Raw genomic sequence first — 57,671 nt, forward strand, 5'->3', positions numbered from 1 at the left:
TGATCATTGTTGCTTATTTATTGTTTTAGTAATATCAATGGTTGATGCGTAGTAAAATAAAGTGTATGCAAATTTACATAAAATAATTCGATTTTGCGTTGTCAGCAATGAAATAACAACAATATATAACAAAAAGAGGTTTTCCGTTTTATTGGAAAACCTCTTCTTCTGTGTCGGGGCGACAGGATTCGAACCTGCGACCACCTGGTCCCAAACCAGGCGCGCTACCGGACTGCGCTACACCCCGTTCCGATTTAGCGAGTGCAAAGGTAGACATAAAATTCGAAACCTCCAAATATTTCAGCGCTTTTTTATCTTAAAAAGACAAGTTGCGCTGCCACATTGTGTCTAAAAGAACAAAATCCAGACCGAAAACCAGAACCGCATAGTCCATAGTCAAGAGCGAAATCAAGCTCCACCCGTCAGGGTTTCATAGCATGTCCTTTGTATATTAAAGCAGACTACGCGAAATGTTTTGTTAATCATCTATTGCATTCTTATTCCTTATATCTTATTATTTATCTTAAGTTCAGACACGGGTGGCGGCGCATGCGCAGAAGTTTCCCGGCAGGCGTTCAGTCTTCTGCTACTTGCCTGTTTGGTTGAATAATGGCGCCCTACTCTTTTCCGAGGTTCGACACCTTATTATATATATCGTTCAAATCGTTTGGTATGGTTATCTTGAGTTGTGCCACACGACGGTTCTCACGGTTCTTATACTCGTTGAACTCCTTCTCTATCACAGCCACAGCTGCCAGATAGTCAGCGTTCTTGACATCATATTCGCCACGCTTGCGCTCCTCATCCTCGCGCAGGGCTTCGTCTATCTTGTGCGTATAGCCGTTGAGTTCGGCCTGCGCCTTGCGATATTCGTTCTGCAGAGCGAAGAAGCTGGCTTCCACTTCATCAAGTTTCACGCTCGGCTCATATCTATAGAGCAGCGTGTCACGACCGCCTCCGTCTATCTCGGCTTCCTGACACAGACGCTTCATATACTCCTTGCGTGCGTCAGACAAGTGTCCGTCGGGGTGGATATGCTTGCCAAACGCCGATGCCTTGGCTTCGAGCGAGAGTATACGCGCGCGTTCCTTTATAGATAGTGTCGCCACATACTGCTCGCGCGTCATGGCTGTCTGCATCTCGGGACGCTCCGGCATCTCGGTGCCCTTATCCTTGCAATACTGCTCGATGGTGAGTTTCTGTATGTCGGTGAGCATCTGTGAGCGCATCTTGATTGCCTCGCGCAGCCATGCTATGAGCGAATTGGCGAGCGATATGTCGCGCAACTTCACCGCGATGTCGTCGAGTTGCTGGCTGGTGCATCCCCGCTGCACACGCTGCTCCTTGTCCGAACCTATGATGGTGAGATAAGTATTGTAGAACTCTACACTCTCAAGCTCCTGCTCTTGCGCCTTGACATATTCCTTGGCAAGATTGGCTATGTGATTGGCAGATGTCGATGTAAGTCCGTTTTCGGCGAAAAAAGTAAGATCCTGTTCCATAGATTTAAAAAGTTAGTGATGCAGTTTAACACACAATAACTATGCCAAAACCAATGGGAAAGGGCCAAAATGATTTGCTTTTTGACACCCCCTCCTTCTACAGTCAGCCCGTTTCTGCCTCTATTAGCTTTCAAATCATACCGCTCCCCTCCCTGCTGGGGAGGGGCTGGGGGTAGGGCTTATTTCAAAAAGGAGTCCTTTTGCATTCCAAAACGAGTCCTTTTGCAATCCAAAATGAGTCCTTTTGCTCTCCAAAACGAGTCCTTTTGCTCTCCAAAACGAGTCCTTTTGCAAGCCAAAAGGACTACATTTTCATCTTCTAATATTATAACATGAAATGCAGGATGAGCCAAACGAAAAAAGCGGTTTGACTTTATCGCTTTATGGATAAAATCAAACCGCTTTTATTTAAAGTTTATATTGTTCGGCTACTCGGCAATGAGCGAGAACTCTGCAGCCGATGCGTAGTCGACACCATAGTGTGCATTGAGAGCACGGAATCGTACGTAGCGTGCCTTTACTGGTTTGTCGAACATCACAGTCTTAAGCTCGCCTGAGCGGTCGAACTCTCCCTTAAGGATTGCGTTGCCCCATGTCTTGCCGTCGTTGCTAACGTAAATCTCGTAGTTCTTTATACGGCCGTAGCCCGTGTCCTGACGTGGCATAAACTTGAATCCCTTGATTGTCTTAGGCTCCGAAGCGTCGAAGTCGACCCAGTGAGGATACTTGGCAAGTGTGATAGAGTACATGGTGTGCCAGATAGTAGTCTCGTCACCATCAACAAGATTTACGGCGTCGCCCTCCTCAGGCTCTTCCGACGATACGAAGGCTATCTGCAGAGGCACGAAGTCTACCTTGTCGAATGTCATTGAGGTCTTCTGACCGGGTGTTTCCTTATACCATGCGGTAATGGTTCCACCCTTGCTCATGTCTATTGCTCCTGTGTACACCGTCGGCTTCTTGGCTCCGTTGAGAGCATAAACGATGGTGCGGTTCTTTGCTGGAGTTGAGAGCAGAACCTTACCGGTCTGCTTGTGCTCGATGCTGATAGGCTGCTCGCCCGAGAGTGCAACCTTCGAAGCCTCAGCTACGGCTGCAGCAGTAGCCTGTGCCGGACGTATCACGAAACCGAAGTTGTAGTTCTGGCTGTATGTACGGTCGTCCTTAAGCGGACCACCCTGTCCGCAGCTGGCTCCACCAAGTCCTGTCACCTTAGCGTCGAGGTGCAGATAGGTTCCGTCAGAAGCCGGCAACTCATTGGCATGGGCTACTACAGTCATCTGCTGGGCACTCCATGGCAATGCCGATACCGACATTGTGCTGTCGGCTACGAATACTACGCTCTGCTTGCCCTGCTCGGTGAGTGCACACCAGCGTACTTCCTCGCGGTTGCCCATTGACTGTGGCTTCGGCAGAAGGATGTCCTGCTCGCCTACGATGCCACGATGATGCTCTATGAACTGACCTGTCTTACGGTCGTTATAGTTGTTCACCGGTCCGCGTCCGTAGTAGTCAAACTGCTTATATGTGGCGGGCAACTTCATTGCGTAGCCTATACGCGGCAGGATTATGCTGTTGCGGTTGGCAGAGATTGCGCTGTTGAGCTCGATTGAGCCATCCTTATAGATGGTGTATATCTGATTAGTGATGAACTTCAAGTCGTCCTTGCCAAGCTTCTGCTTGTCTACACCGAAACGGTAAGCCGACTGTGGGTCGCGGTCGCGGTTGCCGTAAACCTGACGACTGCCTTCCTTACCCTGGCTCTCCACAGTCATACTGATCTGCAGCGAACCGTCCTTCAGCTTCATAACAGTAGGCTTGCCTACTACACGATGGCCGAGGTCATAGAGTCCGAACTTGAACCAAGCATTGGGATAGCCAATACCAGCATCGTTGTCAGTAGGAGCACGGAATGCGTCGAGCTTAGGTCCGTTACCCTCAGCGAACACAGTATTGCCGCCATACGACAAGCTGTTCAATGCACCATCGGTCAGGCTGAATGTAGCGTTGAAGTTGTCGCCATTTACAGTTACAGTCTTTGCGTCCTGAGTATAAGTGATGTTGCCCTTGGCATTAGCCACATCCTTAACGGCTACGGCCTTCACGTCGGCACCCTTCACACGCAACTGCTCCTCCATCTGTACATATCCCTTCTTAGCCCAAGGCATATCCTTGCCCTGCAGGAACTGCACCTTGACGAAGTACTCGCTATGCGGGTCGAGCTTAGAGTAGTCGTAGTCGAGTGTGTACTCCTGACGCTCACGCGGACCAACGATGTTCTTTGCGCCCATGAGCTGTCCGTCGTTCTTGATACACTCGCCGTCCTTCCACAACGACCATACTATCTGATAGCCACGCAACGGCTCAAAGTAGTTCTTGTTGAATATCTCGATGCGACCCTTGGTCATGTCGACAGCCTTGACACCCACATTCTGATAAACCTTCTTCACCTCAAAGTACTGTGCCTTGGGCGAAAGGTCGGGACGCATGATACCGTTCATACAGAACATACCGTCGTTAGGCTTGTTGTCCATGCCGAAGTCGCCACCATAGCCCCAGTACTTCTTGCCGGTCTTCGGGTCGACGTTGTACAAAGCCTGGTCTACCCAGTCCCAGATGGCACCGCCCATAAAGAAGTTGGTGCTTTCTATCGCATTCCAGTAGTCAACGAGGTTGCCTACAGCGTTACCCATTGAGTGTGCATACTCAGAGATATGATAAGGATACTTGATGTCGTACTTACCCTTCACAGCCTCCTGCACCCAAGGTATTGACGGGTACTGGTTTGAACCCATGTCCACGATGTCGTTGTTGCGCTCGTACTGTACGGGGCGGCTGGTGTCGTATGCCTTGATGGCAGCATAGCAGTCCTTGAATGTGTCGCCAGGACCAGCCTCGTTGCCAAGACTCCATATCACAACCGAAGGATGATTGACCGTAGCGTGTACCATCTCCATATTGCGTGCCACATGAGCGTTGCGGAACTCCTTGACGTGCGACAACGACTCCTTGCCATAGTAGTACTGATGGCTCTCGATGTTGGCCTCATCCTCAAGATAGATGCCGTACTTGTCGCACAGATAGTACCAGTAGGGAGCGTCGGGATAGTGACAGTCGCGTACGTGGTTGATATTGCCACGCTTCATGAGGAACACCTCGTGCTCCATCTGCTCACGCGATACGTAGTGACCCGTAGCCGGATTGTTCTCATGACGGTTCACACCCTTCATCTTTATGGGCTGACCGTTGAGATAGTAGTAGCGGCCTGCCAGTCCGAACTCGTCCTTATCGGCAGGAGTGTCCTTGATTTCAATCTTGCGGAAACCTACGTTGGTTGAGAATGTCTCAACCACATTGCCCTTCTTGTCCTTCAGTTCGCCAACGAGAGTATAGCGATGCGGAGCCTCAGCGCTCCACGGCTTCACGATGTTGCCAGCCTTAAGCGTAACCGAAGCTGTGAGGTTGCCGTTCTTGTCGATATCGCCTACTGTAGCAGTAGCACCCACACCAGGCACGAGAGTATTCTCGTCAGAGTAGAGACGGTTTTCGTAAAGCTTATAGTCGATGGTATATCCCTTTACAGCCTTAGTAGTGAGGTTGCTCACGTTGGCTGAGATATGCAGCGAAGCGTCGGTATATGTCTCGTCATAATCAGGGATGGCCTTGATGTCGCGCACCTGCACCTTAGGCTTGGCGGTGAGCGAAACGCTGCGGAAGATACCCGGCAGACGGAACATGTCCTGGCTCTCAAGGAACGAGCCGTCGCTATGACGGTAAACCTCAACAGCCACTACGTTGCTGCCCTTCTTATTAAGATAAGGTGTAATGTCAAACTGAGCAAGGTTGCGCGAGTTCTTTGCAAAACCTACATACTTGCCGTTGATGTAGAGATAGAAGAACGAGTCTACACCATCGAAGTTGATGTATACCTCCTTGCCCTGCCAATCGGCAGGCACATCAAACGATCGGCGGTATGAGCCTACCTCGTTACGGTTCTTGTAGGTCATCCATGTCTGAGGCGGAGTGCGCATCACGCCACCCTTCCAGTCGCCCACCTTTACGCTGTGCTGGAATATGACACGCTGGTTGGAATACAACGGCATGCCATACTTGAATGTGCCGTCGTCCTTGGCACCAGCCATGTTCCAGTTCATCGGAACCTGCACACGGTCCCAAGCCGATGCGTCAAAATCGGTACGATAGAAGTCCTTCGGACGCTCATCGGGATTCTTTGCCCAGTGGAACAGCCACTCTCCGTCGAGTGTCTTCCAAAGCGAAGAGTTCTCGGGCAACACGCGACGAGCCTCGTCAACGTTCTTGAACGAGAAGAACCACGCATGTGGCTGCTGCTTGTTGTAAGCCACAGAGTCAGGACTCTGCCACTCCCATCCAGTAGGAGCCTGCATCTGTCCGTAATAGAAACCTCCAAGCTGTGTGGTCTGGGCGCACATTGGCGAAGCCAGTAGAGCAGCCAGAAGGGTCAGGGTTAATTTGTTCATTATTGTTATTAAATTTATAAGTATTTTGTTTCGTTGTCTTTTATAAGTTGAAGTATTTGTCGAGTATCTCCTCAGCCTTGCCGTCGGAGTTGTCGATATCCTCTATTATTTTTCCCTTTTCGAGCAACGCTACACGTGTAGAAATGTCGACGGTGTGCTGCAGATTGTGGCTCGACACAATCACAGTAGAGCCAGTAGAACGATTGAATTCGGTCAGGATACGCTTCAGTTGGTTCTGGCTGCTGGGGTCGAGAAAGTTGAACGGCTCGTCAAGTATCACGAGTTGCGGACTGCTGAGCAGCGCTGCCACGATGCCTATCTTCTGCTTGTTGCCAGCCGAGAAGTCGCGTATGTACTTCTTCTGCCCCATTATCTCGTCGCCCATGAATGTCTCAAACGTCTTGAGTCGTTCCGCTACCTGCTCCCTTGTCATGCCCGACACCTTGCCTACAAACTCGAAATACTCCTCAGCAGTAAGGAAGTCGATGAGAAACGAGTTGTCGATGAAAGCCCCCGTCTGCAGTTTCCAATCCTCGCTTTTGGCGGGATCTATATCGTCTATGAGTACATTGCCCTCGGTAGCCTTCGACAAGTCGAGCATCAATCTGAACAATGTAGTCTTGCCGGCACCATTGTTGCCCACAAGTCCAACCATCTGTCCGTTGTCGATAGTGAAGTGTGGAATGTCTACGGCAGTATGTTCGCCGAAACATTTTTTGAGGTTATTGAGTTGTATGCGCATCTTTTTTGTGGCAAATTTACTATTTTTCTGACACAGCAGCAAATTTTACGGAGTATATTATGGCATTATGCCGTAATTGATATCAGTTGATGAATCTGCTTGATGAATTGCTTGAGGTTGGCAAACTGGTTGCCGAAGGCGGCGCGCCAGTTGAGAGCCTTGAGCGGATACTCCATAAAGTTGCGTGTCTCGATGTCGCCATTCATGCTCACGTAGTCGAGAATGTTCTTCAGATAGCGCTCCTGGTCGGCTGTCAGCTGATAGCCTTCTATAAAGTGCTGATATATCTGCAAGGCACGCTGGCGGTCGATGCCGCAAGCCACACGTATGAAGGCTGCCACATTATTTTTATATGGTCTTCCGTCAGACAGTTTCTCATAGTCGGACTTGGTGCCCAGCTCCTCAAAGAATATGCGCTCCAACTCCTGTATGTCTGCCGATGTCAGCTGTTCGAAGTTCTGTATCTTGCGTAGCGTAGCGTTGTCGCTGTTGGCTGCCAGATAGTCGATGATGCGCTGCTTATAGGTAGTCTGTACTATCAGGTCTTCGCCTCCGTCTGCGGTCTGGTATTCGTCCTCTATGTCGATGACAAACTTGCGGGTCTTGCGTTGCTCGTCGAGCAGATTAATAAGGTTGCGCAGTTCGGTGCGCACATTCTCCAGAGCGTCGAGCGACTCATTCTCCCAGAACTGTTGTGTCTGCACAAGGCGTATTGTGTCGATTCGGTTTTTCACCGCCGGCACCGTGGCTTTCTTCTCCAATAATGCTGCCACATTCACCACAGTCTGTCGAAATTGTCCTACCTTCACCGTCGTATCTACATGCGCAAGCATCAGGTGGAGCATTATCACGTCCCATTTCTTGGCAGCCTCATCATCCTTGTCGGCAGGAATGAGGTTGGCAATTTCCTTGAGTCGCAGCACATCCACCTCCGAGAGGCATGTCCACGCCTCCTTGTTGCGGAATGGTTCGATGGTGTCCAGATACGGTCGTGCCTCCTTGCGCTGCTTTCCTATGCTGCATAGCTGAGTGTGAAGCAGCAGCTTTAGGTCGTCGTGCAGCTTGCGGTCGAAGTCTTTTTCCTGATGGTCGGCACTCTGCAATTCCTTGGCTATGTCCACACGCAAGCCGAATAGTCGTTCGGTGAGCGACTTTACAGCCACGCCGCTGATGCCGTCGGCATTCTTCGAGAAATATTCAAAGTTGCCACACCAGTCGAATATGTAGAATTCCTTCTTGTCCTTGTCAGCCCCGAAGAGGTCCTTGCACAATCGTGTGCCTCGACCTATCATCTGCTCGAACTTAATCTTCGACTTCACAATCTTGAAGAATACGAGGTTCAGGATTTCGGGCACGTCGATGCCCGTGTCGAGCATGTCTACCGACACGGCTATCTGTGGCAGTCGGTCGGCAATCTTGAATTCGCTTATTATCTGGTCGTGATGCTTCACCTGGTTGTCTATGAGCTGGCAGTAGTCGGCACCACGTTCAGGATAGAGTTGATGGAAACGCTCCACGATGCGCTCGGCATGACGATGGTTGTAGGCAAAGATAATGGTCTTGCCAATGTCCTCGCCGCTATGCACCTTCAGTCCGTTGGTCATCAGTTCGGAGAGCACGTTGTCGATGGTGTCGTCGTTGATGAGATAGTTGAATATCTCGCGACCCTCTATGTCGCGGTGGTAGTCCTCGTCTTGCGGAATGCCGTTGAGCGCCTTCTCATACTCCCACACCTTCTCCAGTTCCTCGCGCTGTGCAGGGGTGAGTTCGTCGTACTTTATGCCGCGGTTTATCATCTTCGACGTACAGTTCTTCACCTTGTATGGCACAAGATACTTATCGGCAACAGCCTCCTGGAAGCTATACTCAAAGTTCGGCTCGTCGTCGAGTTCGAGCAGTCGGAACGTGTTGCGGTCAATCTCGTCGCGCGGAGTGGCAGTAAGACCAATAAGCAACGAGTCGAAATACTGGAATATGGCGCCATACTTACCGAACACGCTACGATGTGCCTCGTCGATAATGATAAGGTCGAAGTGTCCTACCGAGAACTCCACGGGCACGGCATTTATATAGTTTATCATCGTCTGATAGGTAGAGAAGATGAAGCGTGCGTCAAGATCGGGCACGGCATCCTCCGACAGACAAGCTATCGACTCGCTGGGCAAGAGATTCTCATAGTTCTGGCGCGCCTGGTTAACGAGTTCGGTTCGGTCGGCAAGGAACAACACCTTCTTTATCCAATTGTTGTTAGACAGAAGCTTGCAAAGCGAGATACTCACACGTGTCTTGCCCGTACCGGTAGCCAGCACGAGCAGTCCGCGTCGATGCTTCTTGTTGAGCCATTCCACCAGACTCTTTATGGCTGTCTTCTGATATGGTCGGTTGGTTATGGCGTCGTCGATGGTGAGGTCGGTTATGTCGGCACGTCCACGCTTCTGTATCAGGTATTCCAGGTCGTCGTGACTGTGGAATGAGATGACGTCGCGGTCGGGATAGCCCATGCCGTCAATCACCTTCGTAGTGTAGCCGTTGGTGTAATAAATCACGGGACGCACACCATGCTTACGCTCCAGACAATCAGCATACTCCATTGCCTGCTTGCGTCCCTCAGTAGCGTTCTCGATAGTGCTCTTAGCCTCTATCACGGCAAGCGGTTTGCCACCCTTGCTCATCAGCACATAGTCGCAATAGCCCGTACCCGAGGCTGAAGAAGTCATCCCCTCCACCTTCACCTCTATACACGCCTTGCCTCCCTGAAGGTCGCCCTTCGTGGTGAGAATGTCCCACCCAGCCTCGTTCAGCATATAGTCGATGAGGCACTTGCGTGTGATGCGCTCGCTCTCCAGACTCTCTGGCGGTATCTCGGTAGGAGCCTTTGGCTTCTCTATAGCGTCCTGCGGCACACTCTCCACCACTTCGGCAGCCACAGCAGGCTCCGAGTTGTCGGCTACGTGCATGCCCGTGAATCCGTCGGGCACAATGGTGGCATCAAATGCCACTATACTCTGTATGGCACGCCAACGGAACAGAAAACCGCACACCACATAATACAAGGCACGCAGACAGATGTAGGCATCGTTCTGCCTCACCTCCTGCACACCAGTATGCGAGGCATAGTTGCCAATCTTCTTCACCGTGCGCATGTCGCCAAGCAACTGCCTGTCGTCGCCTACGAAAGCGTCAATCTGCGGACGGTGCAGCATCTGGCTGAGCGTCTCGCGTGGCTCAAGCGTCACGTTTGCCATAGCAAGATGGTTTCTTACGAGCCACTCCAATGCCTTGCGGGCGTTGCTGGCGCTCTCCTCTGGGAAAGCCTTCTGAAAGATTTCCGCCTTATCGCAGTATGCGTGTAGCTGGGCAAAGTCGGGGATAGTCTCCGCCAAGCGTGAGATAAAGTCAAAGTTCTTCATATTATTATATAGGTAGTGTAGTGTCGTTGTCGTTAAGCAGGTCAAAGTCAGAGCGGAAGAGTCGGTCTTGTATCACTCTGTATTTTTCAAATTCGCTTTCTGCATATTGCTTGGCATACTCGGCAGTAATGCTTCCTGCACCTTGCAGAATTTCTCTGTTGGTTGCATCAAGGAACTTGTCTATACGCTTAGCCCAGTCTTCCATAGTCATGGGGATGTGGCGTTCTGCCATATCCTTTGCAATATCAAGATAGGCGTTGACCAACCGTCCGAGAGCTTGCAGCTCGTTTTGTTTCAGATAGTTCTTTACCACACTCACGTCCGACCGTATAATCTTTCCGTTAGGAGCCTTTGCCCATGTGGTCAGTCCCATGTGTTCCTTGTCGGCATCGGCACGCTCTACTATCAGTTCGGCAGCAGTATGACCATGTACGGCATAGTGCATTTTGTTTTGCACCTTCTTGAAGAAGTCTCTTGTGGTAGGAGCGTCGCGGTTGTAGTCGATGGCTGTGGCGTAGATGTCTGTTAGCTTTTGGTAGAAGTTGCGTTCGGACAGACGTATTTCGCGTATTTCTTCCAAGAGTTGCTCAAAGTAGTCCACGCCTATAAACGAGCCGTTCTCCATGCGTTTCTTGTCTATCACGTAGCCACGGATGGCGTATTGACGAAGTACGAAGGTGCACCATTGGCGGAATTGGGTGGCGCGACGAGAATTGACACGATAGCCAACGGCGATAACCATGTCAAGATTGTAGTACTCAAGTTCATCTTCTACCTCGCCTCTAATACCACGGTTTACGACTGTTGCAATTTTTGCAACAGTCGTGTCTGTAGACAATTCTCCTTCACTAAGAATTTTCTTAATGTGTCGGCTTATGCCAGACTTGTCAACGTCAAAAAGCGTAGCCATAGCTTTCTGCGTACACCAAATGGTTTCGTCTTTATAAACCACTTGAACGCCATTCTCCTTACCCTCCGCCATAAAGATAAGGAATTCGGCTGTGCTATTTCGTATTTCAAATTTCTTTGTCATAAATTCAAGTTTTTAGAGTCGGCCATAATATGGATGGTTGATGCAAAGCGTAGGAGGCTATGGCGTCCTCGCCTTAGCCTGCGCAAGCAACTAAGTTTCCGTTACTCAAACCAATATTGCATTCGAGAGGCAAGGAGGGTTTCAAGGTCGGTTATCGACTTCTGAACAGCAGACTTCTGACGCTCTATCTGCTCGATGCGTTGGGCAAAGAGGTGTTGGAGGGGGAGAGGGGGAAGAAAGACAGATATCTTTTCTATTTCTTTAGTTGAGATATGTGTTACTTTAAATCCCTTTGCATATTTCGCTTTCTCATTATAAAATGCCTTTGTCATAGTATAATACGAAAGAAAAGTTCCATCTTGTTCATGATGAAGTATAGCTGCATCAGAACCTACAATAACATCATAATTTCCTAACCATGCAGTACTTTTGCATGAACCTTCGACATCTTCACTTGTTATTGCCATAACTAAATCACCTGTATGGGCAACCTTGTATTTTGGTAATAAATCATGTGGAATAGAAGTATAATGCTTTTTAGTCCTTGCCCCCAAGATTGTATGTAATTGACCATAATGAATACAAGGAAGCCCGTCTTCTACAAAATCCTTTTTAGATATACCAGCCCCTCTTTCTACAGAGCCAATTTCACCAATTTTCTTCACTTCCCATCCCTTTTCATTCTCCACGGGGTCTCCAAACATCTCATAGAAGATGCTTTGTGCGAGGTTGTCATAATCTTTCAGTTGCTCCTGCTTTAAACGAATCAATTCGTTAATCTTGTCGAGCTCGGAGACAATGGAGAGTTGGGTGGTAATATCAGGTAAAGGTAATAGAGCATTTGTTAAATCTCCAAGTTTGATGTACTTTATTATTCCACCAATACTTTTTCGTCTTAACTCTTCAATATACAAATTAAAGAAAGCGAAAATATAACGCATTTCAACTCCATTAACATCATTTTTTAATTGAAGAATGTAGGTCCTTTGGTATGCATTAAATTTACCATTATAATATTTCACATTTAAATCGCCATTTCCTGCAATCAAAATACATTCACAATCGTATGCATATGTATTTATGGATAATGGAATTCTTGAGCAAGTGAAAAAGGGATATAATCCATCCTCATTAGCTGCGTTTGCATCTAATTTTCCCGTGGTAATATTACAAATATTTCCTATTTTCTTATATTCCCATCCTTGTTTCATTGTTCCTCTTTATTATTTCCTTCATGTTGCATCATGAATAATTGTTTTTGTCTTTCAATTTCGGTACGCAATTGCTCCTCTGTTGGTAAGAATATTTTGTATTTTGCAGCAAAGAGCTGCTCATTGCCCTTGAGGATAGAGTATCTGGCAATATCCTTACTGGTTTCTGAACACAACACGATGCCGATGGTTGGATTGTCACCTTCAGTTCGTTTCAGTTCGTCATACATTCGCACATACATATCCATCTGACCTACGTCTTGATGTGTGATAGTACCAATCTTCAGGTCGATGAGCACATAGCATTTTAGTACCACATTATAGAATACAAGGTCTATGAAATAGTCTTGCGTGTCTGTGCGCACCAGCTGCTGACGCCCCATGAATGCGAAACCACGTCCCATTTCCATCAAGAAGTCCTGTAAATGGCCGATAATGGCAGTTTCCAGGTCTTCTTCAGAAAAAGAAGTGTCTGCCTTGAAACCAAGAAACTCTGCTATAATGGGACTCTTGAGCAACTCAAATTTATTAGGCTCTATTTCGGCCGTTGGTAGTTGAGGCTGCGCAAAATGTCGTTCGTAATATTGTGTAGATATGTTGCGGTCGAGAGTTCGTACACTCCACATTTCTTGAGAAGCTGTCTCTAAATACCAACGAATGGCTATGGGATCATCTATACGCAACGATTTGTATATATGCGTCCAAGTAAGATTTGGAAATCGTGATTTCCAAATCTCATAATTATCAAAAATCAGATAAAACCTTCGAAATGAACGCAAGTATCTTGGACCGAATCCTTTGCCATATAGAATAGTAAGTTGCTTGGAGAGTTTCTCAATGATTTGCTCTCCATATTCGGCACGCTCTTTACCTTGCTGTTCTTCCTCAACAATTCGTCTGCCTATATTCCAGTAGGTCTCCACCATCTGTTGACTCACAGCATTGTATGCCCGTTCTCTGCCTTGCTCTATTATGTGACAGACATCTTGATAAAGAGAAACGTCCTGCTTTTGCTTGTATTCCGTTGTTTCGATTATCTGCTTCTTTATGTCCATATTTATTCCTCCTTATTTTGTTGTTTTTGCGTCCCGATTTTTGTTATGTCATTTGTTCGGGATGCGTTCGGGATGCGTTCGGGATGATTGTTTACTCCTCCAACATTCCTCTCAGCTCTCCGTATCCCTTGGCATATTCTGCTTCGGTCTGTTCCAATCGCGCCAGTATGTCATTCACCGGCTCATACTCCACACGCTCGCGCTCCACCTCTTTATATTTGTTGATAGAGAGGTCGTAGTCGTTCTGGCGGATTTCGTCGACGGGCACGAAGAAGCTTTGGTCCTTGCGCGAGCGTTCCTGCTCGGCATCAAGGTGCTGGAAACGGTTGATTACGTCGGGAATGTCGTTGTCGTTGACGGGCGAACGCTTGTCGTCCAGAGAAAAACCGTCTGCCTTCATGTCGTAGAACCATACACGGTCGGTACCGCCACAGTTGGTCTTGGTGAATACGAGTACGGCGGTAGACACTCCGGCGTAGGGCTTGAACACTCCGCTCGGCATGGATATTACGGCACGTAGCTGCTGATTGTCCACTATCTCCTTGCGTATGGCCACGTGAGCCTTCGACGTTCCGAACAATACTCCGTCGGGAACGATGCTGGCACAACGTCCGCCTATCTCAAGCGAGCGCACGAACTGGGCAAGAAACAGCAGCTCGGTCTTGCTGGTATTGGCATAGGCAAGGATTTTCTTGTTGACGTTGCCCTTGTCGAGACTGCCTGCAAAGGGAGGGTTAGCCATAATGAGCGAGTAGCAAGCCTGGTCGTCGTTCTGCTCCGAGAGCGAGTCGCGCCAAGCCAGTTCGGGTGCAGTAATGTCGTGGAGCAGGAGGTTCATGGCTCCTATGCGCAGCATGGTCTGGTCGGTATCGTAGCCGTTAATCATCGAGGTCTTCATGTGCTCCACCTCCTCACCTACATACATGGCTGTCTCATACTTCTCCTTGATATACTTCACCGCCTCAACCAAGAATCCTGCCGAACCCATGGCAGGGTCGCAGATGTAGTCCTTGGGCGTAGGCTCCATCATCTCTACAATCATGCGTATGATGTGGCGCGGCGTGCGAAACTGTCCGTTGGTGCCCGATGCAGCCATCTTGCCGAGTATATACTCGTAGACATCGCCCATGGCGTCGCGGTTGTTCATGTCGAGTGCGTCCACACCGTCAACCACCTTGGCAAGCGTACGGGCGTTGGGTATGAGGAATATAGCCGACTTCATGTAGCGGCTGTAGGCACTCTCCTCACCGGTACCGATATGCTTGATAAACTCAAACACGCTCTGGCGCACAATCTTGAACATGTTGTCGGCACCGAAGTTCTTGAACACGTGCCAACGCAGATTCTCGTAAGGCACGCCGGCACGCTCCTCGTCGCTCACGGCATCGGGATTAACCCACAGTTGGCCGTCAAGGAATGTGGGGTTCTGCACTTCGCAGTCCCAGTCGCGTGCGTTCTCTTCTTCCTGCAACTGCTTGTCGTCGAGCAGTTTCATAAAGAAGATGTAGGTCATCTGCTCCAATACTGTGATGGGATTGGTGATGCCAGCCACAAAGAATGTGTCCCATATCTGGTCTATCTTGTTTTTTATTTCGCCAGTTATCATAGAGTTTTTTCTATCGTTATTGTTATTTGTTCTCAAGCTCCATCTTCAGGAACCTGGGCGTATAGCCCTCCTTCGACTCAGCCACTTCTTCGGGCGTTCCGGCTATGAGCAGGCGTCCGCCGCCACGTCCTCCTTCCGGACCGATGTCGATGATGTGGTCGGCAAGCTTTATGACATCAAGGTTGTGCTCGATTATAATGACGGTATTGCCACGGTCAACCAGCTGCTGCAACACGTCCATCAGAATGCGTATGTCCTCAAAGTGGAGTCCCGTGGTAGGCTCGTCGAGTATGTATAGCGTCTTGCCCGTGTCGCGCTTGCTCAGCTCGGTAGCCAGTTTCACGCGCTGGCTCTCGCCTCCCGAGAGCGTAGTCGATGGTTGTCCCAGCTTGACATATCCCAGTCCGACGTCCTGTATGGTCTTTATCTTCTGCAATATAGCCGGCACATTCTCGAAGAATTCGACAGCCTGATTGATGGTCATGTCCAATACGTCGGCTATGCTCTTGCCCTTGTAGCGCACCTCAAGAGTCTCGCGGTTGTAGCGTTTGCCGTGACACACCTCGCAGGGCACCATCACGTCGGGCAGGAAGTTCATCTCGATGGTCTTGTATCCGTTGCCCTTGCACGTCTCGCAGCGGCCGCCCTTCACGTTGAACGAGAAGCGTCCGGGCTTGTAGCCACGTATCTTAGCCTCGGGCAGAGCCACGAAGAGCGAGCGTATGTCGGAGAACACGCCTGTATAGGTGGCAGGATTGGAGCGCGGAGTACGTCCTAAGGGCGACTGGTCGACATTCACCACCTTGTCGATATATTCTATTCCGTCTATCGAGTCGTATGGCATCGGCTTCTTGAGCGAGCGGTAGAAGTGCTTTGACAGAATGGGCTGCAACGTCTCGTTGATGAGTGTCGACTTGCCCGAACCGCTCACACCGGTCACCACGATAAGCTCGCCGAGCGGGAACGACACGTCCACGTTCTTCAGATTGTTGCCACGTGCTCCGTGTATCGTTATCGCCTTGCCGTTGCCCTTGCGGCGTTCGGCAGGCACGGCAATCTTACGGTCGCCGTTGAGATAGTCGGCTGTGAGCGTATGATGTTTGAGCATGTCCTGCGGAGTGCCCTGGAACACCACTTCGCCACCACGCATTCCTGCCTTCGGACCGATGTCGACAATCCAGTCGGCAGCAAGCATCATGTCCTTGTCGTGCTCCACCACCACAACCGTGTTGCCCATGTCGCGCAGCTGCTTGAGCGAGTGGATAAGCCGCTCATTGTCGCGTTGGTGCAGTCCGATGCTCGGCTCGTCGAGGATATAGAGCACGTTGACCAGCTGCGAACCTATCTGTGTGGCAAGACGTATGCGCTGGCTTTCGCCACCAGAGAGCGAAGCCGACTGGCGGTTGAGCGACAGATAGTCGAGACCTACGTCCAGCAGGAACGATATGCGTGTGCGTATCTCCTTCAGTATCTCTGCAGCTATGGTGCGCTGGCGGTCGTCAAGGTGTGCCTCTACGTTGCCCAGCCACTCATTGAACTGGCTTATGTCCATCGAGGCAAGTTCGAATATGTTCTTGTCCCAAACCTTATACGACAACGACTCGCGGCAAAGTCGCTGACCATGACACTCCGGACACTCGCACGTGGCAAGGAATTGGTCAGCCCACTTCTGTCCGCTTGTAGTGTCGTCGTTCTCCATGACCGAGCGCAGATACTTTATCACGCCGTCGAACGTGGTGAAATAGTCGCTCGATGTGTGTACCACCTCCTTGTCGATACGCACAGTTTCGAGCGAGCCGTACATTATCTCGTTCATCGTGTCTTCCGGAATCTCGCTCACAGGAGTCTTAAGCGTCAGTCCAGCCTTGTCGAGTATGGCAGATATCTGCCAGAAGATAAGCTGGTTCTTGTATTTGCCCAATGGCACAATTGCACCCTCGTGTATTGAGAGAGAGTCGTCGGGGATGACCTTCTTGAGGTCGATCTCGTTGACATAGCCCAGTCCCTTGCATTTGGGGCAGGCTCCTTCGGGCGAGTTGAACGAGAACATATTGGGTGCGGGGTCGCGATAGCTTATGCCCGTAGTGGGGCACATGAGTCGCTTGGAGTAGCTCTTTGCCTCGCCCGTGTCCTTGTCGAGTATCATCAGCAAGCCGTCGCCCTGGCGCATGGCAGTCTCGATGGTCTTCTTCAGGCGGTCGTCAAATCCCTCGCGCATCTGCATCTTGTCAATCACCACTTCGATGTTATGGTTCTTGTAGCGGTCGGTCTTCATGCCCGGCGTTATGTCCTTTATCTCGCCGTCGACACGCACATACAGATAACCCTTGCGGCGTAGCGTCTCGAAGAGTTCGCGATAGTGGCCCTTACGTTGGCGTACGAGTGGCGCAAGGATATAGATGCGATGGCCGGCATACTGCGTATTGATCATGTCGAGAATGCGCTCCTCGGTATATTTCACCATCTTTTCGCCCGTAGCATAGCTGTATGCCGTTCCGGCACGGGCAAAGAGCAGACGCAGATAGTCGTATATCTCGGTCGTAGTGCCCACGGTAGAGCGTGGATTGCGGTTGGTTGTCTTCTGTTCTATAGATATGACGGGGCTGAGTCCGGTGATGTTGTCTACATCCGGACGTTCCAGTCCGCCGAGAAAGTTGCGGGCGTATGCCGAGAAAGTGTCGATGTAGCGGCGCTGTCCCTCAGCATATATGGTGTCAAAGGCAAGCGACGACTTGCCCGAACCGCTCAGTCCGGTAATGACGGTGAGCGAACCGCGCGGTATCTCCACGTCGATATTCTTAAGATTGTGGACGCGTGCGCCCCACACATTTATCTTGCCTTCTTCTGAATAGCTACCCATAAGTATTGATTGAGTTTCTGTTAAATCTGATTTTATTTATTCTAAACGGAACTTTTGCAAGTTCAGAGAATTCAGTAGTTAAAGGAGTTAAGAAGTTAAGCCAAATGCTTATAATGCTATATCAAACAAAAAAACTAATGGCTTAACTCCTTAGCGACCGTAGGGTGCGGCAACTCCTTAACTTCTTAACTACTTTCGCTTGCGAAACTAAAAATTCTAAAAAATGCGGAATCTACAGCCCTTCGGTTCCGCCTGCGGCTGTCTCGGTATATCCGCGCAGCAGATTGACATCGCTCTTGATGTTGAATCGTCTGCCGTCGGCTCCCTTGGCCTTCACCAGCACAAAGTAAACGCCCTGTGCCACATCCCTTCCTTTGTACTTGCCGTCCCATCCGCCGGCAGGGTCGGTCCACTCGTACAGTTTCTGTCCCCAACGGTTGAATATGGTGGCTTTGAACTCCACTATGCTCTGACAGCCGCTCTTGGCGCGGTAGACATCGTTGATGCCGTCGCCGTTGGGCGAGAAAGCGTTGGGCATTTCGAGTTTGCTCTCGGATATAGACACGGTTATGGGTGTGGCATCCGCCCAATAGTCGGCAGTATAGGCTATGGTATCGGTGCCAAGAACAAAGGTGGCATACAGCTCGATGATGTGTGTGCCAGCCTCGACAAAGGTGTATTCGGTGTCTTCGTCGTATCTGATGAGATAGGGCGAATGCGCTCCTTTCTTTCTGAAGCGCCACTCGTAATGGGCAGCATAAGCCCCCACATCGGCAGCACCTGCCGAGAGCGTGACCGTAAGAGGTGCCGAACCGGTATAGCTCAGCCCCGTATCGTCGCCATCGGGCGTATGAAACGTTGCAACGGGATTGATTGCGGGCACCACATCGGCACGGGCGTCCACACAAACTATGCAAACAAGAAGCATTAATAATCGAAGGATGTTCATAATATGCAAAGTTAACTATTATATCGCACACTACAAAGCCGAGGCTTTGTTTTAATAACTTTATTTATAAGACAAACATTTCATTTTACAATATATTTTATGTACTTTTGCAGAAAAATCAATAACAACTATGACACGTTACTTCAGACTTATTTTGTGCTTATGCGCTATGATGGTGGCTGCAGCTATGTCTGCACAGACTATCAAGTGGCAGGAATTGTACAAGGTGAAGAAGAAAGACACCATATACGGCATTGCCAAGAAGTACAATATCACCATCGACGAGCTGATACAAGCCAACCCCGCCATGCAGAAGCCCGACTACACTCTGCATAAGGGCGACCAGCTGCTCATACCCTACCCCACTACAGCGCCGGCTGCTGCCGCTACAGCATCAAAGACACAGGCCGAAAGCAAACCGGCACACAAGATTGCTGCCAACGGAACCGTGCGCATAGGCGTAATGCTGCCGCTGCACAACGTTGACGGCGACGGCCAGCGAATGATTGAATACTATCGTGGCGTGCTCATGGCATGCGACTCGTTGCGCTCGCAGGGCATAGCCACACACGTATATGCATGGAACGTGCCTATCGACGCCAACGTGCAGCAAATCATCAACGACGACAACGCACGCCAGTGTGACGTGATATTCGGTCCGCTCTACACCAAGCAGGTGAAGCCTATGGGCGACTTCTGCCGCAAGAACGGCATACGTCTTGTCATTCCGTTCTCTATCAACGGCAATGACGTGGCGCAGAACGAACGCATATATCAGGTGTTCCAGACTCCTGCACAGCAGAACGAGGCTTCGGTCAATGCTTTTGCCGAACGCTTCAAGGGCCGCCATGTGGTGATAGTCGACTGCAACGACACTACAAGCCGTAAGGGCGTATTCACCACCGCCCTGCGCAAACGCATGGAAAAGACGGGCATAACGTACAGCATCACAAACCTGAAGTCGTCGGAGCAGGCATTTGCCAAGGCTTTCAGCACAACGCTGCCCAACGTTGTCGTGCTCAATACCGGACGTTCGCCCGAACTGAATGCCACCCTTGCCAAGCTCAACATTCTCACAGCTGCCAGCAAGGGATTGAGCATCTCATTGTACGGATATACCGAATGGCTGATGTATACAAAGGTATATACCGACTATTATTTCAAATACGACACATACATCCCTACCACTTTCTACTACAATCCGCTTGCCGGCAAGACCATTGCCGTTGAGCGTGCCTACCGCCAATGGTTCAAGTCGGACATGAGGCAGGCACTACCGCGATTTGCGCTGACCGGATTCGACCATGCGCAATTCTTCATACGCGGACTGCACAAGTATGGCGACCAATTCAACGGAACCCAGCAGCAGAACACGTACACTCCGCTACAGACACCGCTCAAATTCAAACGAGTAGGTACGGGAGGCATGCAGAACTCAAGTTTCATGCTCGTACACTACAAGCCCAACAGAACAATAGAGTCGGTATCATACTAATACACACCATTATTAATATATGTTTCAGACATTAAGACTTAAAACCATTGCCCTGCTCGCAATGTTGCTGACGGCATCTGCCGCCATACACGCCCAGATAGGCGAACACCGCAACGACCTGGCCATTGGCTTCAATGCCGGATATATAATGAGCAGCGTAGGGTTTACGCCTAAGGTTACGCTCGACACTCACACCGGAATGACAGCCGGACTGTCTATGCGCTACACCTGCGAGAAGTACTTCAAGACGATATGCTCGATTTCTGCCGAAGTGAACTATGCACGCATAGGATGGAAGGAGCGCATACTTACAGCCAACGACGAGCCTGTGATAAACCCCGTGACGGGTATGGCAGAAGCCTATCAGCGTGACATGAACTACATTCAGGTGCCCATCTTCGCCCACTTGGCGTGGGGACGTGAGCGCAAAGGCGTACAGTTCTTCTTCAAGGCAGGCCCGCAGTTCGGTTACCTTATAGGCGAGTCGACCAAGACAAACTTCAATGTCAAGGATGCCAACTTCGACGACCGCGCCAACAAGACATGCGCCCAGGACACCATGGCTGTAGAAAACAAGTTCGACTTTGGCATTGCTGCCGGATTGGGTATGGAATACTCCATACCTAAAGTAGGACACTTCCTGCTCGAAGGACGCTACTACTACGGTCTCGGCAACATCTACGGCGACTCAAAGCGCGACTACTTCGGCAAGTCAAACCACTCGAACATCGTAATCAAGCTGTCGTATCTGTTTGACATAACACGTACGAAAGGCATTAAGAAGTAACAGAATTTCAATAACCATTAATAAATAACCAATTTAAATTCTTATGTTCGAAAATCAACCTAAAGGTCTATGGGCCCTCGCATTGGCCAACACCGGAGAGCGCTTTGGTTACTACACCATGCTCGCAGTGTTCTTGCTGTATTTGCAGGCTAACTTCGGTTTTGAGACTGGAGTAGCAAGTACGATTTACTCTACCTTCCTTATGATGGTCTACTTCCTGCCCATCATTGGCGGTATTGCAGCCGACAAGTTCGGCTTTGGACGTATGGTTACCACTGGTATCTTCATTATGTTCATCGGCTATCTTGTCCTTTCGCTTCCGCTCGGCAAGGATACCGTTGCCATTGCAGCAATGGGCGTATCGCTCATCCTCATCGCTTTGGGAACCGGTCTGTTCAAGGGCAACCTCCAGGTAATGGTAGGTCGTCTGTACGACGAGGCTCAGTATGCAAACAATCGCGACTCAGGTTTCTCACTCTTCTACATGGCTATCAACATCGGCGCTATGTTTGCTCCTACAGCAGCCATTAAGATTATGGACTGGGCTAAGGCAAGTCTTGGCGTATCGCCTGAGGATGCCTACCACTTCGCTTTTGCCATAGCATGTGCATCACTCATCGTAAGTATCGCCATATACTACATCTTCAGCTTCACTTACAAGCACGTCTTGGCCAACGAGACACAGCAGAAGTCGGGAGCCGACGCAAAGTCGGAGGCCAAGGAACTCACTCCTGCCGAGACCAAGGAGCGTATCGTATGCCTCTGTCTTGTGTTTGCAGTGGTTATCTTCTTCTGGATGGCATTCCACCAGAACGGCAACACTCTGACACTCTTTGCACGCGATTTCACACAGAAGACTTCTGAAGGTCTGCAGTCAATGGCATTCGACGTAACCAACCTCGTGGCTTGTATCTTCGTAGTTTACGGCAGCTTCGGTCTGGCACAGAGCAAGACCGGCAAGGGCAAGGGCATCTCGCTCGGCGTAATCGTAGCAGCTATTGCCTTCCTCTTCTACAAGTACAACACGCTCGAAGGTGCCGTTGAGGTTCAGGCTCCTATCTTCCAGCAGTTCAATCCTTGCTACGTTGTAGCATTGACTCCGGTGAGCGTAGCCCTCTTCGCTTGGCTCAACAAGATTGGCAAAGAGCCTACTTCGCCTGAGAAGATTGGTCTTGGTATGCTCGTTGCAGCCCTCGGTTTCGTATGGATGGCAGTAGGCTCTATGGGTCTTGAGCTTCCGTTGACACAGGGCGACCCTGCTACAGAGGGTACACGCGTTAGCGCCAACCTCCTCATCTCTACATATCTCATCCTCACATTTGCCGAGTTGCTGCTTTCGCCTATCGGAATCTCCTTCGTATCGAAGGTTGCTCCTCCCAAGTATGCAGGTTTGATGATGGGTCTGTGGTTTGGTGCGACAGCCATCGGCAACCAGTTGGTAATGGTGCCCGGCATCATGTGGGGCCAGAACTTCAACCTCGTTACTATCTGGGGTGTTCTTGCAGGCATCTGCCTCGTATCGGCTCTGTTCATCTTCTCAATCATCAAGAAGCTCAACAAGGTAAGCTAATATCACCATTAATAACAAGACTTATGTCAGCGCGGGCAGCAACTACGATTGCTGTCTGCGTTTTTTTGTACCTATTTTTAGGTAAAATTAAATCCCAAACTATTAAAAAGCCAGGCTTAATCCGCCACATTGCACGTTTTTAGGTAACTTTGCATATACGTATAATGAACTTCATTCATACCAGACGCAATATACAATACACATTATATATATTATGCAGACCAAGATAAAGAAAATATTGTTCACACTCTATGCACTCGTGATTGTGTGCATGGGGGCAGCCACCATCGTCGAGAAGTATCAGGGTACCGACTTTGTGGGGAGCCACATATACGGTGCATGGTGGTTTACGCTGCTATGGGCGCTGCTTGCCGCCACCGCCACATTATATTATATAAAGCATCGTACACGCTCGTGGACAGGCACGGCATTGCACCTTTCTTTCGTAATAATACTCGTCGGAGCCTTCATTACGCACATAAGCGCCGAGCGCGGAACGATACATCTGCGCCAAGGACTGCCCACCGACCGCTATAAAGTATACGACCGCGACATGAACGCCCACCCTGCCACGCTGCCGTTCAGCATACGTCTCGACCGCTTTGACGTGCAGTATCACGCCGGAACTGATGCTGCGCAAGACTACGTGTCGCACTTCACGCTGACCGACAACGGACAGACCACACAAGGCAAGGTTTCGATGAACAACATATTCAGCTACGGATCGATGCGAATATACCAGGCTTCGTACGACAGCGACGGTCTTGGCGCAACCCTATCTACCAATTCCGACCCCATAGGCATACCCGTCACTTACGCCGGATATGCCCTGCTGTTCGTCTCGCTCATCGGTATGCTCTTTGATCCGCGCGGTGCCTACCGCGGGTTGCTGCACAGTCAGTTGCTCAAGAAGGGTGCGCTGATTGTGACGCTGTTATTCACGTTGATGCCAGCCTCAACCCTATGGGCTGCCTCGACTACCGATAATGTCAAAGCCCACTATTTGCCAGCATCAACAGCCGAGAAGTTCGGACGCCTCAACATACTCTACAACAGCCGCATCTGTCCCGTACAGACCGTGGCTATCGACTTCACCAAGAAGCTATACGGAGCACGCTCGTACAAGGGACTCACCGCCGAGCAGGTGTTCACGGGATGGATATTCTGGGGCGAAGAGTGGATGGACGAACCCATACTGAAGATGAAGGACGGCGAGATGAAGCAGACACTCCAGCTGCCCGACTACGTTTCTGCCAACAACTTCTTCAACAACGACATGGGCGGGTACATCATAGGCCCGTACGTAAAGGAATACTACGAGGGCAACCACGACAAGTTTCACACGCAGGTGGCTTCGGTCGACGACAAGATACAGCTGCTTATGGACCTGCGCCGAGGTCTGCTGCTGAAGATATTCCCCGTCACCAAGGGCAAGAACACTACATGGTATGCGCCCACCGAAGACATGCCCAAAACCATAAATGCCGAACATCAGCGATTCATACAGACCATTTTCACCCTGCTATTCGATGAGGCGGAAGCCGGAAACTACAAGCAGATGGACGAGATGATAGGCAAGATACAGAAGTATCAAGTCAAAAATGCAGGCACATCGCTGCCTACTGCCAGACAGACCGAAGCCGAACGCACATACAACAGCATTCCGTTTGCCACAATACTCTTTATTGTATGCCTCACGATGGGTGTGCTCACCTTCTTCTACACGATAGTAAGGCTGTGCCGCGAGTGCCGACTGGAACAGAACCACGACACACGTGCCGGACGCAAGTCGCCCGTCGACACACTCGTAACGGCATTGTCAGCCATCGTTATGCTCGCATCGCTTGCCTCACTCACCTACTGCCAGTATCTGCGATGGACCATCAGCGGAACGTTGCCTATGTCTAACGGCTACGAGACGATGCTCTTCGTGGCATGGATAGTGCAGGTTGTGGCTCTCGTGTTCAGTCTGCGCTTCCGCATACTGCTCACATGCGGATTCCTGATGTCGGGATTCTTCCTGCTGGTGAGCCACATCAGCCAGATGGATCCGCAGATAACGCACATCATGCCTGTGCTCAACTCGCCCCTGCTGAGCATTCACGTGTCGATAATAATGATAGGCTTCGCCCTGCTTTCGCTCCCGCTGATAAACGGCATCACCGCCTTAATAGTGCGGATGGTCAACCGCAACGCCTCAACCGTAACGCTCGCACTGCAACAGCTGTCACTGCTGTTTCTATATCCTGCCATGGCTGCCCTCGGCATCGGCATATTCGTAGGTGCTATATGGGCCAATGTGTCGTGGGGCGAATACTGGGGATGGGACCCCAAGGAGGTCTGGGCACTCATCACATTCATGATTTATGCCGTGGCACTTCACCCCAAGACGCTGCCGGCATTGCGCCGCCCTATGGCGTTTCACGTATTCATGATTGTGGCTTTCCTCACTATCATAATGACATATTTCGGCGTCAACTACGTGCTGGGAGGCATGCACAGCTACGCTTAAATCAGCATCGTTTGCGATAGAAATAAGAACAGTTTTCGAGAAGGACTCCTTTTGGCTTGCAAAAGGGGTCCTTTTAGTATGCAAAAGGAGTCCTTTTGACCAGCAAAACGAGTCCTTTTGAAGTGCAAAACGAATCCTTTTCGAATCCATAAATTCAAAATTGAATAATTCACAATCGCAGGCGTAGCCGAGAACAATTCAAAATTCCGAATTCAAAATTCAAAATTCAAAAAAGAATCAAGTCATTATTTAAGCCCATAGCTTAGGTTTTGTCAGAAAAATAGCGTAAATTTGTACAACCTACTTAAATAACACATTTACCACTATGAACAGAAAGCAAATTGGCAAATCATTAGCCATGTTGGCATGCGCAGCCATGCTGAGTGTGAATGCGTCGGCTCAGAAGGACGTGAAGGCTCCCGCCCCAATCCTGCCGGTGCCCGAACAGAAGCAGATTGACTGGCAGAAGATGGAGACATACGCCTTTATACACTTCGGACTCAACACCTTCAACGACCGCGAATGGGGATACGGCGACTCCGACCCTAAGACTTTCAACCCCACACGACTCGACTGCGAGCAATGGGTGAAGACCCTTATTGCTGCCGGAATGAAGGGCGTGATATTGACAGCCAAGCATCACGACGGATTCTGTCTGTGGCCTTTCGAGGGCAACGACTACAACGTGAGCAAGTCGCCTTGGCGTGGCGGCAAGGGCAATGTGGTGCGCGAACTGGCTGACGCCTGCAAGAAGTACGGACTGAAGTTTGCCGTCTATCTCTCGCCGTGGGACCGCTCACGTGCCGAATATGCTACACCCGACTATCTGCCTTACTTCTACGCACAGCTGCGCGACCTCCTCACCAACTATGGCGAGGTGTTTGAGGTATGGTTTGACGGTGCCAACGGTGGCGACGGCTACTATGGCGGAGCCAAGGACCAGCGCACCATCGACCGAAAGAACTACTACAACTACCCGCACATATTCAAAATGCTCGACGAGATACAGCCTAATGCCGTAGTATTCGGCGACGGCGGTCCCGGATGCCGATGGGTTGGCAACGAGAAGGGATTTGCAGGCGAGACAAACTGGGCTTTCCTGCGCAAGGGCGAGGTTTATCCTGGCTACCCCAATTACCACGAACTGACCTACGGACATGCCGACGGCAACCAGTGGACAGCTGCCGAGTGCGACGTGTCGATACGTCCGGGATGGTTCTATCATCCCGAAGAGGACGACAAGGTGAAGTCGCCCGAGCAGCTTGTCGACCTATACTACCGCAGCGTAGGACACAACGCTACCTTCCTGCTCAACTTCCCCGTCGACCGCGACGGACTCATCCATCCTATCGACTCGGCCAACGCCATCACTTATCACAACATCATACAGCGCGAACTCAGCAACAACCTCGTGGCTGGCATGAAGGCTCGTGTCAGCAGCGAACGTGGCGGACAGTTCACAGCAAAGGCTCTTACCGACAACTCTTGGGACACTTACTGGGCAACCCCAGACGGTGTGACCACCGGCGACATTGAATTCCGATTCAAGAAGCCACAGCGCATGAACCGCATCATGCTGCAGGAGTACATCCCACTAGGACAGCGCGTGAAGAAGTTCAGCGTGGAATATCTCGACAACAATGGTCAGTGGCAGACAGTAGAGCAGCCTGAGGAGACCACAACCATAGGCTACAAGCGTCTGTTGCGCTTTGCCACCGTCGAGTCGAAGGGCATACGCGTGCGCATACTCGACTCACGCGGTCCGCTCTGCATCAACAACATCGGTGTGTACGACGGCGGAAAGGACGCCAAACTGACATGGAGCAAGGCTGCCGAAGACCTCAAGTCGCTGCCGTTCACTATCGTAAAGAAGGGCGCAGACGAGGTAGTTATCGACCTGGGCGAGGCTAAGGACATCACAACCCTGCAATATCTGCCCGACCAGAGCGAACACCGCAAGGGTCTGGTTCATACCTACAGCATCAGCACATGCGACGCTAACGGCAACGTACATAAGACTCTGAAGAAGGACGAGTTCTCAAACATACAGAACAACCCGATTCTGCAGACCGTGACTTTCCCAACCGTCAAGACACGCTACCTTAAGTTCAAGGCTGAGCGCATGGTCAAGGTTGGCGAGAAGATGAACTACGAGGCATTGGGAGTAAACTAAAAAGCAGAACTCCACAATACATAAAAAGAAGCTCATCCGAAATATGGAGTGATACGGATAGTTTTTAATGAAGTCCAAAATGTAGGAGGAGGGTGTGCAAAATTCACAGCAGTACGCCCCGAAGGGGGCAGAAGCCCATAGCCCAGGGCAACACCCTGGGTAAAAGTATCACAAATACCAATGCGCCCTGCAAGGGCAAAAGCGTTAATTATCAATGCTTTTGCCCTTGCAGGGCGTTTTGCTATTTTCAATCCGTACACCCAAGGCACTACCTTGGGCTATGTGCTTTTTGGGCTTTCAGCCCGCTTTGTTTGACTTTTGACATCCCTCCTAAGCAAGCAGCGGTGCTAAGAACAAATAAAAAGAATGTATCGTCTAACTGCTCAGGCTACGGCGAGGACGCCATAGCCTCCTACCTTTTTATTGCCAATTCATTTGAAACTTCAACTTCCAATATTGTCACATGAAATGTCGGAAGAATATAAAAAGAGGGCGTGCATTCTATGTTTCTACTGATGAAACATAGAATGCACGCCCTCTTTTTGTGTTTGATTATATCTCAGACCGATACGATTAGAACTTCACATCAAACTCGAGGTCGAACATATTGTAGTTAGGCTTGTTGAGACTGCGGTCGTTGACGCGAACATACTCGGCAGCAATCATGATGGATTTGCCTATCCAGTAGTTGGCACCAATCTCGTAGTTGGTCTTCGCCTTGTTCCACTCGGCAGTAGGACGATACATATCGTAGCGAGCCTTGGCATAGAGCTTCTTGCTGATTACCGGTGCAATCATGAGCGCATAGAAACCGTCGGCCTTGTCGCCGGCATCATAGTTGATGTTGCAGTCGGTCTCCTTGCCAGTCTTGTACGTTGTCTTGAAGCCGTAGCCCTGGCTGTGTATGTACTCCGAACGGAAAGTCCAGTCGTTGGCAGCATACTCGGCGCTGAACGCATAGCGGTTCTTCGACAATGAGCGCACGCCGCTCTCAACTACATTTTTGCCATCCTCGTCAAGCACCGGCTTATGGTTGGCATCGGTAACGTTCCATGTTCCCTTGCGGGCATACGAACCTGTCCATCCGAAAGCGCCAATACGCAATCCCTTAACGGGCATAACCCAAAGGCCGCCGATGATGTCCTTGCGCTGGTCGACATCCTTCTGACCGGTACCCTGACCATTGAACACGCCAATCTGATAATGCACGAGGTTGCGACCTGCCTGATTCTTGATGATATCGCCCTGAATCTGCACACCAATGTCACGTCCGTTGCTGGCATGCTCGCCCACACGGTCGTTGAATCCCGACAACTTGCTAACGTTTTGCGAATATCCCATAAATCCCTGTGTGATGGGGTGCATAGGATTTTCGAATGTGAACGGACGCTTGAACTGTCCTGCCTTCACCTTGAACGCTTCAAATTTCTGCCACTCGGCGAATGCGTCAACCATACGTGGCGACGATCCGAGGTCGCTTGTATTGCCATTGGCCTGGAGCTGGACTTTCCAGTAGAAGTCCTGCATCAGTCGGCCCTCAAGAGCCATACGCACCATACGGATGTTGAAGGTGTTGATGTCCTTGGTGCCATCATTGGCTTCCTTGTCGCTGTACTGATACTGCGACATTACATAGCCGCTGAACTTGATGTCGCTGACAACCGAAATCTTCGGCTTGCCCTGCTGAGCCAACGCGCCCGTTGTGGCAAGCGTAGCAAGAGCGAGAGATAAAAGCTTTTTCATTTTTAGTATTGATTTTTGTTTAATTTTGGGTTTTGAGTTTTTTATATTTGTTTTTGAGTTCTGAGTTTTGAATTATTTCTGCAAAGCCACAATATGAATTATCCAATTAAGAATTATATATATAACAACTCTCAATTCATAAATGGATAATTCAAAATCGGTGCAACCGATAATTCAAAATTCAAAACTCAAAATTCAAAATTGCATTGCTTAAGCCTTTTCTTCCAACAATACCACGTTCTCGACGTGCGGAGTATGCGGGAACATGTCAACAGGCTGCACCTCCTTGACGCTGTATGCCACGTCAAGAGCCTGCAAGTCGCGTGCCTGTGTAGCCGGATTGCAGCTGACATATACTATGCGCTTCGGGTGAGCACGCAGGATTGTCTCTATAACATCGGGATGCATGCCTGCACGAGGTGGATCGGTGATGATGACATCGGGACGGCCGTGCTCGGCGATGAACTCGTCGTTGAGAATGTCCTTCATGTCGCCTGCATAGAACTTGGTGTTGGCTATGTTGTTGACGTTAGAATTGACCTTGGCGTCCTCGATTGCCTCGGGCACATACTCGATACCTATCACCTCACGAGCCTGGCGAGCCACGAAGTTGGCAATAGTACCCGTACCTGTGTAGAGGTCGTAAACAAGCTCGTCGCCGGTGAGCTGTGCAAACTCACGCGCTACCGAATAGAGATGATAAGCCTGCTCGGTATTGGTCTGATAGAAACTCTTGGGGCCTACCTTGAAGCGCAGGTTCTCCATAGTCTCGTATATATGGTCGTTGCCTTTGAATACCGAGAGGTCGAGATCGCCGAATGTGTCGTTGCACTTCTGATTGTCGACGTACATGAGCGAGGTAATCTCGGGGAACATGTCGGCAATGTGCTGCAACAAACCTTTGGCTCGCTGCTCGTCACCTTCTTCATCATAGTGGAACTGAATGAGAACCATCCACTCGCCGGTATTGGAGTTGCGTATCATAATGTCGCGCAACAGACCGTGCTGCTGGCGCAAATCAAAGAATGTCATACCCGTTTCGAAGGCATAATCGCGTATGGCGTTGCGTATGCGGTTGTGCAAGTCGTCCATGAGCCAGCACTTCTCGATAGGCAGAATCTTGTCGAATGCGCCCGTGATGTGGAATCCTATGCCGTTCATGTTGTCAAACTGAGTGCCCTCGGCTATCTGTTCGCGTGTGAGCCAACGCTTGTTGCAGCATCCGAACTCAAGCTTGTTGCGATACTCCTTGATATGTACCGAACCCATAATCGGGCGGAACTCGGGCAAAGGTATCTTACCGATGCGACGCAGCTGGTCGTGTACCTGCTGCTGCTTGGCCTTGAGCTGCTCGGCATAGGGAAGGTTCTGCCACTTGCAGCCGCCACAAATGCCGAAGTGCTGGCACATAGGCTCTTCGCGCACTTCGCTCTTCTTGATGAATCTTATCACTTCTGCCTCGCAGTAGCTGTGCTTCTTCTTGCGCACCTGCAGGTCGACAACGTCGCCCGGAACGGCAAACGGCACGAACACTACCATATCGTTGACGTGAGCCAACGACTTGCCCTCTGCTGCCACAGCCTCAATAGTTACGTTCTCGAGTATCGGAAGCGGTTTCTTTTTTCTTGACATATATGTTTCTTTTCTATTTTTTCAAAATGCAAAATTAGCCATTTTTATTGATATAAAGGGGTCCATTCATACAAAAAACGACAAAAAACGGGCTGCATGTCCTCATACTCGCCGCATCTGACGGCATAGTGATGAAGGCATGCAGCCCGTAGTGTAAAAAAAACAAAGTGACTTCTACTTTAAGTAGAGTGATTCTTACTTTATAATGCCCAGCTCTGTAAATACGCGCTTGAGTATCTGAACGCCACGCTCAACCTGCTCTTCGGTGTGTGTAGCCATAAGTGCAAAGCGCACCAATGTGTCCTGAGGAGCACATGCAGGCGGTATAACCGGATTGATGAACACGCCATACTCGAAAGCCTTTGCAGTAGCAAGGAATGTCTTGTCAACGTCGTGTACGTAGAGCGGAATGATAGGACTCTCGGTTTCACCGATCTCAAATCCCTCCTCCTTGAAGCGGCGCAGAGCATAACGTGTTACGTTCCACAGCTTCTCGATACGCTCAGGTTCATTCTGGATGATGTGCAGCGCCTCAAGAGCGGCGGCAGTAGCAGCCGGCGTGTTTGATGCGCTGAAGATATATGTACGGCATGTGTGACGCAGATAATTGATTGTATCCTTGTCGCCGGCGATAAATCCGCCGATGCTTGCCATTGACTTTGAGAATGTACCCATGATAAGGTCTACCTCGTCGGTTAGTCCGAAATAGTCGCAAACACCACGTCCCTGCTTGCCGAATACGCCAAGGCCGTGTGCCTCGTCAACCATAATCGAGCAGTTGTACTTGTGCTTCAGCTCGACAATCTTAGGCAGATTGGCGAGGTCGCCCTCCATAGAGAACACACCGTCAACAACGATCAGCTTGATAGCCTCATGAGGAAGGTTCTTCAATACGCGCTCAAGATCCTCCATATCGTTGTGCTTGTAGTGCAGCTGTGTAGCGAACGACAGACGGCGTCCGTCGACGATGCTCGCATGGTCGCGGTCGTCGCAGATGATATAGTCGCCACGTCCTACAACAACTGCCAATACGCCAGAGTTAACGAAGAAACCTGTAGAGAAACACAATGTCTCGTCCTTGCCTACATATGTGGCGAGTTCCTTCTCAAGCTGCACGTGCAAGTCGAGTGTACCGTTAAGGAAGCGACTGCCGGCACATCCCGAACCATACTTGTCGAGAGCGGCCTTGGCAGCATCGATGATGCGCTGGTCGCCTGTAAGTCCGGTGTATGCATTTGAACCGAACATAAGAACCTTATGTCCGCCCATCTCTACTTCTGTACCCTGCTTGCTCGTTATCTCACGGAAATAAGGATACACGCCTTCTGCCATGTATTTCTGCGGAAGACGATAGCTCTTGTACTTTTCCTGTAATTGTCCCATCTTAATATTAAAAAAAGGTATCGTATACCTCCATTTGTTTATTTCAGGCTGCAAAGTTACAAAAAAGAACCCAAATAAGGACGTTTTTCTTGAGAAATGTGTTATTTTTGGATTTTTAATTGTAGAAATCTATACAAGAAATCAAAAATTATTATTTTTGTAACTATAATTATATATTTCAACAACACGTATGAAGAAAAAAGCCGTTTTCGTTATAAACCTTATATCCGGCACATCCGACAAGGCTGCCATACCAGGGCTTATCGACATGTATCTCGATAAGGAGAAGTTCGAGTACGAGATTGCCATAACCCAATATGCAGGACACGCCTCGGAGATTGCAGCTAAGGCGAAGGATGACGGCGTGGACGTTGTAGTAGCTGTTGGAGGCGACGGAACCGTCAACGAAGTAGCTCGTGCCATAGTGCATTCAGATACGGCGCTGGGCATAATACCCTGCGGATCGGGCAACGGACTGGCACGCCACCTGCTATTGCCACTCAATGTGCGCAAAGCCATTGATGTCATAAACAGATGCGAAGTGCGCCAACTCGACTACGGTATCATCAACGACTACCCTTTCTTCTGCACATGCGGCATGGGATTTGACGCTTTTGTGAGCATGAAGTTTGCCGAAGCGGGCAAGCGCGGACCCATCACTTATGTGGAGAATGTGCTGCGCGAGGGACTGAAATACAAACCCGAGACATACACCATCGAGGACGAGAGCGGCACGCTACAGTACAAGGCGTTCCTCATATCGTGCGCCAATGCGTCGCAATATGGCAACAATGCATATATAGCTCCGCAGGCTTCGATGAGCGACGGACTGATGGACGTGATAATAATGGAGCCGTTCGACGTGTTCGAAGCTCCGCAGATAAGCATCGAGATGTTCAGCAAGACGCTCGACAAGAACTCCAAGATAAAGACGTTCCGTACACGCCATCTGCACATACACCGCGACAAGCCGGGCGTGATACACTACGACGGCGACCCCGTAATGACTGGTGCCGACATCGACATCGAACTTAAGCCGAAGGGAATAAACATTATCGTCAACACTATGGCCGACCGCAGCGAACGACAACCCAACGCCTTGCAGAATGCGGCAGCCGAACTCTTTAACGAGATAAACGAAATACGCGAAGGCATAGCACAAAGCCGACGCAAATTCCAGCAATGGAGCAAGGCTATACAGAAAAGGCTAAACATCTGAAATACGTGTACATACCGACTGAACGATGAGCAGTAGAGGATTCACATTCAAGCAATTTGACATTAAGCACGACAAGTGTGCCATGAAGGTAGGCACCGACGGCGTGCTTCTTGGTGCATGGGCTGAAGGCGGACAACGTATACTCGACATCGGAACGGGCACCGGACTGATTGCTATAATGATGGCACAACGATACGGCGAAGCCTCTGTCACAGGCGTAGACATCGACCACGACGCTGCCATTCAGGCACGCGACAACGCAAGCCGCACTCCTTTTGCCAGCCGTATCAGCATAGTCGAATCGCCAGTACAGAACCTCTCTGCCGACACACACGGACTATTTGACGCCATAGTGTGCAATCCGCCGTTCTTCACCGACTCGCTCAAGAATCCCGACCAGCAACGTGCCGTGGCACGACATGCCGACACCCTGCCCTATCGACAGCTGTTCGAGACGGTGGCACGACTGCTTGCAGCCAACGGCGAATTCAGCGCCGTGATACCAGCCGACTGCCTCAGCCAATTCTGCACCGAAGCTTACATGGCAAACCTTACACCTTCACGACGCTGCGCCATACGCACCACACAGCGCAAACAGCCTAAACGCTATCTCATAGCATTCCGCCACGCATCGTGTACGCACGAGTTCATGTCTGAGGAGCAATGTCTTCAGGATGCCTTCGGCAACCGTTCGGGATGGTATGAGCAACTAACAGCCGACTTCTACATAAAATAATCTATACAACAAGACCATTGACTATGAGACGTCTTATTACCTTATTTATATATATAGTGTGCAGTTTGACGGCACACGCACAAAACATATACTTCAACCACCTGACTCCCGCCAACGGACTGTCGCAAATATCCGTCAACAGCGTGTTTGCCGACAAGGGCGGAACAATATGGATGGCTACGCGTATGGGTCTGGACTACTACAACGGCAACTCCATACACGTATACAGCTACGACGCCAAAAATCCGCATTCTTTATTCTGCAACAACGTGCGCCAGGTTGTAGGCGACGGCAAGCACACCATATATCTGTCATGCTCGGAAGGCGTAGCTTGCCTCGACGTGTACACACGACGCTTCACTACGCTGCATCGGAGCGGCAACATGTCGATATGCTACAGCGACGCCTTGTACATGTCGGACAAGAACATTATATACCGCACCACCGACAAGGGCAAGACCAAGAAGCTGTTCGCACGACTGCCGAATCACGAAACGGTGTCTACGATGACTCTTGACAGTCGCAAAAGATTGTGGATAGGCACTACAAGCGGAGGATTGTATCTCCTGCAGGGTGGCAAACTAAAGCATATCATCAACGACGCCCACATTACTACCATATACGAGGACTCACGCCATAATATATGGGTGGGCAGCTGGTATAACGGATTGTGGACCATTGCACCCAACGGCAACATCACCAACGTGAAGGCTGGCTCATGGCTCGTGAGCAACTTTGTCAGAACGTTCTGCGAAGACCGTCTGGGCAACATGTGGATAGGCACTTATCACGGACTGGTGCGCTACAACCCCACTAACGGACAGCATCGTCTGTTTACTGCCGACGGCCAGGTGGGCAGCCTCACCAACTCAAGTATATGGAGCATTATATGCGACCAGCAGGGCACTCTGTGGATAGGCACCTACTTCGGTGGCGTCAACTATGTCAATCCTGAATACGAGATATTCACACGCTATCGTGCCTCTACCAGACAGAAGGGCGCACTCAGCTTCCCCGTTGTGGGATGTATGGCTGAAGACGCAAGCGGACGGTTGTGGATAAGCACCGAAGGTGGCGGACTGAACTTATACGACCGCAAGACTAAGGAGTTCAGCCGATACAGCAGTATACCTGCTGCCAATATCAAGGCTCTGTACTTCGACCGCCAACGCAACACAATGTGGGTAGGCTCTCATCTCGACGGACTCTATCGTGTAGACCTGGCAACGGGCAACGTACGCAACTATCGCCACAATCGCAACGACCGTACATCGCTGCCTGACGACATCGTGCGCGACATCACAGAATATAAGGGACGCATATATATAGCCACACAGAACGGTGTGGCATACATCAATCCCGACGACAAGGGCACGCCTCGCTTCACCCGACTCATACAAGGCGAGCACATGCTGGCTGTGCCGAGCCTGTGCATCGACCGACACAATCGTCTGTGGATAGCCACCGACGGCAACGGCGTTTATCGCTACGACCTGAGCACGGGCAAATACAAACACTTTGTCCACCATTCGGGCGACACCACTACTATCAGCAACAACTACGTATGCCATATCACCAACGACCGACTGGGACGTGTCTGGCTGTCGACAGCAAGTGGCAACATCAATATGTATGACGAGAAGAACAAGTACTTCACGACATACGGTACTGCCGACGGACTAAAGGGCGACGGCGTATATGCCGCCACACCTTCGTCGCTCGACAAATACAGCATGCTGCTCATTACCAACCACGGTTTCGCTGTACTCAACACCCGAACACGCGAGATACGCAACTACGACTGTGCTGTGGGCATTCCGCTTGAGTCAATCAACGAGAAGGGACTGTACGTGACGCACGACGGCAAGGTACTCATTGGCGGCATCGACGGAATGGTGATGTTCGACGAGCGCGACCTTTACAAGACTGCCGCGCCGTTCCGCTTGGGCTTCAGCCAGCTGTACGTCAACGGCAAGGAGATACAGCCCGACGACGGGTCGAACATCCTTGACTACGACCTGCGATACACCAAGGAACTCACGCTCGACCACGACCAGACCGTGTTCAGCGTGGAATATTTCACCACCAACTTCATTAAGGCTAACGACCGACCCGTTGAGTTCCGACTCAAAGGACTGTCTAACCAATGGATTCCTGCACGCCAGAAGATTCTGTCGTTCAGCGGTCTGCCATCGGGAACATACACTCTCGAACTGCGTTGCCCGGGCAGCGACATAGCCACAGCAAGTCTCAAGATACGCATACTGCCGCCTTGGTATCTCTCATGGTGGGCTTATATTATATATATAATGTGTATAGGCGCTGCCGTATGGTGGCTCTCGCTCGAATACCGCGACCGCATACGCCTGGCTGAATCGCTCAAGTTTGAAAAGCAACGTGTACGCGACATCGAGGAACAGAACCAGTCGAAGCTGCGCTTCTTCTTCAACGTGTCGCACGAGATACGCACTCCGCTCACGGTAATCATAAGTCTCGCCGACTCGCTCATCAAGGAGATATCGTGCACAGGCGACACGCGCAACAAGCTGACAGGCATCTACCGCAACTGCAACCAGCTGCGCAGCCTCATATCCGAACTGCTCGACTTCCGCAAACAGGAGCAGGGACACACACATATCCACGCACGCCATGCCGACATGTCGGCTCTGCTGCGCAATACGGCGACGCTCTTCACCGAGTATACATTGGGCAAGGACATCACCCTACAGATTGATGTGCCCGACCAACTGCCTATGTGGTTCGACCCGAAGCAGATGCAAAAGGTGGTGAGCAATCTCGTATCCAACGCCATCAAGCATACTCCGCAGGGCGGAATGGTGACTATTGCGGCACATGCCGACGACTCTCAGGCTGTAATAACGGTCAGCGACACCGGTTCGGGCATTGCCAAGGAGGATCTGCCGCATCTGTTCAGCCGATTCTATCAGGCTCGCAACATCGAGACTGTTGCCGACATCGGCACCGGCATCGGTCTGAACCTGACCAAAGGCATTGTCGACATGCACCACGGAACGATTGAGGTGACATCAGAACAGGGACAGGGCACCAAGTTCAGCGTGACGCTGCCTACCAAGCGCGACGCTTTCGCTGCCGAGGAAACCACCGACGAACCATTGCCTAACGACAATACCAAGGAACTTCTGGCAGCTAACGACAGCGCCACAACGAGTCACACCTCGGTGGAAAACGACACAAGCAATACTCCTGAAGGTCACGACGAGCGCCCGATAATACTCATTGTCGAGGACAACGACGACATCCGACAGCTGCTCTCTACGCTCTTCGCCCCACTCTACCGCACACGCACGGCTGTAGACGGAGCCGAAGCTCTGGAGATGATAGGCGACGAAATGCCCGACATCATCCTCAGCGACGTGATGATGCCTAACATCGACGGACTGGAATTGTGCAAGACCATAAAGCACGACTTCACTACCTGTCACATCCCGGTGGTTCTGCTCACGGCACGCACAGCCGTCGAGAAGAAGTTAGAAGGACTGAAAACGGGTGCCGACGACTACATTACAAAGCCGTTCAACAACGATGTTCTCGTGTCGCGATGCAACAACCTCATCAATATGCGACGCCTGCTGCAACGTAAGTTCAGCCAGCATCCACATCACGAGGCCGACATGCTCGCCACCAATCCTATGGATAAGGACCTGCTCGACCGCGCTATGCTCATCATCGACCGCTACTATTCCGACTCAGAATTCAGCGTTGACACATTTGCAAGAGAAATAGGAATGTCGCGCACAGCATTCTTCAACAAGTGGAAGAACCTTACGGGCGAAACCCCAAAGAGCTTCATCCTCAACCTGCGACTGCGTAAAGCCGCCGATATGTTGCGCGAACGTCACGACCTGAGCATTGCTGAAGTGAGCTACGCCAACGGCTTCTCTTCGCCACGCTACTTCTGCAAGTGCTTCAAGGATACGTACAAGATACAGCCCTCGGCTTATCGTAATGCCGACAACCAACAGCCGGCACAGTAGGCAAAGGGGAATACATTTTACAGCATTCTATGTTTCTACGCAAGAAAAACTTAAAATTTTACTTGCGTAGAAACATATAATGCACATCCTCATACAAAACCAGCAAAAGCATACGGTATTTTATAAAATTATCCGTAGAATATTACCACATTTCCAAAATTAATTGTATTTTTGCAGCAGTGATAACATATAATAAAATGTGAAATGGACAATATAATGCATAAAGTGTCAGCACTTGGAGGCACAATCTCTACGACTGATATACCTGATACGTCAGAGTATAAGCGGCTGCTGAGAGCCAAAGAACGTGGCGACCTGATAAAGTTGCGTCACGGCATATATGCAGTCCCTGATGCCTTGCTTAATACAATGATTGATGTGGAGCGGATTGTGCCAAATGGTATCATATGCCTATACAATGCCTGGTCTTACCATCAGCTTTCGACAACAGTTCCACCTGCCTTTTGCATTGCCATTGCCAATAAACGGAAAGTGGTAATACCCGATACCCTTCCGATAGAACTGTATTATTGGAAAAAGGAGAACCTGGAGTTTGGCATTATGGATGCTGATATTTCCGGAAACCATGTTCGCATTACCGATATGGAGCGAAGTGTTTGTGATGCTGTGAAATACAGAAACAAATTGGGTTTGGATATATGTGCGGAAGTGATACGCTCTTATCTGAGAAAGCCTAATCGTAATCTCACTCGTTTGCAAGATTTTGCAAAACGCCTCAGAGTGTTCAACACACTGAAAAATTACCTTGAAATAGCAATAGAATAAAATGGGAAAGAAAAACTACGGCAAGTCTATAAAAACACGCTTGCTCAATCTAATGAATGAGACTGGCTATAAATATATGTATCTCTTGGCAAGATACTTCAACGAAAGATTGCTTTACAGAGTATCTGTCAGCCAATATAAGGACAATTTCTTGTTGAAAGGAGGCTCTTTGCTTTATGCCATAAATGGACTTGAGTCACGCCCTACGGTAGATGTTGATTTTATGGCTGACAGAATCGGTCATGACAGGGATTATCTTGCGCATGTGTTCCATGAAATTTTAGACATTGTATGCGACGAGGATGGAGTGACGTTTGACGTTGACAGCATCAAGTTAGAACCAATCACAGTCGAAAAGAAATATCCTGGCACCAGATTCTACTTTACTGCCCACATGGATACCATTGCTTACAACATGTCTGTTGACATTGGTTTTGGTGATATTGTTACTCCATATCCCACAACCATTGACTTTCCATTGCTATTGCCCGACATTCCATCTGTAAACATACAGGCATATTCATTGGAGACAGTTGTCGCAGAGAAATTTCATACAATGATAGACCGTGATGTACTCAATAGTCGCATGAAAGATTTCTTCGACTGTTATCAACTCCTGATAAATAGGGACTTGGATAACGAAACGTTATATGATGCTATCAAGGCTACTTTCGATAATCGAGGTCTAAAATACAATCCAGAATTGCAGTTGTTTACAGAAAGTTTTGCAACAGATGCAGCACGGATAATTCGTTGGAAAGCATTTTTGAAAAAGATTCAATGGAAAGAGACTCTTAATTTCGAAACAGTGATGGAAGTACTAAGAGAAAGGTTGCAGCCTATGGCTGAAAAATATTGGGAAAAGTAGTTTACTACTTTATAATTCTTTCGTCTAAAAAAAAATAATGCGACACAAGAAATATTCCTAAAAGAAGAATGCCGTTGAACGTATGAATAAAGAATATGAAACATACGGTATGGGAGATTACACCCGTTCTTACAGAGGTCCTCAGGATGACGTTTGGCCAATCCCACAAAATGAGATTGATACAGACCTCAACTTGAAACAGCACAAAGAATGGGGAGGTGAATAGTCCATCAAGTCTTTTCACCATAAAAGAAAACGATTACATATATAAAAATATGTAGGATGACAAAATTAAAGAGGGACACAATCTAAAGTGCCCCTCTTTTTTTACTTATTTATGAATACGTTATCATAGCCCAATGAAAACGTTATCATTGGCAGATGAATACGTTATCGTTGGCAGATGAATACGTATTCGTATTTGGAGACAGATACAAGCGTCTCAGGACATAAGTTTATTCATATAAAAATGCCGCCTACAAGCAAACCTATTCCGTTTGCCCGCAGACGGCATTAATAATATCCTTGCGATTATATTATTCTACATATTATTCTGCAACTTCCGTGTCATCCCACATGTCAAAGCTGGCTGTGCTGGGAGTTGAAGAAGTTGACTGGAATGGGTCGGGTTTAGACGAAGGATTAGATATGGTACCTCCATCAGAGCCAGCCATTATTGACATCGATTCCAACTGAATTACATTTACTTCGGGGGTTATATATGATTTCTTCATTTTCTTGTGATTTTAAATTATTGTTTTACTTCTTTTACGCCTGTACGTGTGATATGATATATGGCTCCAGTGCCGAGAGTTGCTTTTTTCCCTTTTGAAATATCGAAATTATATTTGGTGCCATCAGCAAGTGTTGCTACCAACTTTACATTTTCTACTTGCTGTGGATACAGAGCAACGTATACCACAGATTTACCATTTGTTATGGTTGCTTTTTCTATCGTTACGCCTTTTGTATCATCAATATAATTTGTTCCACCGCTATTATCCGTACCATCTGTTTTATTATTAATTGCATTAATACGCGAAAGTGAAGAAATTTTGGTACCATTAAGCAATAATGAAGCTGTACTATTAAGAGTAGCATCACCAAAATCAAGAGTAAGTTTCAAATAAGTTGTTTTATACAAAAATATGAACTGCATATCACCTTTGGTAGTATAAGTGGTCTTAGCCCAAAACAAAGTATGAGCCATAGCATCCTCGAAAGTTCCCTCCTGCTTTGAATAATCTACTTCCAAATGCTTTCCGCCATTATATTTCTTAATCTTTGCATTTGAAACATACGCATACATAGGTGTTCCTTCCTCAGTAACGGCAGTTGGAATTTTACCAGTTAAAGTTGCAGTTTTACCATCGGCAGAAAGTTTTGACACCTTAAAATCGCCACAATTCTGATAATCGTTACCACCATACACTACTACTTTGTCGTTTGTAGCGTCCCATTTAGCAGTAACATTGTCCATTGTACTACCCTCGCCTACTGTGTTGTCAAAAATAGTACGGCTACCTGCTGCATCTTCTGATTCAGCATTAAGAGCCAAGAAAGTAAGAGTCTGACCACTTACCCCCCGTCCGACAAATTCTCGTCTGTTGAGCATGCTGCAAACAAAGCGATTGCGAGCGGTGCTACAAGCAGTGAATTTAGTTTGTTAGATAATTTCATAATAGATAATAAATTTATAAAGTTGATTTAAGTTGTTATATTTTCCGTTTGCAAAATTACTAAATGAAATCAAAAATGTTAATTAATAAAGAAACAAATCATTCCGTTTTTGTACGTATAGTGTATGATTGCGTACAAAAAAGCATGAGTAGCCGTTACGTATTCGCTACGATATCGTTGTACGTCGGTAGACGTTCCGTTAATAATCCGTTGATACTTTGATATCTATTCGATGGATCTTCGATTCGCGAACGAAGAACAATCGAAGGGTGAACGGAGGATGAACGAAGGATGAACGAAGGATGAACGGAGGACGAACGAGAACCGATCGAAGACCGAACGAAGACCGAACGAAGACCGAACGAAGACCGAACGAGAACCTATCGAAGACCAATCGAAGACCGAACGAGAAGTATTATAATAATACTTGACCATTTATTATAATATACTTTGCCATTTAATAAGTATGTGGTCATATTTATTTTAATATATGAGCTACTTTCTATAGGAGGAAATTCACCCCAAAATCAAAAGGACTCCTTTTGCCTTCCAATAGTTGTCCTTTTGCCTTTTAAAAGGACTCCTTTTGCTCACCAAAAGGACTCGTTTTGCAACCCAAAAGGACTCCTTTTCAAAACGACATCGAAACATAGCAATCTGTAGTAGAACTGTTACTTATAATAATACTTTCGTATTTGATTTGGCACGATATTGGTTTTTATTCTTTTTTCGATTTTAGTTAAAATCTATGCTATATTCTTTGCTTCTTGTCAAGACATTTTGTATATTTGCAAAACGATAAAGCCAATGAAAAGCGATATCTAATGCAGCGACGTGAGAAGATACATTTTCTGATGCAGAAATAACTAAAACCTAAAAGAAAACCGAAAAAGCAAAAGAAAAAAAGTTTAATTTTGTTCAACGAACATACAAAAACGTACTAAAAACAAAGAAAAAGCACTTTTTGTACCCAAAAAGAACTTATATGTATTATACTAAACCCACACGCGACATTACTATATTAAATTTGCAGACGAGAACCCGAACAAACAACAATTAATATAATCTTTAAACCTTCAAGAAATGAAAATTAGAGTAAAAATCCAAACAATCAAGACTCTGGTATTCTTGCTTATGATGATTTTCGCTACATCGCTCACTGCTATGGCGCAGGAAAAGGTGTCGGGAATTGTCAAGGACGATACCGGCGAAACTATGCCGGGAGTTAGCATCAAGGTGAAGGGCAACAACAATGTTGGAGCCGTTACCGACATCGACGGTGCATTCACCATCAACGTGAAGCGCGGCACCGTGCTGCAGTTCTCTTTCCTCGGATACAACACCAAGGAAGAAAAGGCTACACCGGGTAAGATAATGCAGATCGTACTGGAAGAAGACAAGAAGACTCTTGGTGAAATCGTAGTTGTGGGCTATCAGCCGGTTCGCCAGCGCGACCTTACGGGTTCGGTTGCCAAGGCTGACGTAAGCCAGCTCACCAACACTCCGGTGTCATCAATCGACCAGACTCTTGGTGGACGCATTGCCGGTGTCAACGTATCTTCAGGCGAAGGTATGCCGGGTGGACAGATGAACATCACCATCCGTGGTAACAACTCACTGACACAGGCCAACACCCCTCTCTATGTTATCGACGGTTTCCCAGTTGAGAATGCTTCGGTAGCAGCCAGCATCAACCCTAACGATATCAAGTCGCTCAACATTCTTAAGGATGCTTCGGCATCGGCTATCTACGGTGCACGTGGTGCCAACGGTGTTGTCATCATCACTACAAAGAGCGGTCAGACCGGTAAGGCTAAGATTACTTACGACGGCAGCTATGGCTGGCAGACAGTAACTAAGAAGATGGAGATGATGGACGCTTACGAATTCGTTAAGCTCCAGAACGAAATTAATCCTACAACAGCCAATAACATCAATCCGTACATCAGAGAATATGATGGCAAGGAGTGGACACTCGAGGATTATCGCAATATCGCTCAGTACAACTGGCAGGACATGATTTTCCACTCAGCTCCTATCCAGAGCCACAACGTTAGCGTAACTGGTGGTAGCCAGGACATCCGCTACAACGCTTCTTTGTCTTACTTCGACCAGGACGGTGTTGTTATCAACTCTAACTACAACCGCGTTCAGGGTCGTATGGGCACAAACATAAAGAAGAACAAGCTGCGCATCAACCTCAATGTCAACTACTCTCGTACAAACCAGGAGGGTGCTTCGCCTTCGCAGAACGCCAGCTCGGGTATGAACAACTTGTTCTATAACGTATGGGGCTATCGTCCGGTAACACAGCCTGGTACTCCGCTGTCAACCCTTCTTAACAATGGTGTCGACGATATGGTAAACACAACTAACGACTACCGTTTCAACCCATACATGGACCTCCAGAACGCTTATAACCATACTCTGAACACATACGTTCAGTTCAACGGCTTCTTGGAGTATGACATTATGAAGGGTCTGAAGCTGAAGATTTCGGGCGGTTATACCGACACTGGTTACAACAACGACAACTTCAACAACTCTAAGACCCGTTACGGTGGTCCGATTTCAAATGACAAGGTGAACGCTCGCGTTACACGCTCTTCGCGCTCTACATGGCTCAACGAGAACACCCTGACATATCAGACCAACATCAAGAAGAAGCACTTCTTCAACACATTGCTCGGTTTCTCATTGCAGAACTCTGACTACGACTACTATTCGTACAAGACCATCAACATCCCTAACGAAAATCTCGGTATGTCGGGTATGGACCAGGGTACTCCTACCGGCGCTTCTTCACTGAAGAGCTCATGGTCGATGATGTCTTACTTCGGACGCTTCAACTACAACTACAAGTCGTGCTACTACGCTACATTCACAATGCGTGCCGACGGTTCGTCTAAGTTCAGCAAGGGCAATCGCTTCGGCTACTTCCCTTCAGGTTCATTGGCTTGGAACGTGGCTGAGGAAGGCTTCATGAAGCCATATAATAAATATGTGAACAATGCAAAGATTCGTTTGTCATGGGGTCTTACCGGTAACAACCGTGTAGGCGAGTACGACTCATACGGACTCTATAAGGTAGTAAAGCAGTGGAACGGTCAGGTTTACCTCGGCGCTACTCCGAGCGGTGTATTCCCTGAGGGCAGCAATGTGAACAACGTAGGTACTGTACCTTCTACTCTGCGCAACCACGACCTTAAGTGGGAGACAACCGAACAGTGGAACCTCGGTTTCGACCTCGGATTCCTCAACGACCGCATCGGCATTACTCTCGACCTCTATAGCAAGACCACACGCGACCTTCTGCTTAACGCCAACATGCCGCTTTCTTCAGGCTACGTAAGCTCAATGAAGAACATCGGTAAGGTACGCAACCAGGGTATCGAGTTCACCCTCAACACCGTCAACATTAAGAACAAGAAGTTCACTTGGGAGACCAACTTCAACATCGCATTCAACAAGAATAAGGTGTTGGCACTGACCGAGGGACAGACCACTCTGACTACAGCTGCTTCGTTCGACCAGAACTTCAACACACAGCAGAGCTATATAGCCAAAGTTGGCCAGTCAATGGGTTCAATGTACGGATTCATCTACGAGGGCACATACAAGTATGACGACTTCGACAAGTCGGGCGATACATACACATTGAAGCCTACTGTAGCTCACTACACCAGCGAAAACAACACTCAGCCGGGTATGCCTAAATACCGCGACCTCAATGACGACGGTATCATCGACGACAACGACCGCACCATCATCGGCAATGGTCTGCCAGTACACACAGGTGGTTTCACCAACAACTTCACATACGGTGACTTCGACCTCAGCGTATTCTTCCAGTGGTCGTACGGCAACGACGTGCTCAATGCCAACCGTCTCTTCTTCGAGTCAGGATGGAACAAGGCTCGCGAACTCAACCAGTTTGCTTCGTATGCTGACCGTTGGACTGAGGACAATCCGTACAGCGACATTCCCCGTGCTACAGCATCAAGCTCAAACCGCGTATTCTCAAGCCGCGTTATCGAGGATGGCTCATTCCTGCGTCTGAAGACCCTCACATTGGGCTATACAGTACCGAAGAAGTTGCTCACACGCTTCCGCATCGACAACCTGCGCGTTTACTTTGCAGCACAGAACCTCTGGACTCTCACCAACTATAGCGGTTACGACCCTGAGGTATCAATCCGCAACAGCGCCCTTACTCCGGGACTCGACTTCTCGGCTTATCCACGCGCTCGTCAGTTCAGCTTCGGTGTAAGCCTCGGTTTCTAAGAAGTTAAAATGCATTACTATTAAACACATATTATATATATGAAATCTATAAAGACAACAATCATATTGCTCGCAGCGCTGCTCTCAATGGGCAGCTGCGACTTCCTTGACAAGGAACCGACAAGCGCTACGTCGGACACCTATCTCAAGACAGAAACCGAAGCTTCTTCGTTTCTAAAAGGCATCTACGCCATCCTCACCCAGCAGTCGTACTACGGTGGCAACTACTTCTACCTCGTAGGCGGTGATGACCTGGAACACTATGGTGGCGCTAACCGTGCTCCATTGAACGGTGGTCTTATCTGCAACAACGCTACATCGAGCGACTCATACGTAGCTTCGTTCTGGTATACACTCTATGCTGGTGTGAACCGCGCCAACATCCTGCTCAGCCAGATTGAAGACATCAAGGACATGAAGCCTGCCAACCTCAAGCGCTATACAGCAGAGGCTCGCTTCCTTCGTGCTTTCTACTACTTCAATCTCGTAGAGTGCTGGGGCGACGTTCCTTTCTATACAGAGCCTGTGCTTGACGTGAAGAATCTGCAGCGTGCAGTGACACCGAGAGCCGAGATATACGACTTCATCTGCAAAGAAATGGAAGAGAGCGCAGAAGACCTTCCTACAGCATCATCACTCAATTATGAGCCAGGACGAGTATCAAAGTCAGCAGCATGGGGCATTCTGGCACGTGTATATATGTTCCGTGCAGGTGAGTTCCACCGTATGAAGGTGGCTGAGAACAAGGCTGAGACCAAGAAGTACTTCACAGAGGCTGGCAAGTTTGCCAAGATGGTAATGACACAGGGACACAAGCTTGCTCCTAAATACTGGGACTACTTCATCGACCAGTGTGCCGACCGCTACAACACTACAGCCCCCGAGAGCATCTGGGAAGCAGAGTTTGCAGGCAATGGCAAGGGTACTATGACAACAGAGGGTCGTGTAGGCAACATTATCGGCATTCAGGGTCCAGATCTCTCAGAAAATAGTGCGTTTGTAGGCAAGAAAGACCCAGGTTATGGATATGCTTTCTTCTGGAGCACTCCGAAACTCTATGAGCTCTATACTTCAAATAATGATATCAACCGTATGAACTGGTCGATTGCTCCGTTCAAGTACACACAATCTTTAGGAAAAGGTGGTGCTGTTGACGGCCGCGAGTTTGAAGTTGGTAAACTTGCTGAGGTTAAGGGTCAGTATTGGGATGAGTCATTCCAGTATGGCGAGACTGAACCGGGTGCTACTATCGGTGACCGTGAGAAAGACCCGAAGAAAGCTTCTAAGTTCTACGACCGTTGCTGTGGCAAGTGGCGTCGCGAGTATGAGGCCGACAAGAAGAACAGAAACCTCACTGCTATCAACTTCCCGATTCTTCGCTACTCTGACGTTCTGCTTATGATTGCCGAGTGTGAGAACGAAATTAACGCTGCTCCAACTGATTTGGCTTACGATTGCATCAACGAGGTACGTGAACGTGCAGGCATTAGTAAGCTTTCACAAAATATGAACACTGAAGACTTCCGTCAGGCAATTAAGGACGAGCGTGCTATGGAGCTTTGCTTCGAAATGACACGTCGCTTCGACCTTATCCGTTGGGGTGAGTATGTACAGAACATGAACGCTCTTGTACAGCGTGCACAGTCGGGAGAGAACTGGAACCTCGGTCCTAACAACGTACACACATACTTCAACATATCTGAAGCTTACAACTACTTCCCCATCCCTGCCTTGGAGCTGTCAGTAAACAAGCTCATCAAGGACAACAATCCAGGATGGTAAAGTATTAGTTACTTGAAATTCAAACCAGTAAAAAAACAGAAAAATGAAGAAAATTAAATATTATATATTCTTCCTGCTCGGTGCTGCAATGATTGCAAGTTGCGACAACGAGCTGACAGAAGACGTCAAGATGGGCATCCGCGTTGAACAGGACGGCGTGTCAATGCAGGGCGACGTCGTAACAGTAAAGGCTGGCACACCAGTAGTGTTCAACTTCTCAGGCGAACCCGACAACATCATGTTCTACAGCGGCGAGCCGGGTGCTGTATATGCACATCGTCAACGTACTGAAGTAGCTCCTGAGGATATCGAATCGGCAATACTGCACTTCAAGATTGGCACACAGTACGGCAAGACATACGAGAATACTCTCGAAATGTTAGTAAGCGACCAGTTTGAGGGTCTCGCCAAGAACGATTTCAAGAAGGACTCTGTACTCGTTGAGAAGTTTGCATGGAACGAGCTCGTTGCAAAGAGCGAACTTCCTGACAAGCCAAACATTCAGAAAGAATACACTGTCGACGTAACAAAATATCTTGGCAAGCCTATGACACTGGCTATACACTACCAGGCTATTGACGATGCCAAGAACTCAATGCCACGTTACAACTTCTCTGAGATGTACATCGAGAACGTACGCAAGGACGGTATCGTGTCGAAGTTCATGCCGAGCCAGTACGGATTTACAGCTGTCAACATGATGTGCAACCACCACCTCGAGAAGCAGGCTGGCATGAAGACCAACCGCGAGTACGGCACAATGACAAACAACACACCCGGTATCTGGAACGTGGTAAATGCACAGAACGGTGGCTTCTACATCGCTGGCGGTGGCGGTAAGACAGGCAACAAAAACGGCTGGCTCGTTTCTGACGGCTTGATTACCACATACTGTGAACCTGACCAGGGCACTGTCATCAAGAACATAACACAGAATGTTGAGAACTACACCTATACATATAATAAGGTGGGCGAATACAAGGCAACATTCATCGCAACAAAGGTTAACTACAAGAATGATTCAAGAATGATGAAGGAGTTGACCATTAAGGTTGTTGAGTAATATTAAGAGAGGGTGTGTCAATCACACCCTCCTTTTAACTCTTTTAACTCCTTAAGCTCATAAAAGAAACGAAATCCGATATCAAAATGAACCTAAAGAACAACATACTCGCCACCGTCATCGGCTTAAGCGGCGTATGTGCAACAGCACAAGCCCAGATGTACGACGACCCTCGTATGTTCTCGTTTGAGAACAAGCAGGAACTCTCGTATATCAAGACCTGCAAGTCGGCCGTTGAACTGAGTGACGCGCATTGGAGAAACGGCAAGACTTCATTGCAGTGGACATTCCAGCCAGGTGCCTCGCTGTCAATAAAGAAAGACTTGCAGTTTGAGCCGCTCGACAAGAGCGGTGTCGACAACTATCTGTCGGCTTTCATCGTATGGGTATACAACGAACAACCTCAGAAGGACAAACAAATCCGTTTCAACTTCCTGAAGGACGGCAAGCAGTGCACCTCATTTCCCGTCAACATCAACTTCCGTGGTTGGCGTGGTATATGGGTTTGCTACGAACGCGACATGGAGGGCACTCCCGAAGTGGGCATGAACGAGATACGTATCGACGCTCCCGACGTTAAGGGCAAGCTCTACTTCGACCATCTCATCACTGCCATCAAGGTAGACCCGCGTCAGCAGACTGCCGATATGCAGATTCCTTTTGTCAACAAGAAGACAAAGACCCATTGGCTTGTGGTATTGAAGAACTACAATACTCAGCCCGATATTCCGTTGACCGAACTCACACAGCAGAACCGCCAACAGATAAAGGTTATCGAAGAGCGATTCCGTGAACTCATCTATACACCAAGCAAGTTGTACCCGAAGCACATGGACGAGCTTCGCTCGAAGTTTGCCAAGTACAACATCAGCCGCAAGAACGGCAACATCACGGGTACACCTATCTGGTATGTACGCCACGCCGAGGCTTACGAGCGCATCATCAAGCCGTGGGACAAGAACATATTGACCCGCACGGGTTTTGAAATGCTTGAGTATTTCAATCTTATGCAGAAGATTGCATTCGCATGGAACAACGCTACCGAAGCTTCCGACAAGGCCGAACTGAAGAAGATGTTCCTACTCATGTACGACAACATAACCGACCAGGGTGTGTGCTGGGGCAGCTGCTGGGGCAATGTACATCACTATGGCTACTCGCTGCGTAACATGTATTCAGCCTATTTCCTTATGAAGGATGTGCTGCGCGAGGAAGGTAAGCTTGAAGAGGCTGTGAACACCATGATATGGTACTCGCAGACCAACGAGCTGTACACAAAACCAGTAGAAAACGGTATGGACATGGACACATTCAATACCGCCGCACAGGGTTGCATGGCAAGCATATTGCTCATGGACGATTCGCCTGAGAAATTACGCTATCTGCGCTCTTGCAGCCGTTGGCTCGACTGGGGCTGCCGTCCGGCACAAGGATTGAACGACTCGTTCAAGATTGACGGTTCTGCTTATCATCACTGCAACAACTATCCTGCATATGCTATCGGAGGACTGAGCGGAGCAACACAGATGATATACCTGTTCAGCGGAACCGATTTTGCAGTAGGTGAACTGGCTCATCAGACTGTAAAGAACGCGCTTCTGGCTATGCGTTTCTACTGCAACAAGCTGGAGTTCCCACTCTCTATGTCGGGCAGACATCCCGACGGCAAGGGCAAGCTAATGCCGATACATTATGGTTACATGGCTCTCTCAGGCACACCCGACGGCAAACAACGGTTCGACCGTGAGATGGGTAACGCCTATCTACGACTTGCCACTAACGTAAAGAACGTACTCGACAAGAAGATAAAGCAGAAAATCGTAACAATGGGAAGTACTCCCGAAGACGATCCGCAAGGCAATATGGCACTGGGCTATGCCTGTGTATCGGTACAGAGACGCAACAACTGGTCGGCAGTGGTACGCGGACACAGCCGCTATCTGTGGGATGCCGAGCACTACATCGGCGAGAACCTTTACGGTCGCTACCTCGGATTCGGAAGCTTGCAGATTCTGACTGCACCTACAGGAACCGACGTTACACCGAAGACAAGCGGATGGCAACAGCCTGGATTTGACTGGAACCGCATACCAGGTACTACATCTATCCATCTGCCTTGGGCAGAACTGAAGGCTCAGGTACGCAACGTGGACACCTTCTCGGGTGTAGAAGAAATGCTGCTATCGGACGAAGCCTTTGCAGGCGGACTCTCACAGCGTGGCGTAAACGGCAACTTTGGAATGAAGCTGCACGAGCATGACAAGTACGACGGATCGCATAGAGCACGCAAGTCGTTCCACTTCTTCGACAACGTGATTGTTTGTCTCGGCACTGGCATTGAGAATACCGACTCTAAGCACAACACTGAGACAACAGTATTCCAGATGGCTGCTACTGACGGCAAGGCACAGAACTATTGGAAGAACTACGCTGTAGGCAACGGCAAGTCATGGCTCGACCACGCTGGCACGGGATATTATACTCCGCAACCGGTTAAGTTCACAGGTCTTGTAAAGCAGGAATCACGTATGCAGAACACCGACAAGCAGACCGAAGGACAGTGGGCATCGCTCTACTTCGACCACGGTAAGGCTCCGAAGAACGCTTCGTACGAGTATGCTGTTATCCCTCAGACCACACGCGAGAAGATTGACGCCTTCGCTGCCGCTCCTACCTACAAGGTACTGCGCGCCGACAACGAGGCTCACATCGTAAGCTCTGACGCTACTCACACCGTATCGTATGTACTGTTCGAGACTCCGAAGGACGTACTGCCCGGCGGTCCGCTGCTCAAGGCAGACACCACATGTCTGGCAATGGTACGCATGATAAACTCCAAGAAGATGCTGCTCACCGTGACACAGCCCGACCTGGCGCTCTATCGCGGACCAAACGACGACATATACAAGGACGGCAAACGTGTGGAGCGTAGCGTATACAGCCGCAAATGGCGCAGCAACGCAAGCCAGGAGATTCCCGTTCGCGTGACACTGCGCGGTAAGTGGAACTTCACTGGTAACGAAGCCATCAAACTCGTAGAGCAGACCAAAAAGTCGACAACTATCGAGTTTGTATGCACCGACGGATTGAGCTTCAATGTAGAGCTGGAGAAATAAATAGTAATAAAGAAATAAAAAACTAATAACAAAACAAATGAATAACATTAACAAGACAATTGCTGCCTTATTCATGGTAGCTACTTTCCTTCCGATGTCTGCACAGACAACAGCTAAGAAAGAATGCTGCAAGGAGAAGACAGAGTGTGGCAAGACATTGTGCTGCAAGACTGGCTGCGAGAAAATGAAGCAGCGCATGGACAAGACAGCAAGTGACGACGTTAACTTCGCTACTCGTCAGTACACTCTCATGCTCGACCAGGTAGGTCGCAAGGGCAAGGTGAACAACCCACGTACTATCGACAAGTTGGGCCGTCTGGTTTGTGTTCCTATCGACGACTGGTGCTCAGGCTTCTTCGCTGGCGACCTCTGGGAGATGTACAAGCTCACAGGCGACAAGCAGTGGGCAGTACAGGCTAAGCGATTCACTGAGAACCTCGACTCTATACAGTACCTCACATGGCACCACGACGTTGGCTTCATGATTGGCAGCAGCTACCTCAACGGCTACCGCATCAATCCTTCGAAGGCTTACAAGAAGGTAATCGTTCAGACTGCCAAGTCGCTCAGCACACGTTTCCGCAAGGGAGCTGGCGTTATCCAGTCATGGAATGTTGACCGCGGATGGCAGTCGAAGCGCGGATGGACTTGTCCGGTTATCATCGACAACATGATGAACCTTGAACTTCTGTTTGAGGCTACAAAGCTCAGTGGCGACTCTACATACTGGAAGGTGGCAACAAGCCACGCTGACGCTACTCTGAAGAACCACTTCCGCGAGGACGGCAGCTGCTACCACGTAATCGACTACAACCCCAACACAGGTGAGGTTCTGCACAAGCACACAGCTCAGGGCTACGCTCACGAGAGTGTATGGGCACGCGGACAGGCTTGGGCTATCTACGGCTTCACAGTTTGCTACCGCTATACAAAGAACAAGAAGTATCTCGACCAGGCTGTACGCACACTCAACATGATGTTGCGCCACCCGAACATGCCGAACGACCTCGTTCCTTACTGGGACCTAAATGCTCCCAATATTCCTAACGAGCCGCGCGACGTTTCTACAGCTGCCTGCATCGCTTCTGCTCTGTATGAAATGGATAAGTATCTGCCCGAGAACGGCTACCATAGCCTTGCTGACCGCATCATGACATCGCTCTCTTCACCTGCTTACCTCGCTGAGCTTGGCAAGAACGGATGCTGGTTGCTTATGCACTCTGTAGGTAGTATTCCTCACGGTGCCGAAATCGACGTTCCTCTGAACTATGCCGACTACTACTTCTTGGAGGCTTTGAACAGAAGATAATAAACAAATAAAACCCAAAGCCCCACCCCCTGACCCCTCCCCCGCAGGGAGGGGTCAGGGGGTGGGGCTTCTTTTTTACTTATGAAAAAACTATTTACCATTCTATTTGCGGCTTTGTCCGCCACAACTTCGCTTCATGCCCAAACCACCACACCGGCATGGCAGAAGTTTGTGAACAATGCAGACGACAATGTTCTGCTTGACTTCTCGTATGCCGGCTATCATCACGGCACCGAACTGCCTGTTGACGAAAGAGACGTGAATGTACTTGCCAAGAAACTTGGCTATAAAGTATATAATGTATGCGACTATGGCGCTATACGTGACGACGGAAAGTCTGACCGTAAAGCATTTGAGGATATTATTAATAAAATAGGCAGAGGCAAGCCTAATGCTAAAGCCATTATCTATTTCCCCGAGGGTGAGTATATTCTGCACTCTAAAGACGACAATACAACAAACGCAGAAACAGGCAAGGTGACATCAAACACCCTAAACCTTGTGATGGGACACGTTATCATCAAGGGTGCCGGACGCGACAAAACCTTCCTCACAATGGAAGACCCTATGCTGCCTACCGACCCAAATGTTATGTACAGCTCGCCTAAAATGATTTCTATCCGTCATAATGGAGGTAAAGGCGACTCACCGCTTACTAAAGTGACAGGTTCTGCCAAGAAGGGCGACATGTCGATTGAGGTAGTAGACGCATCAAAATTGAAAGTTGGCGATTGGGTGAAACTTATCTTACTTAACAATGACAAGGAAGTCATAGAGGAAGAACTTAAACCATATCCAGTTCAAAGTTCTATGACAAACCTTATTAATAAAGGTGTTAACGTAGTAGACCGCCATCAGATAAAGTCAATAGACGGAAATCGCATCGTCTTTGAAGAACCTATCATGCACGCTGTCAATCCTGCCTACGGATGGGAGATAACGACATACTTACACTATGAAGAGGTAGGTGTAGAAGACCTTACTTTCAAAGGAAAAGCCAAGAAAAATTTCCATCACCACGCAGGTTGGGAAGACGACGGAGCCTACAAGCCGCTCGACTTTATGCGACAAGTTAACTCATGGGTGCGTCGTGTAGACTTCATCAGCATCAGCGAATGTATGACATTCTCAGAATGTGCCAACTGCTTCTTGCTCGACTCTGAGATAAGCGGCAACCGTGGACACTCATCGGTACGTATGCAATATTCTGCTCGCGGATTTATCGGCAAGGTATGGGATCATAGCAACGGCTATCTGAATGACGACAAAGAATTCAAAGAGTATAAGGAGAACCTCGGACAGTATCATGCTTGCGGCATCTCAAAGCAGAGCATAGGCAACGTGATATGGCAGTGTCATTGGGGCGACGACTCATGCTTTGAAAGCCACGCCACTCAGCCACGTGCTTCACTCTTCGACCAGTGCTGCGGTGGATTTATGCAGTTCCGTATGGGTGGTGCCCTTGATCAGTTGCCCAATCATTTGGACGACCTGACAATGTGGAACTTCAACTGCCTTGCCACAAATCCTAACGACCCAAAAGAATTCAACTGGTGGATATACGATCAAAAAAACGGCTGGTATAAGACGCTTCCTCCTACATTCGTTGGATTCCACGGCAAAAACGTTTCGTTCAAGGAAGACGAGATGAAACTCAACGAAAACCAGGGTAAGGAAGTTTTGCCAGGTTCGCTTTATGAGGCACAGCTTACACGTCGACTTGGAAGTACACCGCAATGGCTTATCGATGCCAAGAACATAACAACTGGTATTGAGTCGGTTAAAACATTTGAGAATACCGACAACTCAGACAACAAGACATACGATCTGAACGGTATGCCTGTAGGCAAGAACTATAAGGGCGTTGTCGTGAAGAAAGGAAAGAAAATGCTTAACGGCGTTATGTAAACGTTGCAGGCATTACACATTGAACTTTTTTGTAATGCAAATATTAGGAGGCTATGGCGGGGACGCCATAGCCTCCTAATATATCCTGACATCAACAATCACCTGACTGCCCACTGACTCATTGATACGCTTCACAATACGTGAGCGCATCATGGTGAGGTCCTGACGAAGCGCAGGATTGAGAATCTTGACAAAAAGAGTCTGATTCTTGATGAACTTCTCGCCCGTATAGCGGGCAATAGAAGGTCCCATAAGCGTGTCCCAAGCATCCACAGCACGCTTCTGCAGCAAGGGAGTTTCGAGTCCCTCGCGGCGCAAATACATATTCAGCAAGTCGCTGATAGATTGAACATCACGTCTGAACATTGTCTTTATCTTATAGCGTGTGTGGTTTGATCTCTCCACCCTCTACATCAAACAATTTGTAGTCGTAGCCTACACTCTGCAGAATGCGGTCGAGATGGTCACGATTAGTATCAGTTATGAATATCTGGCCGAAGCCGTCGCCCGATACGAGCTTGACAATCTGCTCTACCCTATGGGCATCAAGTTTGTCGAAAATATCGTCGAGAAGCAACAGTGGCGTGGTAAGCGAAGACGTGCGACGCAGAAAGTCGAACTGTGCGAGCTTCAACGCAATGACGTAAGTCTTGTTCTGACCCTGCGAACCTTCACGTCGCATCTGGTAGTCGCCGAGCAACATCTCAAGGTCGTCGCGATGAACACCATGCAGCGAATAGCCAACGGCACGATCCTTGAAGCGGTCGCGCTGAATGACATCGAGCAACGGACCACGCTGCGCATGCGACACATATCGCAACGACACCTGCTCGCGTCCGTCCGAAATGTGACTGTATATCTCCTGAAACACAGGAATCATACGCTCTACGAAATTCTCACGTGCATGGAAAATAGCCTCGCCATGGCGCGCCATCTCCATCTCCCAGATATCAAGCAACGAAGCGTCAGGCTCATCATCCATCTTGAGCAAGGCGTTGCGCTGCTGCAGAGCCTTATTATAACTGTTCAAGGCTTCGATATAGGTATTGTCATACTGCGATATAACAACGTCCATAAGTCGGCGACGCTCCTCACTTCCGCCCGAAATAAGCGTTGTGTCGTCGGGCGAAACAAATATCAATGGTATAAGTCCCAAGTGCATCGACAGACGCTTATACTCTTTCTTGTCGCGCTTGAAGTGTTTCTTGGTGCCGCGCTTCATGCCGCAATAGATATCAACAGGGTCGCCCGACTCATTCTCATACCGTCCGTCAAGAACAAAGAAGTCCTCGCCATGCGTGATAATCTGCGAATCGACAGGATTGGACGAACTGCGACAGAACGAAAGATAATAAACGGCATCGAGAAAGTTGGTCTTACCCTCGCCGTTGTGTCCGAGAAAGCAGTTCATCTTAGGCGACAAATCGAGTGTCGCCTCACGAATGTTCTTGAAATTTAGTATGGAAATTTTATTTAATATCATGCACTTATACTATTACTGTGCAAAGTTACCCCATTTATTATTGAAAAAAGAAAAAAAGGGACAATAAATTTCAATATTCGGGATAAATTGAGTAATTTTGCGACGCATTTGTGCCTACTATCCAACATAAAAAAATACTAATAAATAAGCATGTTTGGACATAGTTGCACAGCTATGCATTAATACAGAAATCTAAAAAAAACAATAAATGGCAAACAAAATCGACTTTGGGGCTAACTCACACGTAGAGACCCCCAGTAAATCTGAAGCAATTTTCGTAAAGTTCAAGAAGCAGATTCTCATCGCAGTAGCAGCTATCATCGTTATCATAGCTGGTGTAATTATGTACAACGCTTATGTTGCTGGTCCGCGTGAGGACAAGGCAAGCACAGCATTGGCAAAGGGTCAGCAGTACTTCAATCAGGAGCAGTTTGACAAGGCTCTCAACGGTGACGGTGCAAGCTACGCTGGATTCATCAAGATAGCAAGCGACTACAGCGGCACTGACGCTGCCAACCTCGCTAACCTCTATGCTGGTATCTGCTACGCCAACCTTGGCAAGTGGAACGAGGCAGTTACAACTCTTGAGAAATTCTCTTCAAAGAGCGACGCTATGATCAGCCCTGCTGCTATGGCAGCTCTCGGCAACGCTTATGCCAATACAGGCAATGTAGACAAGGCTATCTCAGCACTGAAGAAGGCTGCCGACATGGCTGACAGCAAGGCTGCTGACGACACAAACAACAGCCTCTCACCTACATTTCTCATCCAGGCTGCACAGCTGCTTGAGAGCCAGAACAAGAACGACGAGGCACTCAAGATCTATCAGGACATCAAGAAGAAGTACGTAAACTCACAGATTGTACAGTCTGCAGAGATTGACAAGTACATCGAACGCATCACTGAGAAATAATAAATCATGGCAACAGCACTTCACAACCTTTCCGACTACGACTTCAATGCTATTCCCGACGCCAGCAACATGTGCTTCGGTATCGTTGTAGCCGAATGGAACGAGGACATCACTGGTGCACTGCTCGACGGAGCCGTTAAGACTCTTGAAAAGCACGGTGCACTGCCTGAGAACATCCACGTGAAGACCGTTCCGGGTAGCTTCGAGCTTATCTACGGTGCTCATCAGATGGTATTGCACGGCGGATACGACGCAGTGATTATTCTTGGCAGCGTGATTCGTGGCGAGACTCCTCACTTCGACTATATCTGTCAGGGCGTTACAGCAGGCATAGCACGACTCAACA

37 protein-coding genes and 1 tRNA gene (2 of these 38 cut by a window edge) are annotated in these 57,671 nt (G+C 48.9%); 19 read left to right on the forward strand and 19 right to left on the reverse strand.

Features of this window, described 5'->3' with window-relative positions; all coding sequences use genetic code 11:
* The 12 genes from I6E49_RS01605 to I6E49_RS01660 all read right to left on the reverse strand — a co-directional run.
* On the reverse strand, window positions 1–7 hold the beginning of the coding sequence (locus tag I6E49_RS01605) for a beta-N-acetylglucosaminidase domain-containing protein (protein WP_235400086.1). Its footprint begins 2,549 nt before the window's first position; 7 of the gene's 2,556 nt are visible here — the first part of the coding sequence; the start codon lies at window positions 5–7; its stop codon lies off the left edge, out of view.
* Between the two features lie 166 nt (window positions 8–173).
* Window positions 174–247 (reverse strand) — tRNA-Pro (locus tag I6E49_RS01610).
* Window positions 248–617: 370 nt separating this feature from the next.
* Window positions 618–1,502 (reverse strand): hypothetical protein, encoded by an 885-nt coding sequence (locus I6E49_RS01615; RefSeq protein ID WP_235400087.1) that lies wholly within the window; start codon window positions 1,500–1,502, stop codon window positions 618–620.
* A 428-nt stretch (window positions 1,503–1,930) separates the two neighbouring features.
* Entirely contained in the window at window positions 1,931–6,001 is a 4,071-nt protein-coding gene (locus tag I6E49_RS01620; protein WP_235400088.1) for a glycoside hydrolase family 2 TIM barrel-domain containing protein, read from the reverse strand.
* 40 nt (window positions 6,002–6,041) lie between these two features.
* Window positions 6,042–6,743, reverse strand: a complete 702-nt coding sequence (locus tag I6E49_RS01625) for an ABC transporter ATP-binding protein (RefSeq protein ID WP_235400089.1) — start codon at window positions 6,741–6,743, stop codon at window positions 6,042–6,044.
* 65 nt (window positions 6,744–6,808) lie between these two features.
* Window positions 6,809–10,153, reverse strand: coding sequence for a type I restriction endonuclease subunit R (locus I6E49_RS01630; RefSeq protein WP_235400090.1), 3,345 nt, complete (start codon window positions 10,151–10,153; stop codon window positions 6,809–6,811).
* 4 nt (window positions 10,154–10,157) lie between these two features.
* Window positions 10,158–11,186 carry a virulence RhuM family protein gene (locus tag I6E49_RS01635; protein WP_235400091.1) on the reverse strand — a complete coding sequence of 343 codons (1,029 nt, stop codon included), beginning with the start codon at window positions 11,184–11,186 and terminating at the stop codon, window positions 10,158–10,160.
* Window positions 11,187–11,287: 101 nt separating this feature from the next.
* Window positions 11,288–12,397 carry a restriction endonuclease subunit S gene (locus tag I6E49_RS01640; RefSeq protein WP_235400092.1) on the reverse strand — a complete coding sequence of 370 codons (1,110 nt, stop codon included), beginning with the start codon at window positions 12,395–12,397 and terminating at the stop codon, window positions 11,288–11,290.
* Window positions 12,394–13,452: a PDDEXK nuclease domain-containing protein gene (locus I6E49_RS01645; protein ID WP_235400093.1), complete on the reverse strand. Its 1,059-nt coding sequence runs from the start codon at window positions 13,450–13,452 to the stop codon at window positions 12,394–12,396. The genes I6E49_RS01640 and I6E49_RS01645 overlap by 4 nt, the downstream gene beginning before the upstream one ends.
* Before the next feature lie 91 nt (window positions 13,453–13,543).
* Window positions 13,544–15,058, reverse strand: a complete 1,515-nt coding sequence (locus tag I6E49_RS01650; RefSeq protein WP_235400094.1) for a class I SAM-dependent DNA methyltransferase — start codon at window positions 15,056–15,058, stop codon at window positions 13,544–13,546.
* 22 nt (window positions 15,059–15,080) lie between these two features.
* Window positions 15,081–17,918, reverse strand: coding sequence for an excinuclease ABC subunit UvrA (gene uvrA, locus I6E49_RS01655; protein WP_235400095.1), 2,838 nt, complete (start codon window positions 17,916–17,918; stop codon window positions 15,081–15,083).
* Window positions 17,919–18,150: 232 nt separating this feature from the next.
* A complete protein-coding gene (locus tag I6E49_RS01660; protein ID WP_235400096.1) occupies window positions 18,151–18,867 on the reverse strand; it encodes a gliding motility-associated C-terminal domain-containing protein in 717 nt (238 codons plus the stop codon).
* 130 nt (window positions 18,868–18,997) lie between these two features.
* Between I6E49_RS01660 and I6E49_RS01665 the strand changes: the two genes are divergently transcribed.
* The 6 genes from I6E49_RS01665 to I6E49_RS14390 all read left to right on the forward strand — a co-directional run bounded on the left by I6E49_RS01665 (window position 18,998) and on the right by I6E49_RS14390 (window position 27,719).
* Window positions 18,998–20,362 carry an amino acid ABC transporter substrate-binding protein gene (locus tag I6E49_RS01665; RefSeq protein ID WP_235400097.1) on the forward strand — a complete coding sequence of 455 codons (1,365 nt, stop codon included), beginning with the start codon at window positions 18,998–19,000 and terminating at the stop codon, window positions 20,360–20,362.
* 61 nt (window positions 20,363–20,423) lie between these two features.
* Window positions 20,424–21,149, forward strand: coding sequence for a porin family protein (locus tag I6E49_RS01670; RefSeq protein ID WP_441006954.1), 726 nt, complete (start codon window positions 20,424–20,426; stop codon window positions 21,147–21,149).
* A 43-nt stretch (window positions 21,150–21,192) separates the two neighbouring features.
* On the forward strand, window positions 21,193–22,719 hold the full coding sequence (locus I6E49_RS01675; RefSeq protein ID WP_235400099.1) for a peptide MFS transporter: 1,527 nt from the start codon (window positions 21,193–21,195) through the stop codon (window positions 22,717–22,719).
* Window positions 22,720–22,933: 214 nt separating this feature from the next.
* Complete coding sequence (gene ccsA, locus I6E49_RS01680) at window positions 22,934–25,231, forward strand: cytochrome c biogenesis protein CcsA (protein ID WP_235400100.1); 2,298 nt, start codon at window positions 22,934–22,936, stop codon at window positions 25,229–25,231.
* A 358-nt stretch (window positions 25,232–25,589) separates the two neighbouring features.
* Window positions 25,590–27,404, forward strand: coding sequence for an alpha-L-fucosidase (locus I6E49_RS01685; protein WP_235400118.1), 1,815 nt, complete (start codon window positions 25,590–25,592; stop codon window positions 27,402–27,404).
* A 180-nt stretch (window positions 27,405–27,584) separates the two neighbouring features.
* Window positions 27,585–27,719: a hypothetical protein gene (locus I6E49_RS14390; RefSeq protein ID WP_262911495.1), complete on the forward strand. Its 135-nt coding sequence runs from the start codon at window positions 27,585–27,587 to the stop codon at window positions 27,717–27,719.
* 258 nt (window positions 27,720–27,977) lie between these two features.
* Here I6E49_RS14390 and I6E49_RS01690 read toward each other — a convergent pair whose 3' ends face one another.
* The 3 genes from I6E49_RS01690 to spt all read right to left on the reverse strand — a co-directional run bounded on the left by I6E49_RS01690 (window position 27,978) and on the right by spt (window position 32,162).
* Window positions 27,978–29,147, reverse strand: coding sequence for a porin (locus I6E49_RS01690; protein WP_235400101.1), 1,170 nt, complete (start codon window positions 29,145–29,147; stop codon window positions 27,978–27,980).
* A gap of 210 nt (window positions 29,148–29,357) precedes the next feature.
* On the reverse strand, window positions 29,358–30,779 hold the full coding sequence (rlmD, locus tag I6E49_RS01695; RefSeq protein ID WP_235400102.1) for a 23S rRNA (uracil(1939)-C(5))-methyltransferase RlmD: 1,422 nt from the start codon (window positions 30,777–30,779) through the stop codon (window positions 29,358–29,360).
* 195 nt (window positions 30,780–30,974) lie between these two features.
* Window positions 30,975–32,162: a serine palmitoyltransferase gene (gene spt, locus I6E49_RS01700; RefSeq protein ID WP_235400103.1), complete on the reverse strand. Its 1,188-nt coding sequence runs from the start codon at window positions 32,160–32,162 to the stop codon at window positions 30,975–30,977.
* Between the two features lie 190 nt (window positions 32,163–32,352).
* On the opposite strand from spt, the gene I6E49_RS01705 reads away from it, so the two are divergent.
* The 5 genes from I6E49_RS01705 (at window position 32,353) to I6E49_RS01725 (ending at window position 39,787) form a co-directional block, all read left to right on the forward strand.
* A complete protein-coding gene (locus I6E49_RS01705; RefSeq protein ID WP_235400104.1) occupies window positions 32,353–33,381 on the forward strand; it encodes a diacylglycerol/lipid kinase family protein in 1,029 nt (342 codons plus the stop codon).
* A 25-nt stretch (window positions 33,382–33,406) separates the two neighbouring features.
* Window positions 33,407–34,117, forward strand: coding sequence for a tRNA1(Val) (adenine(37)-N6)-methyltransferase (locus tag I6E49_RS01710; protein WP_235400105.1), 711 nt, complete (start codon window positions 33,407–33,409; stop codon window positions 34,115–34,117).
* Between the two features lie 23 nt (window positions 34,118–34,140).
* Window positions 34,141–38,133 (forward strand): hybrid sensor histidine kinase/response regulator transcription factor, encoded by a 3,993-nt coding sequence (locus I6E49_RS01715; RefSeq protein WP_235400106.1) that lies wholly within the window; start codon window positions 34,141–34,143, stop codon window positions 38,131–38,133.
* A gap of 204 nt (window positions 38,134–38,337) precedes the next feature.
* Window positions 38,338–38,919 (forward strand): type IV toxin-antitoxin system AbiEi family antitoxin domain-containing protein, encoded by a 582-nt coding sequence (locus I6E49_RS01720; RefSeq protein WP_235400107.1) that lies wholly within the window; start codon window positions 38,338–38,340, stop codon window positions 38,917–38,919.
* A 1-nt stretch (window position 38,920) separates the two neighbouring features.
* Window positions 38,921–39,787, forward strand: coding sequence for a nucleotidyl transferase AbiEii/AbiGii toxin family protein (locus tag I6E49_RS01725; protein ID WP_235400108.1), 867 nt, complete (start codon window positions 38,921–38,923; stop codon window positions 39,785–39,787).
* A 548-nt stretch (window positions 39,788–40,335) separates the two neighbouring features.
* On the opposite strand, the gene I6E49_RS01730 is transcribed toward I6E49_RS01725, so the two are convergent.
* A complete protein-coding gene (locus I6E49_RS01730; protein WP_235400109.1) occupies window positions 40,336–40,521 on the reverse strand; it encodes a hypothetical protein in 186 nt (61 codons plus the stop codon).
* Window positions 40,522–40,538: 17 nt separating this feature from the next.
* Window positions 40,539–41,402 carry a hypothetical protein gene (locus I6E49_RS01735; protein ID WP_235400110.1) on the reverse strand — a complete coding sequence of 288 codons (864 nt, stop codon included), beginning with the start codon at window positions 41,400–41,402 and terminating at the stop codon, window positions 40,539–40,541.
* A 1,148-nt stretch (window positions 41,403–42,550) separates the two neighbouring features.
* Here I6E49_RS01735 and I6E49_RS01740 point away from each other — a divergent pair.
* From I6E49_RS01740 to I6E49_RS01765, 6 genes are all read left to right on the forward strand, one after another.
* Window positions 42,551–45,751 carry a SusC/RagA family TonB-linked outer membrane protein gene (locus I6E49_RS01740; protein WP_235400111.1) on the forward strand — a complete coding sequence of 1,067 codons (3,201 nt, stop codon included), beginning with the start codon at window positions 42,551–42,553 and terminating at the stop codon, window positions 45,749–45,751.
* 39 nt (window positions 45,752–45,790) lie between these two features.
* The gene (locus tag I6E49_RS01745) at window positions 45,791–47,533 is read left to right on the forward strand and encodes a RagB/SusD family nutrient uptake outer membrane protein (protein WP_235400112.1); all 1,743 of its coding nucleotides are present in this window, start codon (window positions 45,791–45,793) and stop codon (window positions 47,531–47,533) included.
* Window positions 47,534–47,576: 43 nt separating this feature from the next.
* Entirely contained in the window at window positions 47,577–48,596 is a 1,020-nt protein-coding gene (locus tag I6E49_RS01750; RefSeq protein ID WP_235400113.1) for a DUF5017 domain-containing protein, read from the forward strand.
* 86 nt (window positions 48,597–48,682) lie between these two features.
* Window positions 48,683–51,712 (forward strand): chondroitinase family polysaccharide lyase, encoded by a 3,030-nt coding sequence (locus tag I6E49_RS01755; RefSeq protein WP_262911496.1) that lies wholly within the window; start codon window positions 48,683–48,685, stop codon window positions 51,710–51,712.
* A 184-nt stretch (window positions 51,713–51,896) separates the two neighbouring features.
* Window positions 51,897–53,021 carry a glycoside hydrolase family 88 protein gene (locus I6E49_RS01760; RefSeq protein ID WP_235400120.1) on the forward strand — a complete coding sequence of 375 codons (1,125 nt, stop codon included), beginning with the start codon at window positions 51,897–51,899 and terminating at the stop codon, window positions 53,019–53,021.
* Between the two features lie 81 nt (window positions 53,022–53,102).
* On the forward strand, window positions 53,103–54,929 hold the full coding sequence (locus tag I6E49_RS01765) for a DUF4955 domain-containing protein (RefSeq protein ID WP_235400114.1): 1,827 nt from the start codon (window positions 53,103–53,105) through the stop codon (window positions 54,927–54,929).
* 75 nt (window positions 54,930–55,004) lie between these two features.
* Here I6E49_RS01765 and I6E49_RS01770 read toward each other — a convergent pair whose 3' ends face one another.
* Together I6E49_RS01770 and recF are read right to left on the reverse strand one after the other, a co-directional pair.
* A complete protein-coding gene (locus I6E49_RS01770) occupies window positions 55,005–55,295 on the reverse strand; it encodes a DUF721 domain-containing protein (protein ID WP_235400115.1) in 291 nt (96 codons plus the stop codon).
* Window positions 55,296–55,305: 10 nt separating this feature from the next.
* Window positions 55,306–56,412 (reverse strand): DNA replication/repair protein RecF, encoded by a 1,107-nt coding sequence (gene recF, locus I6E49_RS01775; protein WP_235400116.1) that lies wholly within the window; start codon window positions 56,410–56,412, stop codon window positions 55,306–55,308.
* A gap of 208 nt (window positions 56,413–56,620) precedes the next feature.
* On the opposite strand from recF, the gene I6E49_RS01780 reads away from it, so the two are divergent.
* Both I6E49_RS01780 and ribH read left to right on the forward strand, forming a co-directional pair.
* On the forward strand, window positions 56,621–57,325 hold the full coding sequence (locus I6E49_RS01780; protein WP_235394606.1) for a tetratricopeptide repeat protein: 705 nt from the start codon (window positions 56,621–56,623) through the stop codon (window positions 57,323–57,325).
* Between the two features lie 6 nt (window positions 57,326–57,331).
* A protein-coding gene (ribH, locus tag I6E49_RS01785; protein WP_235394605.1) for a 6,7-dimethyl-8-ribityllumazine synthase crosses the window boundary here: on the forward strand, window positions 57,332–57,671 show its 5' portion. 137 nt of this gene lie beyond the right edge of the window; only the first 340 of its 477 coding nucleotides appear in the window; it begins with the start codon at window positions 57,332–57,334; its stop codon lies off the right edge, out of view.

This window comes from Leyella stercorea (assembly GCF_021531655.1).

Coding starts and splice junctions, on each gene's coding strand:
- I6E49_RS01685 (WP_235400118.1), top strand. CDS start 25,590: ATGTTGGCATGCGCAGCCATGCTGAGTGTGAATGCGTCGGCTCAGAAG.
- I6E49_RS01710 (WP_235400105.1), top strand. CDS start 33,407: ATGAGCAGTAGAGGATTCACATTCAAGCAATTTGACATTAAGCACGAC.
- I6E49_RS01745 (WP_235400112.1), top strand. CDS start 45,791: ATGAAATCTATAAAGACAACAATCATATTGCTCGCAGCGCTGCTCTCA.
- I6E49_RS01620 (WP_235400088.1), bottom strand. CDS start 6,001: ATGAACAAATTAACCCTGACCCTTCTGGCTGCTCTACTGGCTTCGCCA.
- I6E49_RS01625 (WP_235400089.1), bottom strand. CDS start 6,743: ATGCGCATACAACTCAATAACCTCAAAAAATGTTTCGGCGAACATACT.
- I6E49_RS01675 (WP_235400099.1), top strand. CDS start 21,193: ATGTTCGAAAATCAACCTAAAGGTCTATGGGCCCTCGCATTGGCCAAC.
- I6E49_RS01705 (WP_235400104.1), top strand. CDS start 32,353: ATGAAGAAAAAAGCCGTTTTCGTTATAAACCTTATATCCGGCACATCC.
- ccsA (WP_235400100.1), top strand. CDS start 22,934: ATGCAGACCAAGATAAAGAAAATATTGTTCACACTCTATGCACTCGTG.
- I6E49_RS01755 (WP_262911496.1), top strand. CDS start 48,683: ATGAACCTAAAGAACAACATACTCGCCACCGTCATCGGCTTAAGCGGC.
- I6E49_RS01725 (WP_235400108.1), top strand. CDS start 38,921: ATGGGAAAGAAAAACTACGGCAAGTCTATAAAAACACGCTTGCTCAAT.
- I6E49_RS01740 (WP_235400111.1), top strand. CDS start 42,551: ATGAAAATTAGAGTAAAAATCCAAACAATCAAGACTCTGGTATTCTTG.
- I6E49_RS01750 (WP_235400113.1), top strand. CDS start 47,577: ATGAAGAAAATTAAATATTATATATTCTTCCTGCTCGGTGCTGCAATG.
- uvrA (WP_235400095.1), bottom strand. CDS start 17,918: ATGGGTAGCTATTCAGAAGAAGGCAAGATAAATGTGTGGGGCGCACGC.
- I6E49_RS01645 (WP_235400093.1), bottom strand. CDS start 13,452: ATGGACATAAAGAAGCAGATAATCGAAACAACGGAATACAAGCAAAAG.
- I6E49_RS01780 (WP_235394606.1), top strand. CDS start 56,621: ATGGCAAACAAAATCGACTTTGGGGCTAACTCACACGTAGAGACCCCC.
- I6E49_RS01735 (WP_235400110.1), bottom strand. CDS start 41,402: ATGCTCAACAGACGAGAATTTGTCGGACGGGGGGTAAGTGGTCAGACT.
- recF (WP_235400116.1), bottom strand. CDS start 56,412: ATGATATTAAATAAAATTTCCATACTAAATTTCAAGAACATTCGTGAG.
- I6E49_RS01730 (WP_235400109.1), bottom strand. CDS start 40,521: ATGAAGAAATCATATATAACCCCCGAAGTAAATGTAATTCAGTTGGAA.
- I6E49_RS01615 (WP_235400087.1), bottom strand. CDS start 1,502: ATGGAACAGGATCTTACTTTTTTCGCCGAAAACGGACTTACATCGACA.
- I6E49_RS01690 (WP_235400101.1), bottom strand. CDS start 29,147: ATGAAAAAGCTTTTATCTCTCGCTCTTGCTACGCTTGCCACAACGGGC.
- spt (WP_235400103.1), bottom strand. CDS start 32,162: ATGGGACAATTACAGGAAAAGTACAAGAGCTATCGTCTTCCGCAGAAA.
- I6E49_RS01660 (WP_235400096.1), bottom strand. CDS start 18,867: ATGAACATCCTTCGATTATTAATGCTTCTTGTTTGCATAGTTTGTGTG.
- I6E49_RS01665 (WP_235400097.1), top strand. CDS start 18,998: ATGACACGTTACTTCAGACTTATTTTGTGCTTATGCGCTATGATGGTG.
- I6E49_RS01720 (WP_235400107.1), top strand. CDS start 38,338: ATGGACAATATAATGCATAAAGTGTCAGCACTTGGAGGCACAATCTCT.
- I6E49_RS01640 (WP_235400092.1), bottom strand. CDS start 12,397: ATGAAACAAGGATGGGAATATAAGAAAATAGGAAATATTTGTAATATT.
- I6E49_RS01715 (WP_235400106.1), top strand. CDS start 34,141: ATGAGACGTCTTATTACCTTATTTATATATATAGTGTGCAGTTTGACG.
- I6E49_RS01635 (WP_235400091.1), bottom strand. CDS start 11,186: ATGACAAAGAAATTTGAAATACGAAATAGCACAGCCGAATTCCTTATC.
- rlmD (WP_235400102.1), bottom strand. CDS start 30,779: ATGTCAAGAAAAAAGAAACCGCTTCCGATACTCGAGAACGTAACTATT.
- I6E49_RS01760 (WP_235400120.1), top strand. CDS start 51,897: ATGAAGCAGCGCATGGACAAGACAGCAAGTGACGACGTTAACTTCGCT.
- I6E49_RS01670 (WP_441006954.1), top strand. CDS start 20,424: ATGTTGCTGACGGCATCTGCCGCCATACACGCCCAGATAGGCGAACAC.
- I6E49_RS01765 (WP_235400114.1), top strand. CDS start 53,103: ATGAAAAAACTATTTACCATTCTATTTGCGGCTTTGTCCGCCACAACT.
- I6E49_RS01630 (WP_235400090.1), bottom strand. CDS start 10,153: ATGAAGAACTTTGACTTTATCTCACGCTTGGCGGAGACTATCCCCGAC.
- I6E49_RS01770 (WP_235400115.1), bottom strand. CDS start 55,295: ATGTTCAGACGTGATGTTCAATCTATCAGCGACTTGCTGAATATGTAT.
- I6E49_RS01650 (WP_235400094.1), bottom strand. CDS start 15,058: ATGATAACTGGCGAAATAAAAAACAAGATAGACCAGATATGGGACACA.
- I6E49_RS14390 (WP_262911495.1), top strand. CDS start 27,585: ATGCGCCCTGCAAGGGCAAAAGCGTTAATTATCAATGCTTTTGCCCTT.